The organism is Thermosulfurimonas sp. F29, assembly GCF_019688735.1.
In the GTDB taxonomy this organism is placed as follows: Bacteria; Desulfobacterota; Thermodesulfobacteria; order Thermodesulfobacteriales; family Thermodesulfobacteriaceae; genus Thermosulfurimonas_A.
Window position 1 is genome coordinate 227,685 of sequence record NZ_JAIFYA010000001.1, and the last position, 54,514, is coordinate 282,198.

Genomic DNA, 54,514 nt, shown 5'->3' on the forward strand with positions numbered 1-54,514 from the left:
CCGCGGCGGGGAACCGGAAGAACCAGAAGAGCAGAAGGAAAAGTCCGAGGAAGACGGGGAGGGCCCTCTGCCGGGCGACGGAGGAGAAGAAGAGCGCCCCCAGACCCTCCTTTCTGGCCGCCTTTCCCAGAAGCGGCCCGGAAAGAAGGGCCCACCTTCCGAAAAGGGGTTTCCAGAAAACCACCCCCGGAAGGCCCCTCTCGAGGACCCCCTTCAGAAAAAGCCACTGACCCAGGAGGAAAAGGGTTCCGAAGAGGAGGCCGAGGGCTCCCACCTCCGGGCTTTTGAGGATCCGGAGGCGCCTTTCCCGGGAACCTCCGGCGGAGAGGGCGTCCAGGGTGTCCACCAGACCGTCGAAGTGAAAGTAATTGGCCAGCGAGTACTGGAGGAGCATAATCCCGAAGGCGGCAACATCCGGCCCGAGACGGGGCTCGAGAAAACGGACCGCAAGGAAGTTCAGGGTTCCCAGAAAAGCTCCCACCAGGGGAAGGTAGAGCACGGACTCGGCCGGTCGAAACTCGCGCGACCTTACCGGAAATCGGGTGAAGAAGGAGAAGGCCGTGGCCAGGGCGGAGAGTTCATCCCTGAGTCTCAAACTCGCGCCCCCTGGTGACCCCGGCGTCCTCGAAGGTGGCCATCTCACGGTAGATGCGCAGGGCGGTCTCGATGATCATGGAGGCCAGCGCCGCCCCAGTCCCCTCCCCCAGGCGCAGATCCAGATCCACTATCGGGCGAAGGCCCAGTTTCAGGATGGCCGGACGGGCTCCGTTTTCCGCGGACACATGCCCGCAGAACACGAACTCCTCGAGGCCGGGAGCCAGGGCCCGGGCCACGAGAAAACCCGCAAGCGAGATAAACCCGTCCATAACCACCGGGACGCGGTTTGCGGCCCCGCCCAGAAAGAGCCCGGCGATGGCTCCGATCTCCGCCCCGCCGAAGGCCGCCAGGGCCTCAACGGGATCCTTCGGACGATGAAGCTCAAGGGCCCGGCGCACCACCTCCACCTTGCGTCTGAGGCCCCGGTCGTCCACCCCCGTGCCTCTTCCCACGATCCTTTCCGGTGGTTCCCCCAAGAAGTGACAGATCAGACAGGCCGAGGGCGTGGTGTTTCCTATACCCATGTCCCCGGGGATGAGGAGCCGAACCCCCTCCCGGGCGGCCTCTTCCGCGAGCTCCATTCCCACGCGGATGGCCTCCTCGGCCTCCGCTCTCGTCATGGCCGGTTCTCTGGCCAGATTGCGGGTGCCGGAGACCACCTTCCGTTTGACGAGCCCGGGGGCCTCCACCTCCCCGGCCACTCCCACATCCACCACGAAGACCTCGGCCCCGGCCTGACGGGCGATCACATTGATACCCGCCCCTCCGGAAAGAAAGTTGTAGATCATCTGCCGGGTTACCTCCTGAGGATAGGTGCTCACCCCCTCCTCCACCACCCCGTGGTCTCCGGCGAAGACATAGACCCTCTTCCTGAGGGGAAGCTCCGGATCGAGATCCCCGGTGATCATCACATACCGGCGGGCTATTTCTTCGAGGTATCCCAGGCTCCCCCGGGGCTTGGTCTTGAAATCTAGACGCCGGGATGCCTCTTCGTAATGAGCTCGATCAAGCTCCGGCAACCGGATTTCCATAGGAAAACCTCCCCCACGAGAATCGCCGCGGCGAAAAGGAAGGCCGCGGCCCGTACCAGTCGAACCCCTATCTTTATGTCCCGGATTTCCACCTCCCGCAAGGGGGTCCCCATGAAGGCCCGCTGCTGGAGTCCTCCGGGGTAGGGGATGGGACCGCCCAGGGCCACCCCCAGGGCCCCGGCCAGAGCCGCCTGGGGCCACCCGGAATTGGGGGAGGGATGCACTGAGGCGTCCCGCAGCGCCGTTCTAAACGCCCCCACCGGGGAAAGACCCACCAGAGGGGCGGCCAGAGCCAGAAAAAGGGCCGAAAACCTCGCCGGCAGAAAGTTCAACACATCGTCGGTACGAGCCGGAAAGAACCCGAAGTCCCGATAGGGTCCGTGCCGATAACCGAACATGGAGTCCAGGATCTCGGTCACCTTGTAGAGGATGGCCGCCGGAAGACCTCCCACGAGGTACCAGAAGAGCGGACCGCAGAAGGCGTCGTTGAAGTTTTCGGCGAGGGTTTCGAGGGCGCCGCGAATCACGCCTTCGGCGGGAAGAACCTCGGTGCGGCGCGAGACCAGGAAGGAGAGCCGGCGGCGAGCCAGCCCCAGATCCCCCCTCTCGAGAGCCCTTCCCACCGAAAGAACCTCCCTTTCGAGAGAGGTGAGGGCCACGAAGTAGAAGAGCCATAGAACCTCGAGCGGAGGGAACAGCCTTACCGAAAGCAGGACCCCTCCCCCGAAAAGGGTCACGACGAGGAAAAGCGTGCCGAGCCCCCCTGTCCGGCCCCCTCCCCGGAAAAGACGGAACCCCAGGTGCCCCAGGGTGCCGATCCACCTCACCGGATGGCCCCGGGGGGGATCGCCCAGGAGCCGGTCCAGGAGGAGGGCCAGGGTCAGCTCAACCGGTGGAGGCCATCCCCGCACTCACAGAAGCCCCCGTTTGACATAGTAGGAATCGGGGATCTCCCGGTAGTAGTCCTGAAGGGGTCGCACCCGGAAGTCGGTCTCCCTGAGACGCCTTATGGCGCAGGCCATGGCCCGGGCCCCGGCGATGGTGGTCGCATAGGGTATGTCCAGCTCCATGGCGTAGCGCCGGATGAGGTAGGCGTCCTCCCGGCTGACCTTGCCCTCCGCGGTGTTTATCACCAGGTGTATCTCCCCGTTCTTGAGAAGATCCACGGCGTTGGGACGCAGCCCCTCGGATATCTTGGGCACCACCCGGGCCGAAAGCCCACAATTCTTGAGATACTCCGCGGTGCCCCGGGTGGCCAGGATCTCGAATCCGCACTCGGCCAGCGTTCGGGCCACCTGCACCACCTTGTCCTTGTCCCGATCCCTGACGGAGACGAAGACCCGCCCAGAAGTGGGAAGCCTCATCCCCGCCGCGAACTGGGCCTTGGCGTAGGCCAGGGGAAAGTCCCGGTCTATGCCCATGACCTCACCGGTGGACTTCATTTCCGGCCCCAGCATGACATCCACCCCGGGAAAACGCCGGAAGGGAAAGACCGCCTCCTTGACCGAAAGGTGTTCGGGCTCGATCTCTCTGGTGAAGCCCAGGCTCCTGAGGCTCTCCCCGAGCATGATCCAGGTGGCCAGCCGGGCCAGCGGCACCCCGATGGCCTTCGAGACGAAGGGCACGGTGCGGCTCGCCCGGGGGTTCACCTCCAGCACATAGAGTTCCCCGTCTTTTATGGCGTACTGCACATTCATGAGCCCCACCACCTGAAGCTCCCGGGCCAGCGCCCGGGTGGCCTCCTTGATCTCCTCGATGAGGGGCCTCGGGATGTGGACCGGGGGCAGCACGCAGGCCGAATCCCCGGAGTGCACCCCGGCCTCCTCAATGTGCTCCATGATCCCGGCCACCACCGTGGTCTCCCCGTCGGAGATGGCGTCCACATCCACCTCGGTGGCGTCCTCCAGAAACTTGTCGATGAGGACCGGATGCTCCGGGTTGATCTCCGCGGCGGTGGACATGTAGCGGCGCAGTTCCTCCTCGGAGTAAACGATCTGCATGGCCCGACCGCCGAGCACATAGGAAGGCCGTACCAGAACCGGGTATCCGATGCGGGAAGCCACCTCGGCGGCCTCCTCCACGGTGTAGGCCGTGCCGGCCGGGGGTTTCTGAAGCCCGAGTTTGTCCAGCAACTCCACGAAACGCTCCCGATCCTCGGCCCGGTCGATGCTGTCCGGAGAGGTGCCGAGAATCCTCACCCCGGCTCTCGCCAGCGGCACCGCGAGATTGAGCGGGGTCTGTCCGCCGAACTGCACGATCACCCCCTCCGGCTCCTCCTCCTCGTAGATGTTGAGCACATCCTCCAGAGTCAGGGGCTCGAAGTAGAGTCGATCGGAGGTGTCGTAGTCCGTGGAGACGGTCTCCGGGTTGGAATTCACCATGATGGATTCGATCCCCCGCTCGCGAAGGGCGAAGGAGGCGTGCACGCAGCAGTAGTCGAACTCGATCCCCTGCCCTATCCGGTTGGGACCGCCTCCGATGATCATCACCTTGCGTTTCCGGGAGGAACGGGCCTCGTTTTCCACCTCGTAGGTGGAGTAGTAGTAAGGGGTGTAGGCCTCGAATTCCGCGGCGCAGGTGTCCACCAGCTTGTAGGTAGCCCGAATCCCCATGGAAAGACGGCGGCGGCGCACCTCCTCCTCGGTGGATCCGGTGAGAAAGGCGATCTGACGGTCGGAAAAACCGGCCTGCTTGAGCTCCCGGAGTTCCTCTCCGGAGAGATCCTCGAGTTTCCGGCCCTTAACCCCGTCCTCCAGCTCCAGAATCTCGGCCAGCTGCCAGAGGAACCAGCGGTCTATCCTGGTTAGCTCGTAGATTTCGTCCACGGTAAAACCAGCCCGAAAGGCTTCCCGCAGATAGAAAATCCTCTGGCTGTTCGGGCGGGCCAGCTTTTCCACGATGAGTTCCCGGGGAAGGACTTCCCCGCGATCGGAGGGGGACTTCCCGTCGGCCCCGAAGCCGAAGCGCCCGATCTCAAGCCCCCGCAGGGCCTTCTGCAGGGCCTCCTTGAAGGTGCGTCCGATGGCCATGGTCTCCCCCACCGACCGCATGGAGGTGGTGATCTCGTCCCGGGTCTCCGGAAACTTTTCAAAGGTGAAACGGGGGCACTTCACCACCACATAATCTATGGTGGGCTCGAAGGCCGCCCTGGTCTCCCGGGTGATGTCGTTGGGCAGTTCGTCCAGGGTGTAGCCCACGGCGAGCTTGGCCGCGATCTTGGCGATGGGAAAACCGGTGGCCTTGGAGGCCAGGGCCGAGGAACGGGACACGCGGGGGTTCATCTCGATGACCACCATCTCCCCGGTCTCGGGATGGATGGCGAACTGGATGTTGGAGCCGCCGGTCTCCACCCCGATCTCCCGGATAACCGCGATGGCTGCGCTCCGCATGCGCTGGTACTCGCGGTCGGTAAGGGTCTGGGCCGGAGCCACGGTGATGGAGTCTCCGGTGTGCACCCCCATGGGATCGAAGTTTTCGATGGAACAGATGATCACCACGGAATCCTTGCGGTCGCGCATGACCTCCAGCTCGAACTCCTTCCAGCCCAGCACCGATTCCTCGAGCATGACCTGGTGGATGAGGGAAAGCTCCAGTCCCTGTTCCACGATCTCGCGCAGCTCCTCGATGTTGTAGGCCACCCCGCCGCCGGTCCCCCCCAGGGTAAAACTGGGACGCACGATGATGGGGAAGCCGATACGCCGAGCCGCGGCCTCGGCCTCGGAGAGGCTGCGCACGATCTCGCTCCGGGGCACCTTGAGACCTATGCGGGCCATGGCCTCGCGGAACTTCTCCCGGTCCTCGGCCTTCTCGATGACCTCGGCCCGGGCCGCCAGCAACTCCACCCCGTAGCGTTCAAGCACTCCGCGCCGGGAAAGCTCAAAGGCCAGGTTGAGCCCGGTCTGCCCCCCCAGGGTGGGAAGCAGCGCGTCGGGACGCTCCTCCCTGATGATCTCGGCCACCACCTCCGGGGTCAGGGGCTCGATGTAGGTGCGGTGAGCCATCTCTGGGTCGGTCATGATGGTGGCCGGGTTGGAGTTCACCAGCACCACCTCGTACCCCTCCTCCCGGAGGGCCTTGACCGCCTGCGTCCCGGAATAGTCGAACTCGCAGGCCTGTCCGATGACGATGGGCCCCGAACCGATGATGAGGATCTTCTTAATGTCCGTGCGTTTCGGCATGGCTCCTTCCCGAAGGGTGTCTACGCGTGTAAAGGTAAGCCCCTATGGTTCCCGCGGTGCCTATTACGAGGATAAGAAAAAAAATATACATATACACATTTTCCATCCTATCTTCCTCCTTCTATGAAACTCTATCCAGCAGAAAGAAAATCACCAGGGCAAAAAGAAAACAGGAAATGATACCTAATACGGACCACATAATGTCTCTCCCGGAAAGATGTCCTTTAGCCAAAGGAGAAATTACCAGAGTTCCCGTTACCAGAAGGGCTACATGGAAGAACCATCTGGCCAGCTCTTCGAAAAACCTCTTCATTTCGGAAGTTCCTTGTAAAGTTTGATCTTGGCCCGGCGGCGGAGATCCCGGTACCAGGCCCGGTAATAGGCCGCCCGTTTCTCCTGGGTGAGCACATGGAAGAGAACGGTCCGCTCCTCGTCCCAGTTCGAAAAATCTGCGGGACGCACCTCGGCGAGTTGCACCAGATAGCAGGCCTCCCCGTCACAGGCCGGCCGATCGAGGAGCCCCGGATCGGTCCGCCCTCCCAGGGCCCGGGCCACCGCCCGGGGTATTTCCCCGGAAAAAAGCTCGTTTCTCTTAAGGGTGCGTTCGACCACCTTAAATCCCCGGTGAGCCGCCTCGGAGAGGGACTTCTTCCCCGAAAGCTCTTTCAGGAGTTCGGAGGCCCTCTTCCGACATCTTTCCGCGGCCTTTTCGCGGATCAGGTCCCGCCGGACGAATCTCCTGGCCTCGGAAAAGGTCATGATCCGGGAGGGTTCCTTTTTCTCCACCTGGAAAAGGATCACCCCCCCTCCGGCCTCCACCGGAGAGGATATCTCCCCTTCCTCGAGGGAAAAGACCGCCTCCAGAAGTTCCTTGCCGGACAAAATCTCGGGAGGCTTTTTACGGGTAAAACTCACCTCCTTCACCTTCAGGCCTGCTTTGGCGGCGGCCTCCGGGAGGCTTCCCGAAAGCACCGCCTTTTGATAAAGATCGTCCGCCGCCTCGTAAGCCGCCTCGTGGACCTTCCGCCGGAGAAGCTCCTTTTCGAGCTCGGTCTTCACCTCCCGGAAGGGCCTGGTGCCCGCGGGAAGGATCTTTTGCACATAAAACAGATAATAGCCCTGCGGGCCCTCCACCGGCCCCACCACCCGGCCCTCCTCCGCGGAAAAGACCGCCTGATCCGCGGCCTTGAAGAGCTCCCCGGGCTTCACCACCCCCAGATCCCCGCCCAGCTTAGCCGTAGCCCGGTCCTGAGAATACCGGCGGGCCATCCTCTCGAAATCGGTCAGGGTCTTTATCTTTTCGGCCAGGGCCTCGGCCTTTTTAAGGGCCGCGGCCTTTTTCCCGGGCTCGGCCTTTATGAGAATCATGCGCACCCTCCGGCGCTCCGGCTCAAAAAAGCGATCCTTCTCGCTCTCGTAGTAGGCCTTTAGTTCCTCCTCCGAAACCTTAATTTTCCCCCGATACCGCGCATAGGGGAAAAACACATAGGCCACCTGCACCCGGGGTTCGGTCCGGTATTCCTCACGATGTTTCCGGTAGTAATCCCGCAATTCCTCCTCCGTGACCTTTAGGCCCCTTTCGCAGGTGGCGTAAGGGAGGGAGGCGTAGCGTATCCTGAGAACCTGGTTTTCGAAGGCGTAACGCTCGCGCACCTCGGTTTCCGGGGCAAAGATGGTGGCGGTAAGGAAGTGCCGGATCCGGGCCTCAAGTAGATCCGCCCGCACATTCTCTTCGAAATCCCGGGGAAGAATTCCGAGATCCCTGAGCACCGCCCGATAACGCCGGAAGCTGAAACGGCCTCCCTCCTGAAAGGCCGGAATCTGCGCTATAGCCCACTGCACCTCCCGCGGATGCACCGAAAGACCGAGGCGATCCGCGGCCTCCTCCAGCAACCGCCTCTTGATCAACTCCTCCAGCACCTGCTCCCGAAAGTGCATGTTTTTCAGAAAATCCTCGTCCACCCGGTTGCCGAACATCTGGCGCAATTGCCTATAGCGGAACTCGTAGAGGAGCTGATACTCCCGAACGGTAATGGGTTTTCCGTTCACCCGGGCCAGCACATCCACCCTAGAGGCCCGGAAAGTACCCACACCCCAGAAGACGAAGACCAGAATGATTACGGCAAAGAGGATCTTTACCGCGGTGGACTGGGCCCCTTTGCGCAGAAAATCGAGCATGGCGGCCTCCTTCCTGAGTCGGCCTATTATAAGATCTTTAGTCGGTTTTGCAAAACTCTACGCCACCGTTCCCGCCCCTCGGCGATTCTATCCCGGAGCACCCGGCTTCGCCTCGCTTCCCGATCCAGTTCCAGGAGGGCCTCCGCCGCCTCGAGGAGACTTCCGCAATATAGCCACAGGTCGTGCCCGGAAAGGAGGGCGTAAAGGAATCGCTCCGGAAGTTCGTAAGAGTTCAAGGCCCCCATGGCGAGATCGTCGGTGATAATCAGTCCCTCAAAGGAAAGATCCCGACGAAGGAGACCCACCACCTCCTCCGAAAAGGTGGCCGGCTGTGGGGAAAGGCTCCGGATGATGAGATGGGTGGTCATCACCAGGGGAACCCCCGCGTCCACCGCTTCCCGAAAGGGGAGGAGGTTTTCGGCCGGAAGGTCCTCCAGCCGGGGAAGTTCCCGATGGGGGTCCGGCTGAACGCCGCGAAGACCGGGAAAGTGTTTGGCGCAGGGCAGAACCCCCTCGGCGAGATGGGCCTCGATGAAGACCCGGCCCAGACGGGCCACCTCTTCGGGATCCTCACCCAGAGTGCGTCCGCGAAGGAACTCCGGGGCCTCCTCCCCGGCAAGATCCAGTACCGGAGCCAGGTTCGTGTTGAGTCCCAGGTCCCTGACCGTGCGGGCCAGCTCCCGCGAGAAGCGACGCACCTCTTCTTCTCCCCTTCGCGCCACCGAAAGGGGGGCGGGAAACTCCGGAGCGAGAGGCGGACCGATCCTCTGCACCCGCCCCCCCTCCTGATCCACCATGAGAAGACCGGGCTCCGCGGCTTCCCGAAGGGCCTCCAGAAGCCCCCGGAAGGTCTCACGGTCGGGAAAGTGTCTCGTGAAGAAAATGAAGTGTCGCAGTCGGAGATCGCGGACGATCTCGCGCTCCTCCGCCGAAAGCTCGGCTGCAGAGGGGCTCACCACCGGGAAGGTTCCTAGGGACCTTATCACGGTGCGAACCCGTAACGGGCGTAAATCCTGCGGGCCTCCTCCGAAAGGAGAAACTCCCGAAAGGCCTCGGCCGCCTCTCCGGAGTGGTTCCGCATTAGAGCCACCTGATACTCGTTCCGAATCCGGGCCCCCTCGGGGAACTCCACACAATCAAAAAGGGGCTCGGGGAAAAACTCGGGATTGCGATAGTAAAGGCCGAAATGATGGTAAAGGGGGGCTACATCCGCAATCCCGTGATAGATCATGGCCGGAATCTCGCGATGATGAATGAAGCGGCTCGTGAGGGCCTCCCTCCGGATCTTTTCCGGGAGTCCGGGCACATGAGAGAGGGCCGAGAGGTAGGTGCGGTAGGAGTTGACCTCCGTCTGCGGGTTTGAGATAGCCACCCGAATGTCCGGCCGCAGGAGGTCCTCCGGCCCGGAAATCCCTTTAGGGTTTCCCCGTTTCACCACCAGGACCACCCCCTGATTGCGGATAAAGGTCCGGGGTTCGTCGATGAGGTCCTTCTCCAGGAGACCCTTCATGAATTCCGGAGGGCCCATGACCACATGGGGTTTTACGGAAAGAACCAGGTTTCCGATGGCAAGCGGGGCCCCCTCCACCAGGGGCCTGAATCGGGGCGGTGGCAGGGTGACATAGAAGACCGAAACCCGGCGACCGATGTACTCGCAGAAGGCCCTGAGGAGAGTCGGGATGACCATGAACTGGTTGCCTTCCATGGTGATGACGAGCTCGGCCCGGCAGGGATCTCCGTGGAAGTCGTAAACCAGATTGGAGCCCGGAAGAAAGAGGTTCTCGGGAATTTCCCTTCCCGTATCCAGGGGCCAGGGAAGATAAAGAGGCTGCATTTAAAACACCTCCCTGAGGATTTTAAGGGCCCGGTCGATCTCCTCCGGGGTGGTGAATCTTCCCAGGGAGAATCTCACGGTTCCCCGGGCCACCTCCGGCGGCACTCCCATGGCCGAAAGGACATGGGAGACGGCCTCGGAGCGGTCGTGACAGGCCGCCCCGGTGGTGGCACAGATCCCGGGCACCCGGGTCAAAATCTCCGCCCCGGATAGTCCCGGAAAGGAGACGCTCAGGGTGTTGGGAAGGGTGCGTTCGGGATCAGCGTGGCGCACGGCCCGCGGGAAAATCTCGCGGAGCCCCTCCCAGAGGCGTTCCCGCAGGTGTCGCTGGCGTTCGGCCTCCTCCGGGAGATCCTGCAGGGCTATTTCCGCCGCCCTTCCCAGGGCCGCGGCCAGGGCCACGGGTTCGGTCCCGGGCCGGAGCCCTCCTTCCTGTCCGCCCCCGAAGAGGATGGGGGAAAGCTTCACCCCCTCGCGCACATAAAGGGCCCCTATCCCCTTGGGGGCATACATCTTGTGGCCGGCGAGCGTAAGCAGATCGCAGCCGATCTCCCGTACCGAGACCGGGATCTTGCCCACGGCCTGGGCGGCATCGGTATGGAAAAGAACCTCGGCTTCCCGACAGATCCGGGCTATCTCCTTTACCGGCTGAAGGGCTCCGGTTTCGTTGTTGGCGAGCATCACCGAAACCAGCACCGTGTCGGCCCGCAGCCGTCGCCGGACCTCTCCGGGATCCACATATCCCCCGCCGTCCACCGGGATCGTCTCCACGGAGAAACCGAGCTCCGCAAGCCTTCGCGCCGGGGCCAGCACCGAGGGGTGTTCCACGGCGGAAACCAGGATGTGCCCCCCTCCCCGGGGAAGCACCGTCCCCAGGAGGGCCAGGTTGTTGGCCTCGGTGCCCCCGGAGACGAAGACGACTTCCTCCGGCCGGGCGGAGATCAGGGCCGCCACCCGCCGACGAGCCGCCGAAAGGGCCTCCCTCGCCCGCTGGCCGTAAAGGTGCCCGGAACCGGGATTACCGAACTCCTCCACCGCCCAGAGGCGAAACTCCTCCAGCACCTCCGGAAGGACGGGAGTGGTGGCGTTGTAATCCAGATAAATCCTCACGCCTCTTTATATAACACCCCACCCCACCCCCTTCCACCTCCCCGAAAAATTAGGATCGGATCCTATTTTAGAAACTTTGGAAACAAAGATTTCGCAAATTGTGGGCAATAATAGGGACAATTTGAAGGAAAGCCTGAAATTAGAAAATAGGATCGGATCCTATTTTTCGAGAAGGGACGAAGCGGAGGTTTGACTTGAGGGAGCATTTTAAGTATTTTGGCTCTTGGAAATCGGGAGAGGAGGACAATATGCCCTCGGTAGTGGTGGTGGGCACCCAGTGGGGAGACGAAGGCAAGGGAAAGATCGTGGACCTCCTGGCCGAACGGGCCGATTACATCGTGCGCTTTCAGGGAGGCAACAACGCCGGGCACACCCTGGTCATAAACGGTCGGAAACACATCCTTCACCTCATTCCCTCGGGGATCTTTCACGAGGGCAAGGTCTGTCTCATCGGGAACGGGGTGGTGGTGGACCCGGAGGTCCTTATTTCGGAGATAGATCGACTGGAGGCCGCCGGGCTTCCGGTGCCCCCGGGCCGGCTCTACATAAGCGAAAAGGCCCATCTCATCATGCCCTATCACAAGGCCATCGACCACGGTCGCGAGGCCCGCAGGGGCAAGACCCGCATCGGAACCACCGGGCGCGGCATAGGCCCCTGTTACGAGGACAAAGTGGCCCGCCGGGGCATCCGGGTGGGGGACCTGCTGGATCCGGATCTTTTCGCCCAAAAACTGCGGGAAGTCCTGGAGGAAAAGAACTTCTATCTGGAGAGGTATCTGGGAAGGGATCCCCTTTCCTACGAGGAGATCTACAGCACCTACCTCCGTTTCGGCGAGCGTCTGGCCCCTTATGTGGCCGATGTATCGGAGATCCTGGCCCGGGCCCGAAGGGCCGGAAAGAACATCCTCTTTGAGGGCGCCCAGGGCACCCAGCTCGACATCGATCACGGCACCTATCCCTTCGTCACCTCGTCGAATACGGTGGCCGGCGGGGCCTGTGCCGGGGCCGGCGTGGGGCCCACCACCATAGACTATGTCCTGGGGATATGCAAAGCCTACACCACCCGGGTGGGGGAAGGCCCCTTTCCCACCGAGCTTACCGACGAGATAGGAAACCACCTGCGGGAGTGCGGAGGAGAATACGGTTCCACCACCGGAAGACCCCGGCGCTGCGGATGGCTCGACGGGGTCATCCTGAAAGAGGCGGTCCGTCTCAACGGCCTTTCCGGCCTGGCCATCACCAAGCTGGATGTGCTCTCGGGGCTCACCGAGATCCGCTTCTGCGAGGCCTACGAGCTTTCCGGACGCCGCCTCACCTCCGTCCCGGCCCGTCTCTCCGAGATCTACCGGGTAAAGCCCCTCTACCGGAGTTTCCGGGGCTGGATGGAGGACCTCTCCCGCTGTCGCACGCTGGAGGATCTCCCCGCTGCGGCCAGGGATTACCTGCGTTTCATCGAGGAGTACGCGGGTGTTCCGGTGATCATGGTCTCCACCGGTCCGGCCCGGGATCAGAACATCCTCCTGCGGGACCCCTTCCACCCGTAAACCGACCATGAAAAAAGACCGCGTGCTCATCGCCAATCGGGGGGAGATTGCCTTGAGGATCATGGAGGCCTGCGAGGAGCTGGGCCTGGAGTATGTGGCGGTCTATACCCGGGCCGACGAGGAGAGCCTTCATGTCCGCAGGGCCGCCAGGAAATACCGCATCGCGGACTACCGCGATCCCAACGAATTGCTCGCCGTGGCCGACGAAGCGGGTTGCACGGCCATTCACCCCGGCTACGGCTTCCTGGCCGAGGACTTCCGTTTCGCCCGCCGGGTGGCCAAACGATCCCGTCCCCTGACCTTCATAGGTCCCCGCTGGGAGGTCATCCGGGATCTGGGAAGCAAACTCAATGTAAAGCGCCTGGCCCGCGAGATAGGGATCCCGGTCATACCCGGCACCACCGAACCCCTCTACAACGAGATCGAGGCCGAGGCCCGGGCGGAGGAACTCTTCGAGTGGCTCTCCGAATCGGGGGAAAGGGATCCCCGACTCCTCATCAAGGCCTCGGCCGGCGGAGGCGGAATGGGAATAGAGGAGGTGCGGGAGATAGGCGAGGTGCGCCCGGTGTTCCGGCGGGTAAGGGCCTACGCCAAAAGGATCTTCGGGGACGAGGGGGTCCTCATCGAGGCCCGGCTCTCCCGTTTCCAGCACCTTGAGGTCCAGCTCCTCGGAACCTCCCACGGGGAACTGGTCCACTTCGGAACCCGCAACTGCACCATCCAGAGCCCCGGACGCCAGAAACGGGTGGAGATTGCCCCCGGCTTCGACCCTTCCTATGTCTCTTACTCCTTTCCGGCGGAAGAGGTGCTTACGGAAATCATCAACCACTCCCTGAAACTGGCCGAGGTCGTGGCCTACGACAGCGTGGGGACCTGGGAATGGCTGGTGACCCCCGAGGGAAAGGCCTACCTGATGGAGGTAAACACCCGTATCCAGGTGGAAAACGAGATCTCGGCCCGCATCTCCAGGGTGAAGGGACGGGAGGTAAACCTGATTCGGGAACAGATCCGCACGGCCCTCGGGGATCGCCTGGGTTACAGCCAGAGGGACATCACCTTCTCCGGTACGGCCATCGAGCTGCGTCTGGTGGCGGAGGATACCCGGCGCAACTTCAAGCCGCTTTCCGGGACCATCACCCGCTTTACCTGGCCGGATTACCCCTGGCTGACCCTCCGCACCCATGTCCCCTCGGACAGGCCTTACACCATTCCCACGGAATACGATCCCAATCTGGCCCTGGCCATCGTGTGGGGCAGGGACACCGCCGAAGCGGTGGAACGGGCTCGAAGGGTGCTTGAGGAGGCGGTCATCGAGGGGCACACCTCCCGGGGGGACCCTCTAACGACCAATGTGGAGTATCTTAAGAAAAAACTCGAGGACATATTCCGGTTCCCCTCATGAGCGAACTTTACCGGGAACTTACCGATCTGTGGGAAAGGGCCGTGTACCTCCGCGACATAAAGGGGGAGGACTGGGAGGGGATCTCCTCGGTGGTGGAGGCCCTGGAGGAGCTCCGGCGTGACTTCTACGAACGCCCCCTCGATGAGGCGAGGAAACGACTCCCGCAACTTCGTTCAAGGCTTGTGGAGCTCGAGGAGCTTGCCGCCCGCACCCTCACTCCGTACGAGATCGTGAAGATAGTGCGGCACCCCCAGCGTTTTACCCTGCAGGACATCCTGGAGAATGTTTACGACAGCTACACCGAGCTCGGGGGGGAGGGCGAGATCAACATCGACCCGGCGGTGGTGGTGGCCCGGGCCATGATTTCCCGGCGGGTGGGGGACAGGGTTTACCTTCATCAGGTCATGGTCATCGGGCATGAAAAGGGCCACGGGGAGGAATTCCGCGAAGGCGGAAGCGCCAAGCCCTGGGGGAACGAAAAGGCCCTCCGTTACATGAGGATTGCCGAAACCGAAGGCATTCCCATCCACTTCTACATCTTTACGCCCGGGGCCTATCCCATCGAGGACTATCCGGGGGCGGCGCAGCAGATCGCCCGCAACCTCTACGCCATGGCCAAGTTAAAGGTGCCCATGATCTCCTTCATTTCCGAGGGAGGCTCCGGAGGCGCCGAGGCCATAGGCCTTACGGACTTAAGGCTCATGGCCTCCCGGGGGTATTATTCGGTGATAAGCCCCGAGGGGGCGGCGGCCATCGAGGCCAAGCTCCGGGAGGGGCGTCCCCCGCGGGACCTGGTGGAACGCTGCGCCCGCAACCTCAAACTTACCGCCGAGGACAACCTGCGCCTCGGCACCATAGACCGCATCGTCCCGGAACCCCCTCTGGGGGCCCGCCGCAGAGACTACGCCTTCTTCAAGCGCCTGCGTTACGAAATGATCCGGGCCACGGACGAGGTGGTCCTTCAGACCCGGAGCCTCCGCACCTTCCGGAAATATGTGCTTTCCCGGCAAAACGGCGAGGAGGTCCCGGACGACTTCGGTATCTATGTGAACTGGGAGCTCTCCGAGGACGAAAAGGAGATCCTGCTCGAGAACCGCTCCCGGAAGTATCGGGAAATGGGACGCTGGGCCGTCTGCGGAAGGGCCTCGCGTCTTAAGACCTTCGTGGAGAAGGGACACGACCTCGGCACGCGGGTCTTTCACGGCTTGCGCTACGGGGTGTTCCGGCAGAGCCACAGGGCCCTGCGGCGCATGTTCGAGGAATTCACCCAAGAGGGCTCGGCCTTTCTCAAACCGGTAACCGACCCGGTAAAGACCGTTTACAACCTGGTGGCCGGAAAACGCCGCCGCCCGCCCAGGATCGTTTCTCCCATAGAGAGACTCGAGGAACAGGAGGAGCTCTATGTAAGTCCGCTGGCCCTGGAGGACCGGACCGTAACCTGTCCCAACGCCGAGACCCACGGCTGTCCGGACCTCTGGGTGCCGGACCTTTACGGAGAGTTCTGCGGGGTCTGCCCCAACTGCGGCCACCACTTTCCCCTGGAATACCAGTGGTACCTCAACAACATCTTCGACCGGGGAAGCATAAAGGAATTCAACGAGGAAATCTCCTCCGGGAATCCGCTCAACTTCGAGGGCTACGCTCAGAAGCTGGCCGAGGCCCGGAAGAAGACCGGGCGCAACTCGGCCATGCTCACCTTTGAAGCCCGGATAGGCGGAATTTCGCTGATCGTGGCCATGCTGATCGCGGACTTCCGGCAGGGCACGGTGGGGGTGGCGGAGGGGGAAAAGTTTGTTCGGGCCTGCGATCGGGCCCGGATCACCCGGAGGCCCCTTCTGGCCCTGATCCACACCACCGGAGGAATACGGATCCACGAGGGTACCCTGGGGGTCATACAGATGCCCCGGTGCACGCTTGCGGCCCGGGAATATGTGGACTCCGGAGGGCTCTACATCGTGGTGTACGACAACAACTCCTATGCCGGGCCGGTGGCCAGTTTTCTGGGATGCGCCCCCTATCAATTTGCCTTGCGCTCCACCCGCCTGGGGTTTGCCGGGCCGCGGGTGATCTTGGAGACCACCGGAAAACCCGTGCCCCCGGACTATCACAGCGCCGAAAACGCCCTGCGGCGGGGGCACATTCAGGGCGTGTGGGACCGCCGGGAGCTGCGGCTCAAGCTTTACGAGGCCCTTCTTACCATGGGGGGTCGGAATCTCTATTACCGGTAGGAGCCATGGCCATAGAGCACCGAAAGATAAACGCTCTGCTCCAGAAACTCCGTTCCCTTCCTTATCGGGTTCACGCCGTGGAGACCCCGCACACGGGGTATCTGCGGGAGTTCAGAGTAAAAGAGGGAGAGGAGGTGCACCCGGGGAGTCCCCTTTTCGTGCTGGAGCGGGAGCGCAATCCCAAGCTCGTCCGGGCCCGGGTGGGAGGAAAGGTTCGGCAGGTGCGCACGGAACTTACGGAAAGATTCGTAGAGGCCGGGGAAAGGGTGCTCGAGATCTGGCATCCCCTCTCCCAGGAGGAGGTCATCTCCGAAGTGCTCCGGAAAGCGCTTACCGTGATCCACGCCCCGGAGACGGCCCGCTACATTCTCGCCCCGGAAGTGGAAAAAAGGGTGCGCAAGGAGGGCCCCGGACGAGCCCGGGTGGAGCCCGGAGAGGACCTTCTCATCATGACCTTCATGAAGAGGGAAACCCCTCTGCGCCACGAAGGCCCCCCCATGGTGATCTACCGGATCTTTTTCGATCCCCGGGAGCTGGTTCCCGCCGGAGCCGCCCTGGTGGGGCTGTGTGCTCCGGACGAGGTTCCCTATCTCGACCGGGTGCTGGCCCGGATCAGAGAGGAATGGCCGCGGAGCTAGCGCCTTCCACTCGACGGGCCGCGGAACTGGGGGTCGACCTCCGGTTCTACGGGGAGGTGGAAAGGCTCATGCCGCTGGCCTACGAGCTGGCCCTGCGGGAGCCCCGCACGGCTCACGGCCGTGTGCTTCTGGCCGAAAGGGTGCGAGGGGCCCGGGGCCGGCACGGGCGCATCTGGGTGGCCGAACGGGGAGGCCTGTGGCTGGCTCTGAGTCTTTACGACGACCACCTGCCGCAAACCCGGGGGCTCTTTTCCCTCCTTTTCGGAGTGGCCCTGGGGGCTCTCGCCCGGGAAATGGGACTTCCGGCCCACGTGCGGTGGATAAACGACCTGCACCACCGGGGACGCAAGATCGCCGGAGTTCTCATCGAAAAGAGGGGAGACTGGCTGGTGGTGGGCATAGGAGTCAATGTGAACAATCCCCCTCCCCATCACCTCCCCGCCGAAAGTCTCGCGCGGCTCGCGGGAGCCCCCCTGTCCCTGGAGGACCTCACGGACGCCCTCCTGGGAAAACTGCGTTACTATTACGGCCTCCTGAGGGAGCTGGAGAGTTCGCTGGCCCCGGGGGAGGACCTCCCGGAAAATCCCCTGGTGCGGGACTTCCTGGAGCTCTCGGACACCCCGGGTCGCTGCGTGGCCTGGGCCCGGGATCTGGATCGGGATCCCCCCCTCCTGGGAAGGGCCGAGGGGGTGCTCCCCGACGGTTCCCTTCTCCTGCGCACCGGCGGGGACCTCCTGACCCTGGAAACCGGAGAGATCATTTACCTCTACTGATCTCCAGGGCTTCCCTTTCCAGAACCCTTAAAAAAAGATCCCCGGCCCTGCGGCGGGCCTCCCACTCCTCCGGCCTCCAGCCCACGGGTTCCACCCGGGGAGCGGCCAGCCGGGCCCTGGACAGAACCTCCCTTTTCATTCCCTTCCCTCCAGGACGCGGAAAAGACGATCCACGGCCTCTTCGGGAGTTTCCACATAGAGCACGCCCTCGATTCCGGGCCAGGTGCGCAGCCCCACCACGGGCTTCCACATCTTGAGGGCCAGGGCGATCTCGGAAAGGGTTCCGTATCCCCCGGCCACCGCGATCACCCCCTCCACCGAACGCACCAGAATCACATTTCGGGCGTGTCCCATGTCGGTGACCACGGGGATTTGAATGTAGGGGTTGGCCTCCTCGGCCTTGTTTCCCGGGAGGATTCCCACCGTGAGTCCACCCGCCTCGGAAGCCCCCCGGGCGGCGGCCTCCATCACCCCGCCCAGGCCACCGCAATAGACCAGGGCGCCTCTCCGGGCCAGCAGCCAGCCCACCCGATAGGCCATCTCGTACACCCCGGAATCGGCGATCCCGGTGCCGATCACCGCCACCCGGCGGGCCTCACTCCTCAAATCCATACTCCCCCACCAGTTTCACGAAACGCACCGGCTCGAGCGTTTGCCGGTGGAAGGTCCCCCCGCGTTTGACCACCTTCACCAGCACCTGGGACCACTCGTCTCCCACGGGCATGACCAGACGCCCTCCCTCGGCCAGCTGTTCCAGGAGAGGCTCCGGAACGCGGGGCCCGGCGGCGGTGACTATTATGGCGTCAAAGGGAGCGGCCTCCGGCCAGCCCCGGGTCCCGTCCCCCACCCGAAAAAACACATTGTCGTAGCCCAGGGCTTCGAGTACCCTGCGGGCCCGCTCCAGAAGGGGCGCGTGCCTCTCGATGGAATAAACCCAGCGGGCCAGTTCCGCCAGAATGGCCGTTTGATACCCCGACCCCGTGCCCACCTCCAGCACCTTTTCCGGACCCCTGAGCTCCAGGGCCTCGGTCATCAGGGCCACGATGTAGGGCTGGGAGATGGTCTGTCCGTAGCCTATGGGAAGGGGATGGTCGGCGTAAGCCTGATCCCGCAGGGCCTCCTCCACGAAGAGATGCCGGGGGATCCTGCGCATGGCCTCAAGGACCCGCTCGTCGGTAATACCCCGGGCCGCGATCTGCTGGGACACCATGCGCTCCCTGGCCCGACGGTAAATGTCCCTTTCCGGAGAGTACAGGCTCATGTTCCCGGTTTGCTCACATAATAAATGCAGTCCACCACTCGATCCCCGGAAAAGGTGATCCTTAGCACCTCCACCTTTTCCCGGCCCAGTTTCTCCCCCAGCCCGGGAATTCTGGCCAGGGTATCCTTCTTCACCTCGTAGTAGATCCAGACCTCACGCCCGTCGGGAAGGCGCTCCACCCTGCGGGGAGGTCCCAGATAGTAGCGCACCTCGGCCCGGGTGGAAAGTCCCTTGTGGACCATGCAGGCCTTGGAAGCCAGATTGACCCCGGGTTTGGTGGCGCAGGCCGAGAAGAACAGAAGAACGAAACCCAGAATCCACCGGCGCATTTTTCCCCCTGCCCTCTTTTTATAGTATAATCATCCAAAAGATAAAGGAGGTTCCCATGCGGTGTCCCAAGTGCAAGCTTCTCACCTTTGAGGGGAACACCACCTGCCCTCGCTGCGGGGAAGACCTGAGCGCCCTGGCGCGGAGATTCGGTCCCTTTTATCAGTTTACCGTGGACGAGGTAATCCTCAAGGATACCCTCCTCACGGCTCCTCCCTTCATAAGCCCGCCGGAGGAGATTCCTAAGACCACCTCCCCGCCGGAGGGAATGCCGGATCTTACCGAGGTAATATCCCCGGAGGTCCGGGAAGAGACGGCTCACCCGGGGGAAACCTCCTCCTCTCCCGGCGAGGCCGAAATCTTTCAGGAACTTGCGGAGGCCCTGCGGGAGGATCAGGGATAAGGCCGTCCCCAGTAGTCCTTAAGGCGCCCCTCGGCAAGGGCCCGGGTCTCCTCCAGGGCCTTTTCGTAGTACCGGCGAGCCAGAAGTCGAGCCTTGCGCGCCGGAGCGGTTTCTGGATAATTGTCCAGTAAATACAGAAGACGATAATAAGCGGCCCGGAACCGTCCGGTGCGATAGTAAAAACGGGCCACATAGAGTTCGTGTTCGGCCAGGCGCTCCCTGGCCCTGGCGATGCGGCGCTTGGCCTCGTAAACATAAGGGGAGTCGGGATAGTTCTCTATGAGACGCCGGTAGGCCTGAATGGCCTTTTTGGTGTTGGTCTGATCCCGATCCGGGGAGAGCATCATACGGTAATAACAGGTTCCGATCTGAAAGATCACATAAGGCACCGCCTCGTTGGTGGGATGAAGCTTCTCAAATTCCTCGTACAGGACCGCGGCCTCCAGATACTTTCCGGCAAAAAACTTGCAATCCGCGAGCTTTAGCTCGGCCCACAGGGCATAGGGAGAATCGGGATAGCGATCCCTGATCTCCTCGAAGTCTTTCTCCGCAAGTTCGTAGTAGCCCTTGTTAAAGTGCCTTTGGGCCCGCTCCACCAGTTCCCTGAGTTTGGACTCGGGGGGTTTGGGCTTTTTGGTAAACCAGGAAAGAAGACCACCCCGGCCACCCTCCCGGGATCCGCAGGAGGGGAGCCCCACGAGCAGGGCCACGAAGAGTGCGGAAATCACCAGCGGCCTCATGCCCCCCGCCTTTCGGCCAGATAGTGCTCGGCCATGTAAGCGGCCACGGCCCCGTCGCCCGCGGCGGTAACGATCTGCCGGCAGGCCTTGGCCCGCACATCACCGGCGGCAAAGACCCCGGGGAGACTGGTGCGCGTCTCCGAATCGGTTACGACGAAACCGGCCTCGTCCAGGGCCACCGTCCCTCCCAGCCACTCCGTCTGAGGTTTTATGCCGATGAAGATGAAAACGCCGCCCACGGCAAGGGTGGACTCCTCCCCGGTCTTAACATTTTTTATCCGCAGACCCTCCACCCTATCCTCACCCAGAACCTCCGTTACCACGGTGTTCCAGAGGGGTTCGATCTGAGGGTGACTAAGGGCGCGTTCCTGAAGGATGCGGGTGGCCCGGAGCTGATCCCTCCGGTGAATGAGATAGATCTTGCGGGCAAACCGGGTGAGAAAAAGACTCTCCTGCACCGCCGTGTTTCCGCCCCCTACCACCGCAATGACCTCGTCTCGAAAAAAGGGACCGTCGCAGGTGGCACAGTAGGAAACGCCTTTTCCCGTAAGCTCCGCCTCCCCGGGCACGCCCAGTTTCTTGGGAGAGGCACCGGTGGCGATGATGACCGTGGGGGCCGCGAGCGTCTTTCCGCCGGCCAGATGCACCAGACGCAGATCTCCGTCCGGGGTAAGGCCCACGGCCTCGTCCAGCACCGGCTCAAGGCCCAGGGCCCGGGCCTGAGCGGCGAACTTCTCCATCAATTCCGCCCCGGAGATCCCCTCCGGGAAACCGGGGTAATTTTCCACCCAGTCCGTAACCAGGACCTGACCTCCGGGGGACAGCTTCTCCACCAGAACCGTCCTGAGGCGGGCCCGCGCCGCATAGATGTATGCCGTGAGACCCGCGGGCCCACCCCCGACGATAATGAGATCGAACTCCCTTTCCATCAGGATCCCAGCACCTTGGAGATCACCGCCTCGATGGTGCTTTTGGCCACCGCTCCGGTTATGCTTTCCACCGGCTGTCCGTTCTTGAAAAAGATGAGCGTGGGAATGGCCCGGATACCGTACTTTCCGGGGGTCATCGGATTCTCGTCCACATTGAGCTTGCACACCTTGAGCCGTCCCTGATACTCCTCGGCCAGCTCCTCGATCACCGGGGCGATAGCCCGACAGGGCCCGCACCAGGCCGCCCAGAAATCCACCAGCACCGGAATGTCGGACTGAAGGACCTCGGTCTCGAAGTTCTGATCGGTCACCTGACAAACGGCCATAACACCCTCCTTTTGCTGGAATCTGGGTTTCCTTTAAAACATAATAAGGCGCCGCCCGCAAGACAAGCTTCAGGAAAGATCTTCGAGAAGGGCCTCCACCCGGGAGAGAGTGACGAGATCCGGCAAACCCGGTTCGGGGGAGGTGCCGGAGGGGACCACCGCCCGTCGGAATCCCAGCCTGGCGGCCTCCTTAAGCCGAACGGAAAGCCCCATCACCCTGCGCACCTCTCCGGAAAGTCCCACCTCGCCGCAGAAGACCGTCTCGGGGGGGAGGGTCTTTTCCAGGCGGCTGGCGAGCAGGGCCGCACATACGGCGAGATCCGCCGCCGGTTCCCTTATCTTGAGCCCCCCGGCCACATTGAGAAAGACATCCCGGTCGTAGAAGGAGATCCCCAGGTGTTTCTCCAGGATGGCCAGCAGCATGGAGAGTCGCCAGGGATCGAATCCCACGCAGGTCCTTCGGGGAGCCGCGAGATAACTCTTCACCACCAGGGCCTGAATCTCCACCAGGAGGGGTCTCGTGCCCTCCAGCGCCGGAAAGACCGCCCCTCCTCCCCCTGAAAGGAAGAAGGCCGAGGGGTTGGCCACCGGGGAAAGCCCCCTCTCGCCCATCTCGAAGACTCCGATCTCGTCCACCGGGCCGAAACGATTCTTCACCGCCCGGAGGATCCGGTACGGACCGGAGCGGTCGCCCTCAAAGTAGAGCACCACATCCACCAGGTGTTCGAGGACCCGCGGACCGGCCAGTGCCCCCTCCTTGGTAACATGTCCCACCACGAAGACCGCGGTGCCCTTTTCCTTGGCCCACCGGAGAAGCCGCGCCGCGGCCTCCCGCACCTGGGATACCGACCCCGGAGCCGAGGACAGATCCGGCAGGTACACCGTCTGGATGGAATCCACGATGAGGACCTGAGGAGGATTTTCGCCGAGAGTCTCCAGCACCGCCGCCAGATCGGTCTCGGCGGCGAGCTCGAGGTCCCCGGGCACCGCCACCCTCTCGGCCCGCAGACGCACCTGGGCCGGAGACTCTTCGCCCGCCAGGTACACGACCCGGAGCCCGCCGCGGAGGTATTCCCCCGCCGCCTGGAGAAGCAGGGTGGACTTGCCTATCCCCGGATCGCCGCCGATGAGGACCAGAGAGGCCGGAACCAGCCCCCCTCCCAGAACCCGGTCGAATTCACCGATCCCCGAGGAGTAGCGGCGAAACTCGGCCCTTTCCACCTCCGCAAGCCGGAGAAGCGACGCCCGGCGCCCCCCTCCCCCACGACTCCTCCGGCTCCCCTCCGGTTCCTCCACCAGGGTGTCCCAGCCGCCGCACCCGGGACAGCGCCCCAGCCACTTGACCGCACGATAACCGCACACCTGACAGAGATACATGTCCCCTTAAAAGTCCACCGTGGCCTCGCCCAGAAGCTCCCGCAATTCCCGTTCGGCTTCGTCCGCATCTCCCAGGTTGAAGTAAAGGAGACGCCGCAGGTGCCCCAGGCTTCGCCAGTCGATGCCCGTGAGCTTAACTCCTATGCCGTCGGCCCCGTGGCGAACCACCCGGGCCTTAAAGCGAATCTCGGGCGGCGGATCCATTCCGGAAAGACGGAAACGAATCTCCACCTCCGCACCCACCGGGGGGCGCTCGGAACATGTCAGATAAGCCCCGCCGTAGGCAACATCCCTCAGCCCGGCGGGTATCTCTCCGTCCGCCCACAGAAGAGAAGCCTCCGCCGGAAAAACGGCCCGCAGGAAGCGCCTTCGCTCCACGCTTAACTTTTACCCCATCTCTTGCAAAGAAAAAGGGGGGTTACCCCCCCCTTAAAAAATCCGATCCCGGGACACCCTTAGAACCAGTGCTGATACATCACCCGGAACCGCCAGTCGTCCTGGGTTCCGGAATCGAAGTCCGCAGCCGTCTTTCCAATCTCCGCGGCCTCGGAAGCCGAGGCGTCGTCTGCGTGAAGCTGAAGTAGCGATACATCGAAGGTTATGTATTGATTGAATCCGTGGAAGTAGTAATTGACTCCAAGAACGAACTGCTGAAGATAGTCTTCCACTCCGTACTTATCATTGTCAAACTTTACCAGGCCGAGACCGCTCTTACGGGAATCGAGCGGAGTGTTGTCGTCCAGACGCACAAGATAGGCGTACTTAAAGGTTACTTCCCACTTGCGCGGCACTAAAAAGTAACCCAAATTAACCCTCACCCCCCATCGATCCCAGGTTTCCTCGTCGTGGGTTCCGATTGCAGTGAGATTGTAGGCATTGCCTCCCTTGTCCGGATCCTGGATGAACTCCTCCCAGGCCCCCTCCACATCCGCGGAAAATCCCCGGTAACGGAAGAGAAGCGCCACATCAAACCCGTAATTTTCTATGTCGTGGGGAGCGTTGGTTATAGATGTACCATTATATGCGTAATAAGTCGTCCTCCTGTCCTTGGTCCAGAAGCCAGAGAGCACCAAAGCCAGGGCCGGAGTGGTGTTGTAGCCGTAATCCCCCTGCATGAAGTAATTGTTGAAGGTCCCGGGTCCGAGAGGCCCACGGGGATCGGAGCCGGGAAGCAGGTTGAAGGCCAGGCGCCAGGCGTAGAGGTGATCGTCGCTAGCGGTATTCTTGTTACCCTGCGTGTCGCGTCCGTTGTACCAGCCGAGCCAGTAAACCAGGAACTGCTTTTTACCGAAGAGATCGAGCGCCCCGTTCACATTGATCCCCTGCGAGCGGTAGAGCAACATGCCCCCGATGGGAAAACCGTTGTCTAAAAGATGACCGCCCACTTTAAGTTTTTTAGTCCCGGAATACGGCCAGTAGCCTTCGCTGTCGTCCGTAAAGATCGTCCGGTCGGTACCGTTCTGTTTGAAACCGCTCTGCCAGTACTCCATGCTCATGGCCGGGATTTTCATCCGTCCGAACTGGACCTTCACGAAAGGAGCGTACTTCTGCCAGATCACGAAGGCGTCGTGCACATTGACCTTGCTCTTGGGCTCAAGCTGAACATGAACATAGTATTTCCAGTCCCTGTTCGGGGCCGTGCCGTCCACGAAGAACCGCAGACGCCGCATGGTAAAGCTGCTGTAGTTCTCGTTGCCCCCGGAGAAGTCCTCGTCGCGGCTCATGTAGGTGTAGCGCAGCTGAATCCCCGTCCGAAAACGAAAACGGTATTCCCGATTCTTTTCCGGATTCTTGTACTCGATCCGGAAACCGTTTTTCCAGTAGGCCTTCCAGTTGACCGGGGCCTTGGTCTCCACCGCCTTTTCCGTCTGCGCCTGCCGCTTCTCCAGCTCCTCTATCCGCTTGAGGAGCATCTGCACCTGGGCCTTGAGCTGGCGGATCTCCTCCTCCTGGGTCATGGCCCGTCCCGCCGAGACCGTGACTAAAAGGAAAAGGCCCATCACCACCAGAATCATTCCCCCCTTTAATACCCTGGATACCCTCATCACCTCACCTCCCCGACGGTTTAAAATTTTAAGGAGGGGAGACCCCTCCCCCTCCGAATTACTCCCCGGACCAGGCAATCAAAGCCACCACCCAACCTATGACTATCAAGGCCACCAAACCCCAGGGTATCATAATCCCCCTCCTTTGGTCAAATTTTTAAAACGGTCCCTGATGTCCCGGGGGCATGGACCACAGGATGGCCGGAATGGCGAAGGTGTAGAGGGCCGCAAAGGTCACCACATAACCCAGCACCTTCTCGCTCACCTTTCCGTTCATGAAAAAGCCCGCCAGATTCATGGCCACGAACCACACGAAGGCGATGCTGAAGTGATAAATCCACTTCGGGGTGGGATAAACCAGCCAGTAGACACCGTAAGCCAGGGTGAGCCAACCGATGAGGATGAAAACCGCTCCCAGCTGACGCCTGGGCTTCAAGTCCCAGATCTCGCAGGCCCCGAGAGCGGTAAAGGCGAAGGCGTACATCCCCGCCAGACCGGTAACGAAGTTGGTTATGGGACCCAGACCCTGCTCCATCATCATGGCGATGAGAAAGGGCCACCACATCACTCCCACCACGAAGGTGATCACGCCCACCACCCGCTCGCTGGACTTCCTGCGTTCGGGATCCAGGTGCAGGAGCCCGTTGGCCAGAAGCACCGCGGCTCCCAGGTAAATGATGGGGGCTATCCATTTTCCTACCGTGGGATCGGCCATGTTTTCACCTCCTTCTTTCATATGGGTGTTAACCACAATCCTCGAAAGCCCCTTCTTACCTCCTCACCTCATCCTCTCACCCCCCTCAGGCCTTGATTTTTTCCCACCACAGGGGATGGTGGGTCCTGACATGGTCCTCGGGCAGGGTGCCGGTTTCGAACATGGCCCGGAAGCCCTTACGATTCAGCGGATGGAGGGCCATGTAGATGTGGATCGGGAGAATCACCAGGAAGATCACGAAACCCACATCGTGGAAAAACCTGGCCCACCGCCAGGCCGGGGGGCTGAAGGCGTCCTTGAAGAGGAGCACGATCCCGCTGGCCACCATGATCCCGGTGGCCAGGATGGTGAGCCAGGCCAGGCACTTCTGGCCCAGGTTGTACTTTCCGAATCGCGCCGGCCGAAAGCCCAGGTAGTGGCGAAAGAGTTCGCGCACCCCGTCCACGGGGCCTCCCTCCGGCCAGATCTGCCACCGCCCCATGTTCTTGATCTCCCGAAGCACGAAGAGGGGCAACCAGAGGAGAAGCCCTGCGGCCGCCAGCCGATGAAGCACCATGGCCACCTTCATGCCCCCGGAAAGGTAGCTCGTCTCCGGGGAAAAGTGGGCAAAGGGCATCCAGAAGAAGTAGAGAAGCCACCGGAAGGCGTGGGGATAGGCCTGAGGAAGCCCCGTCAAAAAGAAGATGACCATAAAATGGATGTAGTGAAGGTGCATACTCCGCTGAAACTTGTTAAAAGCCTGTATTTCCCTCATGATTGACCTCCCTTCTTAGACCTCTTTTTCTTCTCTTCCCAGACTGTAAAGGAAGTGTCCCAGGATACCCGCGGCCTCGACGCCGAAAAGCACCCAGCCCAGGGTGCGGACGGCGTCCACGGCCTCGATCTGGGGCCGGGAGGCCCCCGGCCGCAGCTGATAGTCCGCGAGAATCCTGCTGGGCCCCACCGTGACCCAGTGGAGGTAACCGGTGGCCTCGCTCACCGGTTCGGCTCCGTAGACGGTGAAGTCCTCCCCCAGGCGGCGACGGTAGTTCTCCGCCCGGCGGCGGGCTTCGGCCAGCACCTCCTCCCGGGAGCCGAAGTATAGGGCTTTCGCCGGACAGGCCTCCACGCAGGCCGGAGGCAGTCCGGCCTCGATCCGGTCGTAACACATGAAGCACTTGAAGGTCTTGCCCAATCTGGGGTTGAAGCGCGGAACATCAAAGGGACAGGCCTCAAGACAGGCCCGACACCCTATGCACCTCTCCTCGTGGATCACCACCACCCCGTAGGGCTTCACCTCGATGGCCGCCGCCGGACAGCGCCTGGCACAGGGAGCATTCGCACAGTGCATGCAGTGGCGCAATTCCGTTACCGGACGAGCCGAAGGATAGGTTCCCCGATAGCCCGGTACCGGAAATATATAACGGAGTTCCGGCCGCTGCTCCGCCACCACCCGTTCCGTGCCCCCGCGTCCGTCCCGGCTGAGACGGGCACGGTTTTCTATCCCGCACTGCACGGAACAGGCGAAACATCTAATGCAGGCCTGCATATCGTAAAGCATGCTCACCTTGGTCATGATTAGACCCTCCTAATCTTGATGATGACATCCTGAGTGGCGTGTCCACCCTCAAGGGGCGCAAACCTCCAGCGGGAAAAGTGATTCATGTTCACCCCGTGCTCGGGAAGAAAGGCCAGAAAACGCTTGAGCTGAGGAAAGATCCCCGCCCCCACTCCGTAATAGGTGAAAAGGGCGTCGGGATGAACGAGGGGCGTCACCCACACCCTGGCCGTGGCCTTGAACTCCGGGGCGTGGGCCGGAAAGACCTCCACCACATCCCCGTCGGAGATCCCCAGCCGGCGGGCCCGCTCGGGATGAATCCACACCCGATCCACCCCCAACTGATCCCAAATCTCCCGGAGAAGGGGATTGTCCCTGGTCTGTCCCCCCGTAAAGGAGTTGAGAGGCGAAAAACCGGTGGTCAGCACGAACTCGTCCTCGGCCAGGCCGTTGCGCCTCTCCCCCATCCAGAAGGGCGGAATCCACCGGGGAAGGGGATGAGCATGCTCGGCAAAGGGATGTCCGCCGGCCTTGAGTTTTTTGTAAACTTCGAGAAAGGTGAGGCTAAAGATCTCCACCTCGCCGGTGGGAGTCTTTTTCTTGATTTTGTAGTTCTGCCTGCCGTGCCAGACGCCGTATTTCTTCAGGTGTTCCAGGGTGAGACCGGGATGTTTCTCCGAAACCCCTTTCAGTTGCCTTCGCCACCCGGCCTCCCAGCCCCCGCGGGCGAACTCTCCGAAGTACTTCTCGAATTCCTGGGGAGAAAGCACCCGGCGGGCCAGCTCCAGAATCACCCAGGATCCCGGCCGGGCCTCGAAGGGCGGCTCCACCGCCTTCATGTGCATGGCCACCGTGGGCATACTCTGCTTGAACTTGAAGTGCAGGGCCTCGTCCCGTTCGGGGAAAAGGGTGTCGGGAAGGATGATGTCCGCGTAAAGACAGCTCTCGTCCATGAAGGGGGTCATGCACACGATGAGTTCCACCTTGTCAAGGAGCCGCACTATCTCCGGCGAGCCGGCTGAACCTCCGATGAAGTTCTGCCCCATGGCAAAGATTACTTTGGGCTCGTAGGGTTTTCCGGTGCGCAGGGCCTCGAAAACGAAACGGCGTCCGGCCTTGGGGACGAGAAAGGGATAACCGTTTTTCTGGTAATACTTGGTGATCTGGAGGGCCTTGGGCTTGGGCACCTTCGGGAGGGGGCCGTGGAGCTTCACCTTGGGCACGCCCCCTATTCCCCCCTCCCTCTCCCAGACCCCCAGCAGGGTGTCCACCAGGCCGATGGCGTGAAACTGGCGCATTACATTGCCGTAGCGTTCCGAATACCAGCCGGTGTCCACGAACACGCGGGGTCTGTGGCGCATGAGGTCCCGGGCCACCCGGCGGATCTCTTCCGCCGGCACCGTGGTGATCCCCTGGGCCCACTCGGGGGTGTACGCTTCCAGGGCCCGGGTGATGGCCTCGAAGGCGGTGATTACCCTGCGACCTCCCGCGGTAAATTCACCGCGCAGGGCCGGTCTTTGCGCCTCGGACTTGAGCACCGGAACCCCCCGGGCCTCGTCCCACACCCGGTAGCGCACGTGTTTCTTCTTTTTCCCGGTCTTTGGATCCACCTTCTCCTCCACCACGGGATCGAAGGGCTCGAGGGTCTCGGGGTCGATGAGCATGCAGGCGTTGGTGTGCCTGATCAGGTAGTCCTCGTCGTAGCCCTTTTCCTTCACGATCACATGGGCCAGGGCCAGGTGAAAGGCCAGGTCCGTCCCCGGACGGATGGGGAGCCAGCGGTGTCCGGCTCCCTCCACGGCCTCGTTCGGGAAACGCACATCCACGGCCACCAGCCGCAGACCGTTTCGCTTGCCCTCGGCAAAAAGCGTCCCGAACTGATAGACGCAAAGCCCGCCCCCAGGGTTCCGCATGGCCAGCACTCCGAAACGGGCCCGGGGATAGTCCATCCAGAAGGCCCCGGGGGTCATAGGGTGTCCGAAAAAGGCCCCCAGCCCCCAGTCGTGACCGGCGGAATGACAGGTGTCGGCGTAGGAGACGATGTTGGGCGTCCCGTAGAGGTGCCAGAAGGGCTTGTCCAAGCCGGCGGCGGAGGTGAACCGGGGAAGATACACCACGCGCTCGGGTTCGCCCTTCTCCCGATACTTTCTAAGCACCGCCGCAATGCGATCCAGGGCCTCCTCCCAGCTGATCCGCTTGAACTTCCCCTCGCCGCGCTTTCCCACCCGAAGCAGGGGATACTTGAGACGATCCGGATTGTAGACTGCCGCCGGCGTGGAGCGACTGCGCCCGCAGATTCCCGCGTAGGGCAGATAGGGACTGGCCTCCATCTTTATGAGCTTACCTCCCTTCACCACCCCCACCGCGGGACACTGCTGGGCACACATCCTACACCGGAGCGGCACTCTCCTTTCCACCCCCTCGTCCACCGGAGAGGGGGCCCTGCGCCCCGGCCCCACCGTTCCGGAAAGGGGCACGAAGGGCGAAAAAGCCGCCAATCCGCTGATCTGCAGAAACCTCCGGCGCGATATTCCGCTCATAAAGCCTCCCCTCTCTGTGGTTTTTGTCGAAAGCGAGTAATGCAAAATAAAGGCCAAAAATAAAAGGGAGTAAAACGAAAAAATTCTCGTTAAAACGCGTGAATTCGTCTGACTAAAAGTTTAAAAAATTGTAACTTAAAAGTGGCAGGTGCTACCTTTAGGTTGCAGGACGAAACTTTTCGGCGGAGATGCCGTAGCGGCGGAGGAGCCTCTGGAAGCTGGGGCGTTCCAGACCGGCCAGCCGGGCCGCCTGGGAGACATTTCCCCCGGTGTGGCGCAGCAATCCCTCCAGGTACTGGCGGGCGAACTCGTCCATCACCTCCCTCTTGGCCTCGTGATAGGGACGGAGGTAGAAGGGACGGGCTTCCGGAGCCCCGGGCCTCAGGGAAAGCTTGAGGTCGCCGGGGGTAATGGTGTTCTCCCGGGCCAGAAGGACGGCCCTTTTCACCGCATTCTTGAGTTCGCGAACATTACCCCTCCAGGGTTGTGCCTTAAGGAACTCCAGGGCCTCCGGAGAGAAACGCAGTCCCGGTCGTCCGTATTCCCGGGCGTACTCCTCGAGAAAGTGTTCGGCCAGAAGCAGGACATCGTCCCCCCGTTCGCGAAGAGGGGGCACCCACAGGGTGACCTCGTTCAGGCGATAGTAAAGGTCCTCCCGGAAGCGTCCCTCGGCCATCTTTTTCTCTAGATCCTGATTGGTGGAGGCGATGACCCGCACATTAACTCTTCGACTCTGGGTGGACCCCAGAGGGCGGACCTCACCGTCCTGAAGCACACGCAGCAGTTTGACCTGAAGGGAGGGAGGCATGTCCCCGATTTCGTCCAGGAAGATGGTGGATCCGTCGGCCTCCTGAAATAGACCCGTCTTGTCCCGGTCGGCCCCGGTGAAGGCTCCCTTGACATAGCCGAAAAGTTCGCTCTCCAGGATGTTTTCCGGAATGGCCGCGCAGTTTACGGTCACCATCCTCCAGCTTCGACGGGGACTGAGGTGATGTATGGCCCTGGCGATGAGCTCCTTTCCGGTTCCGGACTCCCCGCGGATGAGCACCGTGGCGTTGGTGGGGGCCACCCTTTCCACCAGGCTCAAGAGCTCCCTCATGAGGGGGGACCGCCCGATAATACCCAGCTCCTCCCACCAGAAGTCGTCCTTGAGGGCTTTAAGGCGACGGTTTTCCCGGAGGAGAAGGCTCCGTTCCAGCGCCCTTTCCACCATATGGCGCAGGCGCTCCTTCTCAAACGGCTTGGTGATGAAGTCGTAGGCCCCCTTCTTTATGGCCTCCACCGCCCGCTCGATGGTCCCGTAGCCGGTCACGATGAGGACGGAGATGGTCTCGTCCCGCTCCCGGATCCTCGCGAGAAGCTCCAGCCCGTCCAGCCCGGGCATCTTGAGATCCGCCACCACCACCTCGGGCAGAAGACGCTGCACCTTCTCCCAGGCCTCCTCCCCGGAATAGGCCCGTTCGAAGCGCACCTCCGGAAGGCCCCGCAGAATCCTTTCCCAGAGAAGGACCATTTCCGGTTCGTCGTCCACCAGAAGTACGGTGGCCTCAGGCATCTTCACCCCCCAGGGGAAAGGTTATGCGGAAAAGGGTCTGGATCCCCAGGGCCCTATAGGGTCCCTCGGCGGGCGGGGGAGAGAGGACCCGGATGTCTCCCCCGTGATCCCTGACGATGCCGTACGAGACGAAAAGCCCCAGACCGGTGCCCTTCCCCGGGGGCTTGGTGGTGAAAAAGGGTTCAAAGATGCGGTCGCGGATTCCGGCGGGAACCCCGCAGCCGGTGTCCCCCACCTCGAGTATCACCTCCGCGGAGTCGGATCGGGTCCACACATGGATCTCGCCCGCATCCTCCAGGGCGTCCCGGGCGTTAATCAGAAGGTTCAGGAGGACCTCCCTCAGGCGCCCTTCCTCCCCGGAAATGAGGGGAAGATCTTCGGCGAGGTGCACCTCCAGCCTCACCCCGGACTTGCGATAGGTGGGCTCCAGCATCTCCACCACCTGGCGCACGATGGCATTCAGCGAAACGGGGACCTTCTCTCCCGCCGAGGAACGGGAAAAGAGAAGAAGATCCGCAATCAAGCGCTGACAGACCCTGACCTGTTCCTCGATCTTTTTCAGATCCTCCGCCGGGGGCCCTTCCTTGAGCTCCTCCCGAAGAAGCTGTGTGTATCCGTAAATGATCCCCAGAGGGGTGTTTATCTCGTGGGCGATCCCCGCGGCCAGCTGTCCCACCGCGGCCATCTTCTCCGAATGGATCATGCGTCTGGTCATTTCCTTAAAGGCGGTCAGATCCTTCATGATGCCCTGGCACCCCAGCCGACACCCCTCCGCATAATCAATGGAATCGGAAGTAATGATAACAAATCGCCTGTCCCCGTCGCGGGTCCGAATTTCGGTCTCGAAGTTGTGAATGCGCCCCTCCCGGCACAGTTCCTCCCTGTAGCGTTCCCAGTCCTCCCTGAAGACGAAAAACTCGCCCAGGCTCTTTCCCAGGACTTCCTCCTTGTGGGCAAAGCCCAGAAGGGCAAGACCGCTGGGGTTTATGTCGCGCAGGCGCCCCTCGGGATCGCAGAAAAAGATGGCGTCCCCGGAGGACTCGAAAAGCCTGCGAAACTTCTCCTCCGAAAGGGCGAGAGCCAGGGTTCGCTCCTCCACCTTTTCCTCGAGAGATTGAGAGAGCTCCCGCAGGCGTCGATTGGCCTCCTCGAGCTCCCGTTTGGTGCGACGGAGGTCCTTGGCCTCCCGTTCCAGCTGGGAAAACAGGGAGTAAACCGCCGGAAAAATAAGAGTAAGCATCGCCGCCCAGAAAATAAATACGGTATTGAGTGCCCCGGAAAAGGGAGCCAGGCTTCGCCACCAGGAAGCCCGGTTCGTCCACAGAAGAATCACATGGACAATATGTCCTAAACTGCGGGAAAGGGCGAAAGAGGCGAAGGAAAAAGACAATCCTAGAAGATAACCGAAAAAGATATTGCGCGGATTCCTTAACCAGAGATACAAGGACTCCCTTAACGCCAGAAAAGAAAAGAGAATCATCAGAAGCGCCCCGGTAAAATCTTCAAAAAAAATGGGATATAGCGGAAAGCGGAAACTCATACGGTCTTAATCAGAAGGGGCAAGCTTTTTGAAACTCCTTCAACGTTTTCCACAAAAAAAACATGGCCGGAACGCAAAAAAAATGGTCAAAGCGCAGGAAGTAATAAATCCAGACCCAGGGGGTAACAGCCCTCAGGTGGGAAGAAAAAGTTAACGCGTAATAAGATGAGGTTTTAAAACCAAAATGAAATTCCATGAAATGAACCACAGAAGTATCCAGATTCCACAAGAAAAAGAAAAGGAAGGCCAGCTTAAGGTAAAACCAGGTCTTACCGGAAACGCGCAGGTAGCGGGAAAACCAGTAGAAGATGAGGGCCAGGGAAAGCATGAAGTAGAAATGGCTGAAGAGGTGCACATAGAGGCCTTCCGGGTAGGGATGAATCTGGGTAGCCCGGGCCGGTGAAGAAATCAAGAAAGAAAAAAGGACGAAAAGGGAAACGACCGTTCCTTGCCGCACATTTTTAAGTTTAGGGGCCGGGGACAGAAGGTGTCAAGGTGCCGCGAAAGATGTGGTAAGAGAGGAAACGCCCTCCGGGAAGGGGGATCTTTCCCGAGGTCAGTTTAAGGAAGGCCGTAGATGGGGGAGAGGGGTGGCGCCCCACCCAGAGCACGGGGCGGCCTCCGAGGTGGGAGGGAAGGCCCCAGAGGTGATACTGAGAGCGGGGAGGATTCAGTACGGGAAACTGATAGACCCGCGGGTGATCCGGAAGGTAAAAGGCCAGTTCCGAGGCGAAGTAACGGTTGTCGGTCAGGATGACCTCCCCCGGACGGCGATACTTCCTGACCACGGAGGCGAGTTCCTTCCATCCGTAGAAGCGAAAGAGCAGACCGGCCAGGGGGCGGGGAAACTTTTCCGGAAAACGCGGAAGCTGATAGACGAGGGCCGTGCCCAGGAAGGCCAGGAGGAGTCCCAGGGCATAGAGTCCCCGAAGGATGCGGGGCCATCGGGTGCCGCGCAGGGAAAAGATCACCCCGGCGGCAAGCCCCAGACCGGCCACGAAAAAGGGCATGGGCCAGTTGGCGTTCACCCTCCGGAAAAAGGAAAGGGGAAGAACCGCAAGATACGGCCAGGCCGAAAGGGCCCAGAGGTAAGTGAGACGCGGTTCGGCGCGCCAGTTCCTCCGCCGGAGCATTTCCAGGGACACCCACAGGAAAAGCCCGAAAAGAAGGGGGGTGAACACCCCGGCCTGTTCCGCCAGAAAGCGGAGGGGCCCTGCGGGATTCAGGCCCTGTTCCCGGAAGTGGTGCTCGGTGTGCCTGAGCGTGATCCACTGATGGGTGGCCATCCAGTAGAGGTTGGGGGCCCAGAGGACGAGGGCCACCACCAGAGCCAACCAGGGCCCGGGGGTGCGGAGCAATTCCCGCCGGAAGGCCAGCAGCCACAGGCCGTAAAAAAATCCGAAGGCCAGCATGGTTTGCTTCGTGAGAAGCCCCAGGCCGCAGAAAATTCCGAGAGATAGCCAGTGAAACCGGCGATTTTTCTCCGCGGCCAGCCAGCCCCAGTAAAGGGCCGCGGTCCAGAAGAAGAGAAGCGGGGGGTCTATGGTCATGAGGAGACCGAACACGGTGAAGATGGGGACCAGGGCCGCGGCAAAGAGAGCCCAGCGGGCGGGAAGCCGGCCAAAAAGACGATGGGTAAGACGATAAAAGATCACCAGGAAGCCCAGACCGCATAACACCGCGGGCACCCGCACCGCATACTCTGACACCCCCAGGAACCGGGTGAAAGCCGCAATCAGCCAGGCCACCATCGGAGGTTTGCTGTAGTATCCCCAGGAAAGTTCCCGGGACCAGTCCCAGTAGTAGGCCTCGTCCGGGGAGAGCTGGAGGGAAATCTCCCGGACAAATCCCAGCCTGAAGGCCAGGATGATCAGAAGGAAAAGGCCCTCGATGGAAAAAAGGAGGTCTAGGAGCCCTTTTTCGTGGTCCTTCGTCGCCAAAGCATCCCTCCCGCGAATCCCGCAAGTCCTCCGAAGGCCCAGCCGAAGAGGACATCCTCGGGAAAGTGCGCCCCCAGATAGACCCTGGAGACTCCCACCAGAAGGGTGAAGGCGCCCGTGGCCGGGGCCACCAGGGGATCGGCCAGGGAGAGGGCCACCGCCGCCGCCGCGGTGTTGGTGGCGTGACAGGAGGGGAATCCGTAGTGTTCGGCGGAAAGGGGCCGTTTCGTGATCCGGAATCGCCCGCCCTTAAAGACGCGCACCCCGGAGAGCGCGGCGTAGGGACGCGGATGCGCGAAAAAGGGTTTAAGGAGTCGGGCGCAGGCGAAGTCCACCACGAGCACCACCGCCAGCGCCACCACCACGGCCTCCATCCCCGACCGCCCCTTTCGCAGCACCACCACTCCCCCTGCCAGCACGAAAAAAATCCAGATCACCTCGGGTCGGCTCACCAGCACCATGAGCCGATCCACGGCGGGGCCCAGGTCGCGATTCAGGAGATGGAAAAGAGCGCTCAAATCTTGATACCTGCCTCCTCGGCGTCGCGGAGGAAACGCTCAAGCCCCACATCCGTGAGCGGGTGCCGGAACATCTGCTTTATGACCTTGTAGGGGATGGTGGCAATGTCCACCCCCAGCTCGGCACACCGGCGCACATGATCCACATGGCGTATGCTCGCGGCAATGATCTCGGTCTCCACTCCGTAAACCTCGTAAATGTTCACCACCTCCTCAATCACCGAAAGGCCGTCATAGCCGATGTCGTCGATGCGGCCGATGAAGGGCGAAACATAGGTGGCCCCCACCTTGGCCGCAAGAAGGGCCTGAAGGGGGGAAAAGACCAGGGTGACATTGGTCTTTATGCCCTCGGCCGTGAGGGTCCTTACGGCCTTAATGCCCTCCTCGGTACAGGGGATCTTGATCACGGCGTTATCCCCCAGCCTGGCCAGCTCCCGGGCCTCCCGGATCATGCCCCCGGCGTCCGTGGCTACCACCTCCACGGAAACCGGAAGCCCCTCGCATTCTTTAAGGATTTCGCTTACGGCCTCCTTCCAGGGTCGCCCGGTCTTTTTGACCAGCGAGGGGTTGGTGGTCACCCCGTCGAGAATCCCCAGGGCCTTGATCTCCCGGATCTCGTTTATGTCCGCGGTGTCAATAAAGATCTTCATCCGCTACCTCCTTCCGAGTTTTAACCTCAGGGCCTGGAGTTTTATAAAGCCCTCGGCGTCCTTCTGATCGTAGCCCCCGGCCTCGTCGAAGCTCGCCAGTTCCCGGCGATATAGACTCACCGGGGACTTCCGCCCCACCACCATGACATTTCCTTTGTAGAGCTTGAGGCGCACCGTGCCGGTGACACTTTTCTGGGTTTCCTCGATGAAGGCCCTAAGGGCCTCCATCTCCGGGGAGAACCAGAAACCGTAATAGATAAGCTCCGCGAACTTCGGCACCAGGGAGTCCCGCAGGTGCATGACCTCCCGATCCATGGTGAGGTGCTCGAGGGCCCGGTGGGCCACCTGGAGGATGGTTCCCCCAGGGGTCTCGTAAATGCCGCGGCTCTTGAGCCCCACGAACCGGTTCTCCACCATGTCCACCCGGCCCACCCCGTGCCGACCCCCGATCTCGTTGACCCGGAGGAGAAGCTCCACAGGGCCGAGTTTCTCCCCGTTTATCGCCACCGGCACCCCCCTCTCGAACTCGATCTCCACATACTCCGGCTCGTCCGGGGCCCGCTCCGGGGAGACGGTCATCCGGAACATGTCCTCCGGGGGCTCCGCCCAGGGATCCTCCAGGATCCCTCCCTCGTAACTTATGTGAAAGAGATTGGCGTCGATGCTGTAGGGCTTTTCCCGGGTGACCGGAACGGGGATACCATGCTCCTCGGCAAACCGGATGAGGTCCTCCCGACCCTGGAACTCCCACTCCCGCCAGGGGGCGATGACCTTGAGGTCCGGGGCCAGGGCCGCGTAGGTGAGCTCGAAACGGACCTGATCGTTTCCCTTGCCGGTGGCCCCGTGGGCCACGGCGTCGGCCCCCACCTCCCGGGCCACCCGAACCTGCTCGCGGGCAATGAGCGGCCGGGCCAGCGAGGTCCCCATGAGATACCAGCCCTCGTAGGCGGCGTTGGCCTTGAGGGCCGTGAAGACGAACTCCGAAACGAATTCCTCCCGCAGATCCCGGATCACGATGTCCTCGGCCCCCACGGAAAGGGCCCTGCGGCGCACCTCCTCCCAGTCCTCCTCCTGGCCCACATCCGCACAGAAGGCCACCACCGGGCACCGGTACTTCTCGATGAGCCATTTGAGGATTACCGAGGTGTCCAGGCCTCCGGAGTAGGCCAGCACGATCTTTTCGGGCATCCCAGGACCTCCCTGAAAAAACCTTTTTCAAGCATAGCCCGTTTTCGGGAACTATTCACCCCCTTTTCCTGTTCCATTCTCTCATGATCTTCGGCGAGGCCACCTCTCGCGTTGGGGGCTTCGCCCCAGCCACCCTAGTGCCGACAACTCCGGAGAAGATCCCTTCAAAATTATCTGAAATTCATTCTCAATAAATAAAAATTTGTAATACATGAACCCGTCTTGAGCCCCGATTTAACCTCTTGACAAGGCGAAAAGACTTTGTAGTATTTTAGTGCAAAAGATTTTCAATAACTAAAGGGAGGTGACGGCCATGGGTGAAGTAAGGATAACTGACCTGAAGTCCGGAGAGAGAGGCAGGGTTAGCGGTTGGGTCGAGGAAGTAGAGGGAGGAGGAAGAGGATGGGGAAGGAGAAGAGGGCGAGGTTGCGAATGCGGTCGAGGGAGGGGATGGGGGCGGAGACTTTTTGAGGTACTGGGATTGCGGCCCGGACAGGAGGTGGAGGTACTGGAAAACCGGGGTTGTGGCCCGGTGGTCCTGAGGGTGGGGGAGAGCCGGTTCGTGCTGGGCCGGGGGCAGGCCGCTCGCATCCTGGTAGAACGAGCGGAGGAGCGGTCATGAGGCTCTCCGAGGTCCCCCCGGGCACCAGAGTAAGGATTGTAAGACTCGGCGGCGGTTCCCCGGCCCTCCGCCGGCGACTCATGGACATGGGAGTCCTTTCCGGAGAGCCGGTTTCCGTGGAGCGGGTGGCTCCTCTGGGGGATCCCCTGGAGATCCGTATCCGGGGCTACCGGCTCTCCCTCCGCAGGGAGGAGGCGGAAAAAATCCTGGTGGAGGTACTCTCATGAAAGAGGAGATAGTGGTAGCGGTGGCCGGAAATCCCAACACCGGGAAGACCACCTTCGTGAACGCCCTGGCCGGAACCAGACTCCGCGTGGGCAACTGGCCCGGGGTTACGGTGGAAAAGAAGGAGGCGCGGATGGAGGTTGACGGGGCAAAAGTGCGACTGGTGGATCTTCCCGGAACCTATAGCCTGAGCCCTTTCAGTCTGGAGGAGCTTATCGCCCGGGATTTTCTGGTGAAGGAAAGACCGGATGTGGTGCTGAACATCGTGGACGCCACCAATCTCGAGCGAAATCTCTACCTCACCCTGCAGTTACTGGAAACCGGAAGACCGGTGGTACTGGTGCTCAATATGATGGACGAGGCCCAAAAAAAGGGATGGAAGATTGCCGCGGAGAGACTGGAGGAAGCACTCGGGATCCCGGTGGTTCCCGCCGTGGCCGTGAGGGGCGAGGGAGTACAGGAAGCCCTCCGCGTGGCCTTAAAGGTAGCCCGGAAGGAGGTGAGGGTTAACGGAGTTCCGCGTTACGGAGAGGAGGTGGAAAGGGCTATAGCGGAGCTTGAGGGATGGTTAAGCCGGGAGGCGAGCCACCTTCTGGATCGTTATCCGGGGCGCTGGGTAGCCTCAAGCTGCTGGAGGAGGATGAAAAGGTAATGAAGGAGACCGGGATCTCCGCCCTTCCGGATCTTCCGGGGCTAAGACACCTGCGTTCGGCTCACGGCGATCTCGGCCAGGTTCTGGCCGAGACCCGGTACGGGTTGGCGGCCGGAGTGGTGCGGGAGTGCGCCCGCAGGGAGGCCCCCCGACCGGATCTTTCGGAGAAGCTGGATCGGATATTCCTGCATCGCTACCTGGGACTTCCCGTCTTTCTGGGAGCTATGTGGCTACTTTTCAAACTGGCCTTTGACCTTTCCGCACCCTTTGCGGACTGGCTCGACACCCTCATCTCCGGGGCCCTTACCGATACCCTGGCCTGGGTTCTCTCCGGGGTTTCGGCCCCGGAGTGGTTCCGATCCCTTGTGCTTGACGGAATAGTGGCCGGAGTGGGCACGGTGGCGGTCTTTCTTCCGGTAATCTTCGCCATGATGTTTCTCATCACCTTTCTTGAGGGAAGCGGATACCTGGCCCGGGCCGCCTTCGTAATGGATCGGGCCATGCATACCGTTGGACTTCACGGCAAGAGTTTCATCCCGCTTCTTCTCGGCTTCGGGTGCAATGTGCCTGCGGTCTATGCCACGCGGGTTCTCGATTCCAGAAGGGATCGGGTGCTTACGGCCTTTCTGGCTCCCCTCATGTCGTGTGGAGCACGACTTCCCGTGTATGTTCTATTTGCGGGAGCCCTTTTCGGGTCACACACCGGAACGATAATCTGGTCTCTTTACATCCTGGGAATCGGTGCCGCCTTGGTGCTGGGAATTATTCTCCAGAAAACCTTATTCCGGGAGGAAAGTTCCCTTTTTGTTATGGAATTACCTCCCTATCGGCTGCCCAGAGCCAGATACCTACTCACTCATACTTGGGAAAAGACACGCCACTTTGCCGTAAAGGCCGGAACCTATATCCTGATCGCTTCCATCCTGGTGTGGCTTCTGCTGCACATGCCTCCCAACACACGGTCCCTGAAGGACTCTTATCTCGGACGGCTGAGTGAAAAAGTGGCTCCGGTATTAGAACCTCTGGGATTCGGGAGATGGGAGGCCGCAGCTTCCCTGCTTACCGGTGTAATAGCTAAAGAGGTGGTGGTAAGTACTCTGGGCCAGATCTACGGCCCGAAGCAAACACCGGAGGAGACAGAAAGCCCCCCTCAGGGATTTCCCATAAGGAGCTGGGGAGAGGTCCTCAGGGGATTGCCGGGGGCCTTTACGAAAGCCCTTCACAATCTTTTAGGCGGACTTTACCCCGTGAGTTTGAAACCGGAAGAGACGAGCTCTCCCCTCCTCTCCCGTATACGCAAGACTTACGATCCCCTTTCGGCTTACGCCTTCATGATCTTCGTCCTGCTCTACATGCCCTGCATGGTGGTGCTGGCGGCCTTCTACATGGAATTCCGCAGTCTCCGACTTACCGGGCTCATGGTGCTCTCCCATCTCCTCCTGGCTTACAGTCTGACTTTCTCCCTGTATCAAACAGGAAAATTCTTGGGATACGGAGGTTAAGGATGAGCGGTACGGATGTGGTCTTCGGACTCATCGTGACGGTGAGTCTGTGGGTTCTGATGCGAAAGATATGGCGGCTCTTTCAGGACGAAAGCCCCTGCTGCCATTGTCCCGACCAAAACTGCCCGGCCAGTAGATCTTCAAAAATTTCTCAAAAATTTTTTTACCTTTTTACTGCAAAAGAGAATCAACAAAATTAAAGGAGGTGCAAGATGGAATGGATAAAAGGCAAGATTCTGTTGATGACCATGGCCTTGACGGTAATTTTCGGGGTGGGTTTTACGGGAGAGGTTTTGGCCCTCTCTCCGGAGGTGGAGGAGCTGAAGAGGATGCTCCGGCAGGTGATGGAGGAGAACCGGAGGCTTGCCGAGCGGGTCTCGGAGCTTGAGCGCAGGCTTGCGGCCTACGAGAGGGAGCGCAGTCCGGTGGCGGAGACCGCGGCCACCGGGGCCGAGAGACCTTGGTACGAGAGGGTGGAGGTGGGGCTTTCGGTGGCCGGTCTGGTGCAGGGGGTGGTGGGCGTGGACAGGGAGGCGGCCAACCTTCACGCCCACGGCGGACGGGAGCCGGCCGGGAACATAGGGCCGGTCATAACCGACGAGGACAAGGCCTACGGGGCGGCGGCGGTGGATCTGGAGCTTTCCGCGGAATTTTCGGAAAGGGATAGGGCCTATGTGCTCCTTGAGATGGGCTCGGGTAAGAATCCGGACTCCGAGGTGCCGTCGTTTTCGGGGATCGTGGACGAGGCCCTTTCCATGGTGCCGGTGGAGACCGAGGACGGGGATGTGCGGGTGAGCGAGGCCTGGTACGAGAGGGAGTGGGCCTTCGGGAGCGGGAGGTTCAGGTTCCGGTTCGGGAAGATCGACATCACCACGGAGGTGGACCAGAACGCCTACGCCAACGACGAGAACGGGCAGTTCATGAGTCCGGTCTTCGTGAACAACGCCGCGGTGGAGTGGGCCTCCTACAGCTTCGGGATGGTGGCCAGTTACGAGACGGAGAGGTGGGCCCTTACCCTGGGCTACGAGGACGCGGATTCGAGCTGGGACAACCTCTTTGACTATCCCTTTCTGGTGGGGCAGCTTGCGGTAAGCACTGAATTTCTGGGTCGGCCGGGAAATTATCGGTTCTATGTGTGGTATCAGGGGGAGAAGCACCTCGAGTGGGACGAGCTTGAGGACTATTTTGCCTCCGGTGGGGCCCGGAGCCCGGAAAACGACAAGGCGGCCTGGGGATTCGGGTTGTCCTTTGATCAGGAGGTGGCCGAGGGCGTGGGGGTGTTTTTGCGCTACGGATGGCGGGGTGGAGATCTTGCGGGCTACTGGAACGGGGATCTTACGGATCTGGACTTTTCCTACGGGTTTGAGCAGGCGGCGAGCGCAGGAATATCGGTTTCCGGAAGGTTATGGGGACGCGAGGGGGACGAGCTGGGGCTTGGTGTGGCCTGGTTCGGGATTTCGGACGATTACGAGGACTACTGGGAGGCGAAGGGGGTATATGCGGCGCGGCTGGGGTTTGATCCGCACATGCACCGGCACGAGGCCCGGGACGAGTGGCACCTGGAGGTCTATTATCGTCTGAAGGCGGCGGAGCATCTGGCCCTGACCCCGGACCTTCAGTACACCTGGAACCCGGCCGGTCTTCGCGACGACGGCTTCTGGGTCTTCACCCTCCGGGGAGTGTGGGAGTACTGAGAGACCGAAAAAACTAACCCCGGTAAGGTCGCGGAAAAAAGAGAGTAAGCTCCGAATCTGGCTTATCCCCGGTTTCCGGTCAACCGGAAACCGGGGATGGAAGCCTTCCCATTTCTTTCGTTTTGTAGCATTATAGATTCGGACCATGGAAAAGGAAAGGTTAAAAGCAGCCCTTGCCGGGGATCTCCGGAGAATCGAAGAGGCACTTTCCGCGGTGCGGGCCTCGCAGGTCCCCTTCATAAACGAGGTCAGCCACTACATCCTCTTTGCCGGGGGAAAACGCCTGCGACCGCTCCTTACGGTGCTGTGCGCCAGGCTCTGCGGATACGAGGATCCGCGGATTTACGATCTGGCGGTGCTTTTCGAGTACCTGCACGCCGCCACCCTCCTTCACGACGATGTGGTGGACGGGGCGGAGTTTCGCCGGGGACGCCGGGCGGCGCACAACCTGTGGGGCAACCAGGCCACCATCCTGGTGGGAGACTACCTCTACGCCCGGGCCCTGCGCATCGCGGTGGAAAAGGGCAACTTCGAGGTCCTGAAGGTGGTTACCGAAACCACCCTCCTCATGAGCGAGGGGGAGGTGCTCCAGCTTCTAAATTGCGACAACACCGGACTTACCGAGGCGGAATACGAGGAGGTCATCTTCCGCAAGACCGCAGCCCTGATTTCAGCGGCCTGCGAGTGCGGGGGGATCATGGCCGGGGTCTCCGGGGAGGAACGGCGGCGGCTTCGGGACTTCGGGAGGCACCTGGGCCTGGCCTTCCAGATCACCGACGACCTTCTTGACTATGTGGGGGTCTCCGAAAAAACGGGAAAGGACCTCGGCACGGACTTCAAGGAGGGCAAGGTGACCCTGCCTCTGCTTTACGCCCTGCGAACCGCCTCCGATCCCGATCGTTCCCGTCTTCTGGCCCTGTTGCGCGACACCGATCCCACGCCGGAAGGGTTCCGGGAGGCCCGGGAGATCATCGCCCGCTGCGGAGGCTTCGATTATACCCGCAAAAAGGCCCGGGAAGAGGTGGACCGGGCCCTGGAAAACCTCCTTCACTTCCCCCCCAACCCCACCCGATACCTTCTTGAGGATCTCACGCGCTACATCCTGGAGAGACAGAAGTGAGACCGAAACTCCTGGTCTTTGACTGCGACGGGGTGCTCTTTGACTCGCGGGAGGCCAACCGCGCCTATTACGAAGACATCTGCCGCGCCCTAGGGCGAGGGCCTCTGAGTGAGGAGGAGCTTCACTATGTACACATGCACACCGCCGAGGAGTCCGTAAAATATCTCTTCCGGAATCACCCGGAAAAACTGCCCGCCGCCCTGGAATACCATAGGAACCTTCCCTACGAGAAGTTCCTGCGGTTCATGAGGATGGAGCCGGGGCTTAAGGAATTTCTGGAATGGGCCAGGCCCCGTTTCCGGCTGGCCATCTCCACCAACCGCACCACCACCATGGGTCGTCTGCTGGAGATCTACGGCCTTAAGGAGTACTTCGATCTGGTCATGACCGCACTCAGGAGCCCCAAACCGAAACCCCACCCGGAGGCCCTGACCGTGATTCTGAACCACTTCCGGGTAACCCCCTCGGAGGCCCTTTACATCGGAGACTCCGAGGTGGACCTTCGTCTCTGCCGGGCCGTAGGGGTGCCGCTCGTGGCCTACAGGAACCCTTCTCTTTCCGCGGACTATCATGTAAAAAGCTATCGGGAACTCCGGACCTTACTTTCCTTCCCCACCGAAAGGGAGTAAGCTTGGGGAAAGGGTCTTCCGGGCCGGGGTGGTCCGGAGCTCCAGGAAGGGAGGTCTTTCCCATGGAAAAACCCGCTTTGAGGATCCCTCTCGAGGACATCCCCCCTGAGGGCTTACGACTGGAGTTCGAGGAGGGGCCGGAACTCCTTGCGGACTGTTTTCCCCTGAAAAAGCCTCTTTCGGCCCGGGTCTTCTTGAAAAAAGAGGGAATCAATGTTAAAGCCAAAGGCCGGGTGGAAACCCGGGTGGAACTTTCCTGTGATCGGTGTCTGGAGCGCTTTGAGATGGAGGTGCGGGAGGAGTTCGAGGTGGAGTTCAGGCCGGTGGCCAGCCTACCCCTTCAGGAGGAAACCAGGCTCAGTGCGGAGGACCTGGAGGTGATCTTCTTTGAGGGAAATGTGATTCCGGTGGACGAGCTGGTGCGGGAGCAGGTGATCCTGGCCGTACCCTACAAAAAGCTCTGTCGGGAGGATTGTCGGGGGCTGTGTCCCCGCTGTGGCAAGAACCTAAACGAAGGGGCCTGCGGATGCGCGGTGCACCGGGAAAGCCCCTTCGCGGTGCTGAAGAATCTATTGAAGAAGACTTCACAGGCAGGAGGTAGGTAAGATGGCGGTTCCCAAGAGAAAGACCTCGCGTTCGCGCCGCGGAATGCGCCGGGCGCACAAACACCTTACCGCTCCCAGCATTTCGGTGTGCCCCCGGTGCAAGGCTCCCAAGCTTCCCCATCGGATCTGTCCCAGCTGCGGGACTTATCGGGGAAAGGAGTTCCTGCCCTCCGAAGAGGTTTGACGGTGAGCCCGGCCCGGGGTTGAGAGGGTGATCAGGATCGCTCTAGATGTGATGGGGGGCGACCACGCCCCCCGGGAGATCCTGGCCGGAGCCCACCGGGCCCTCCGGGAGAGCCGGGATCTCTTCGTGTACCTGGTGGGCACGGAGGAGGCCCTTTCCGCCTTCCCCGACCACGAACGGGTGGAGAAGGTACCCGCCCCGGAATGGGTGGAAATGGACGAGACCCCCAGCGAAGCCCTGCGGAGGAAACCCCGTTCTTCCATCCGCCGGGCCTTTGAGCTGGTAAAAGAGGGACGGGCCGGGGCGGTGGTGAGCGCGGGAAACTCGGGAGTAACCTACGCCTGTGCCCTTTTCCTTCTGGGAAGACTGCCCGGGGTGTCCCGTCCGGCCATCGCCACGGTGCTTCCCACGCTGAAGAATCCCGCGGTGCTGATCGACGCCGGCGCCAATGTGGACTGCAAGCCCAACCATCTCCTCCAGTTCGCCATCATGGGGGCGCTCTTTTCGGAGAAGATCCTGGGGCTCAGGGCTCCCCGGGTGGGGCTTCTTTCCATAGGGGAGGAGGGGGGCAAGGGGAACTTCCTGGTAAAGAGAGCGCACAGTCTCCTTGAGGAAAGTTCCCTCAACTACATAGGGAATGTGGAGGGGCGGCACATCTATTCCGGTGAGGCCGAGGTCATCGTGTGTGACGGATTCGTGGGGAACATCTGCCTCAAGGTCTCGGAGGGGGTGGCCGAGGCCCTTGCCGAAATGCTCAGGCGGGAAGTGAGGCGCGACCCTCTGGCCGTGCTGGGATTCGGTCTGGCCCGGAGGGCGCTCAACCGATTCCGGCGCCGAACGGACTGGCGGGAATACGGGGGGGCGCCGCTTCTCGGGGTGAACGGCGTGGTCATTATCGGACACGGTCGGTCCGACGCCCGGGCCGTCCGCAACGCCATCTTCACGGCCAGGCGCTTCGTGGAAATGGGTCTGGTGGAGAAGTTAAAGGAAGCCCTGGATCGTCGGAAACATCCCTCGGACCTTCAGGCCATCTCATGAGGAAAGCCGGAGCCTTTATTCTGGGAACCGGGCGGGCGCTGCCCTCGAGAGTGCTCACCAATCAGGATCTGGAAAGGATGGTGGACACCTCGGACGAATGGATCACGCAGCGCACCGGCATCAAGGAAAGGCGCATCGTGGGGGAAGGGGAATCCAACAGTCGGCTGGCCACCACCGCCGCCCGCAGGGCCCTCTCCCGGGCCGGGGTCTCCCCGGAGGACCTGGACCTCATCATCGTGGCCACCCTCACCCCGGACTACCTCATGCCCTCGGTGGCGGTGCTGGTGCAGCAGGCTCTGGGAGCCAGACGCGCCGGGGCCTTCGATCTCTCGGCCACCTGTTCGGGTTTTCTCTACGCCCTTTCCATAGCCGACAAGTTCGTGCGGGAGGACCCGAAACGCAAGATCCTGGTCATCGGAAGCGAGGTCCTTTCCCACAAGACCAACTGGGAGGACCGGACCACCTGCGTCCTTTTTGGGGACGGGGCCGGGGCCGCGGTGGTCACGGGATCCCCGGACGGTGAAAGAGGGGTGCTTTCCACCCACCTCCACGCCGACGGCTCCCTGTGGCACCTCCTCACCCTCAAGGGGTGCGGTTCCCTGTATCCCCCGTGTGATCCCCGCATCCCCCGCGAGGACTACTTCATCCGCATGCAGGGACGGGAGGTCTTCAAACAGGCCGTGCGGGCCATGGAAGCCGTGGCCATGGAGGCCCTTGAGACCGCCGGGGTGGCCCCCGGGGAACTGGACCTTCTCATCCCTCATCAGGCCAACATCCGCATAATAGAATACCTCCGGGAACGGCTGGAACTTCCGCCGGAAAAGGTCTTCGTAAACATACACCGCTACGGCAACACTTCAGCGGCCAGCATCCCCATCGCTCTCGACGAGGCCCTGGAGGAGGGGCGACTTAAAGAAGGCGATCTCGTCCTCATGGTCTCGTTCGGGGGGGGCTTCACCTGGGCCTCCGTGCTGATGCGGTGGTAAGTTTCAGTCTCTGAATCTCTTCCGGACTAAGTTTCCGGAATTCTCCCGGGCGCAGGTGGCCGAGTTCCAGAGGACCGAAGCGCACCCTTTTCAGGCCGATCACCTCAAACCCCAGGGCCCGAAACATGCGTTTTATTTGATGATGCCGGCCCTCGAAGAGGGTTATTTCGAGAAGAGTGTCCTCCTCGCCTCTTTCCAGGATCCGGGCCCGGGCCGGAAGGGTCCTCCGGCCGTCCAGGACGAACCCCTCCTCAAAGGCGCGAAGCTTCTCCTCCGGAAACTCACCTCTTACCCGGACCCGGTAGACCCGGGGAACGCGATACCTGGGGTGAAGGAGCCTGTGGGCCAGTTCCCCGTCGTCGGTTACGAGGAGGAGCCCTTCGGCATCCCGATCGAGTCGGCCCACCGGGAAAAGCCTTTCGGCCCGGGGCACATCCCGGAAAAACTCCATTACCGTGGGATGAGGATCACGGGTGGAGGTCACATAGCCCCGGGGCTTGTAAAGGAGAAAGTACCGGGGTCCCTGAGGAGTGGGTACCGGTTCTCCGTCCAGGGTCACCTCCTCGCCGGGCCGGACCCGATAGGCGGGATCCCGCACCCGCCTTCCGTTTACGGTCACACGGCCCTTAAGGATCAGCTTTTTCACCTCCCTGCGGGAGCCCAGCCCGGCTTCGGCGAGGAAACGATCCAGGCGCATCACCGGTAAATTCCCGCCGCAGCGATGGAGACGAGAGAACCCGGACCGAAGGGCACCGCCTCCTGGTGATATATTTCCCCCCGCAGATCCAGACCGGAAAGCATCCGGGCCGTAAAGAGGAGAACGCTCAGTCCACAGATCTTGAAGGGGAGACTTTGCCGGGCTTCGAGGAAAAACCGCGGGTAATCCCCGGAAAACAGGGCCTCAAGGAGGGCTCGATCCCGGCGGAGGGCCTCGCGGCCTTCCCTTTCGCCCGCCGGGAAGGGATCACCGTACCGGAGGCCCAGATGGGCAAAGTCTATGCCCAGCACCAGACAGGTGCGTTCGTCCAGGAGTTTCCGAAGGGCGGAAAGCCATTCCCGGTAAAGAGGTTCCGCCTCAAAGGGGTCCCTTCCCTCGGAGAGGTAACCCTCCACCGGTCCGAAAAGGATGGGCACCACCCTGAAGTCCGCGAAACGATACCTCAGAAACAGGGCCTGGAATTCCAGCGAGTGTTCGTTTCGGTGAGAGAAGTGGTCGGGGAAGGGGCGGGAGACCCTCCGGCACAGGAAGTCCACCGCCTCCCGGTCCACCGGCACGACCCCGAGGGGGGTGTCCATGTCCTTGGTGAGCACCGAGAGGGGATGGGACAGGTGATGACCGGTTCCGAAAAGAAGCACCCGGGCTCCCCGGGGAAGAGAAAGAGCCCGGTAGGCCGCGGCGAAGCCCCGGGCCCCAGAGGAGAGGTCGAGGTGCGGGGCCACCAGCACCCGGGGGGCCTGCCGGGGCGAAGGGACCTCGCGGGCCAGGATCCCCTCCAGAAACTTCCTGAGAGCCTCCGGTTCGGCGGGATAGGAACGGCCGGCGCAGGCGGGGGGACGAACGGAGGCGTTGCGCCAGGAAGCCTCCGCGGCCTCCCGGAGACGCTCGAAGGTCTCCCCCTCCAGGAAACCGCAGGCCTCCAGTCTCTCCACCAGGGAAACGACCTCCTCGAGCATGACCAGGCGTCCCAGAGTGCGGGTAGCGGCGGCCTGAAGGTCCCGCAGGTCGTGCCGACCGTCCATCAGAGAGAGAAGGGGAGCCAGCACCCGGGGAACCACCAGGAATTCCTCGCTGTAGCCCAGGGGATCGCGGAGAATGAGGGAGGGTCGCCCCTCCCATTCCACCGGAACCACATCCAGAGGCCGCAGGCAGGGGGTAAAGTCCGGTCTCATTCCATCCCGCCGAAGTCCGTCGGCCCGAGCTCCCGTACGGCCTCCTTCACCCGGGAAAGGGCGTCGTAATACTCGTCCTCTATGGTGCGCACCCGTACTCCGTAGGCCCGCTGTACGGCCTTGCGCACGATCTCTCCCTTGAGCAGCGCATTGGTCCAGCCCAGTTCGGCGTACTTGGCGTTCACCTCCTGGTTCAGGTCAACCAGGGCCTGAGCCCGGCGGCGCCGCTCCTCGGCGGCCTCCGAAAGGGGTTCCTCAAGGAAACGGTCGATCTTCGCCAGCAGGCTCTCGTAGAAACTGGCCGGGAACCGATTTTCCATTTCCTCCAGCACGAAACCGAAGGTGAGAAACTGGGGTTCCTTGAAGTAGGTGAAGAGATCGGCCTCAATGGTCTCGGGATTTTCCCGCAGGAACTCCTGAAAGAGCCGGTAGGCCTGCCGGGACTTTTCCTTCACATTCGGGGGTTTTTCGGTGTTGAACTCCAGGATGCTGAGGTAGAGCTCCTCCGGAGCCACCACCGCCACCACCTCTCTGGCTCCCAGATCCCGCAGGGCCTCCAGACGGTGCTGACCGTCCACCACATAGTAAGCCCCCTCGTGGGGACACACGATTATGGGGGTGATGAATCCCAGCTTCTCGATGGCGAGCTCCAGGTGCTTCTTCAGGCCCTCGGAAATGTCTCTCTGGAAGGGGGGAACCTTTACCTCGTCTATTTCGAACACCGCAAGCCTCAGAGGTTGCCTTTTCACCGGATCCTCAAAACGGGCCAGCTCCCGCATGGCCACCCCTCCCTCTAAATGGTCCGGTCCACGATGAGCCCCCGGTAAAACCTCTCTGGTTCGGTAAAATGTCGGTAATACCCCTGGGGGCTTTTTCCCCACAGGACGAATTCCGGAGGCGTCCCCGCCGCCCCGGCACCCGCTCTTCGGATGCCCTGCGGGGGCCCCTTATAAGGGGTAAACATTCCATCCCGGAAGTAAAGGGGGGAGGAAAGAGCCATGTTGAGGATCTTCAAAAACCCGTTCATGGGATTAAAGTTTTGGGAGGTCCTGCCGATATTAAATAATAGAAGAGGTGCGGGTGCAAGAGGACCATGAGCATAAACTTTCCTGATCTGAAAGAGGTTATTAAAATATACGAGAGGAAAGGGTTAAAGAGTCCTCTTTTGCGCAAAAAGGAGGTTGAGCGCTCGGAGGATCGGGTGAGCATTTCGGAGGAAGCGCGTCGGAAGCTTGCCGAAATTCAATCCCGGGAAGGAGAATAGCCATGAAGGTAAAAGATGTACTTCCCTACCTGCAGACCCCGGCCAGGGGGGTGGAGCGTTCCGGGAAGGGGCCGCGGCCGGAGCGGGTTCCGTCCGGTCGTCCGGAAAACACCGTCACCGAAGCGGGCGACAGGGTGGAATTGCGGTCGCGGCGGATGGTAGAGGAGGCCCGCAACCGGGCCCAGGAGATACCCGAGGTGCGGGAGGAGAAGGTGGAGGCCCTCCGGCGGCAAATAGAAAGCGGGGCCTATCGGGTGGCCCCGGAGAAGGTGGCCCGGGCCATGCTCGCCGACCTTCTCCGGGACATTTACTGATTAATCCTTGACCTCCTCGCCCAGGTTGGCCTGAGCCTCCCGGGGGCTGTACTCCTCGAGGGGTTTCACCACGAAGAGGAGCTGCCCCTCCACCACGCTTTCGTTCACCTTCACGCAGATCTCCTCGATCACGCAGTCGAAGGGCGCATAGACCGGGGTCTCCATCTTCATGGCCTCGAGGTTGGCGATCTCCTCGCCCTTGTGATAGATGTCGCCCACCTTGAGTTCGCCCCGCTTGGGGTTACCCAGACGCCACACATTCCCCTTGATGGGGGAGCCGATCTCGTTCGGACCCTTGGCCATGCGCACCTCTTTCTTCTTCACGCGCGGAGTGGCCACCTCGAAGACCCGGGTCTTGTTGTTGATCTTCACCACCACATGCACGACCCCGTCGTGCTCCGCTCCCACCGAGACCAGCTCGATGGTGTAGGGCTTGCCCTGAAAGGTGAACTCCACTTTATCCCCGGGTTTGCGCAGGCCGTAGCGAAAGACCGGCGTGGGCAGTACATAGGAAGCCTCGCCGTACTTTTCGAAGAACTCGAAAAACCCCAGGGCGTCCTTGGGGTGCATGAGATAGATGATGAACTCCTCCTCCGTGGGTTCCCGGCCCAGCTTTTCCTTGAGTTCGGCAAAGGCCTTATCCAGATCGAGCTCCGGCACGGTCTCAAGCGGACTCTCCTCCGTGCGCTCGGAGAGTTTCTCCTGCCACTGATCCCCGAAAGCACTCCGATAGACCCACTCGTCCGGCCAACCCGCAGGCAACCGCCCGTACTTTCCCAGGATGAGGTTCTTGAAGTCCCCGGGGGCGGTCTTAAAGAGCTCGAGGAGTTCCTCTTTCTCCTCCTCGCTCATGGCTTCGAAGTCACCGTTCTTCTCCTCCACGAAACGCCGCAGGAGGTCCAGGATGTGACGCACCCCGGCCTCGCCGTGTTCCTTGGCGTAGCGGTTGACTATACCCGAACAGGTCACCCAGGTGATCTGCGAGCCGGGCGTAACATCGAAATACTTCACGATGCGGTTGTAGTAGGACATGAGCTCGAGGATGTAGGGCATGAGGTGCAGAAAGCCGTTCTTCTCCGCCTGTTCGAAGGAGGAGGGAAAGGCTCCGCCGGGCATACGGTGCTTGACCACCGTGTAGTCGAAGCCCTTGAAGGGAGACTCCGCCCAGTCGTAGTAATTGATCCAGTCCCGCACCTTCTGGACCGCCAGTTCCGCAAGCCGGGGGTTGAGGTTCACCCTGAAGCCGGCCTCGGTGAGATAGGCGTAGGCCGAGAGCATGGGAGGCTGGCCGTAGAACCGACAGAGGGAATCCTCCTCCACATCTATGATCTTCACCCCGGCCTCCACCGCGGCGAGATAGGCCGGAAGGGCCAGGCCGTCGGTGGCGTGCCGGTGATAGTGGATCACCAGATCCGGATACTTGTCCTTGATGGCCGAGACCAGGCTGCGGATGCGCTCGGGGCTGCCCACCCCGGCCATGTCCTTGATGCAGAGGATGATCTCGTCGGTTCCCCCGCACAGGGCCACGATCTCGTCCACCACCCGGAGGTAGTAGGCGTTGTCGGCCCACTCGGCGTCGGTGAAGGAGATGGCCGGCTCGAAGAGCTTGCCCCGTTTCATCACCACTTCGGCCACCGTGCGCATGTTCCGGATGTCGTTAAGAAACGAGAAACAGCGCCAGAGGTCGATGTCCACCCGCGAGACCACATACTCGATGACATTCCGGGGATAGGGCCGATAGCCCCAGAGGTTGGTCTCCCGGATCAGGGTCTGGAGCATGACATTGGGCATGAGACGGCGGTAGGTGCGCAGCTCCTCGAAGGGGCTCTCCCGCCGGTTCATGATCCCCACATGCCACCGGGCCCCGCCGTGACACTCCGCACTGAAAAGTCCCATCTCGTTGTAAATGGGGCACAGGGTCTTGAGGTCGATCAGGCGGTGTCGATTCTTGTAGTCGGACTGGCCGGCGTCGCGAAGAGAAGTGGAAGTAAAGAAGACGCGATCGCTTTCCCTCAAAATTTTTACGATTTCGGCGGGTTTCATGCCGGGTTTTATGCGAATGAGATCCATGGGGCCCTCCTTTTCCGTTGATAGATGAAACCGGGCGTGATATTCTCGTCATATGTGGGAAAAAGTAGGAGATTACCTCCTGAAGGTAAGCCTTGTACTCCTGGCCACCCTGGTGCTGCAACCTCTTTTAAAACCGAGCTCGCGTCTGCTGGCCCTCTCCGGGGCACTGCTTTACCTTTTGACGGTAGGGGTAGGTTTCGTGGCCTTAAAAAAAGGGATGATGGAGGAAGAAGATGTTTAGCCTGTGGATGGCTTATGCGGCGGCCCTGGGGGGCATACTCATAGCCCTCTACTTCGGTTTTCGTACCGAACGGGAGAGGAAAAAGGCTCGCCTGTCTCATAATTGATCCCTTACATCCAGCTTTGCGGGCCCAGGGCCGAGATCTCGGCCACATACCGGGCGATCTTCAATACCTCCTCGTCGGGATCCGTTTCCTTGAAGGCGGAAACAAGTTCCTCCAGATGATGTTCGATGAAACGGGTGGAAAATTCACCGGCCCGGAACTTCGGATGCCGGATGATGCTTATGAGGAGGGGGGCAATGGTCTTCACCCCTTCCACGCGCAGACCCCGGGAAAGGGCCCGATCCATGACCCGGATGGCCTGGTCGCGATCGGCCCCGGCGCTCATGATGAGCATGAACATGGAATCGTAGTAGGGGGGGATCTCCGCCCCCTCGTAAACCCCGCTGGAGATACGGATGTTGGGGCCGTCGGGGATCTGGAGCCGGGTGATGGTGCCGAACGAAGGAGCGAAGGTCCGGGGATCCTCGGCGGTGAGACGACACTCGATGGCCCAGCGGTTGCTCTGGATGTCCCTCTGGTGGAAGGGAAGGGGTCGGCCCTCGGCGATCTGGATCATGAGGTCCACGATGTCGAGCCCCGTGGCCAGCTCCGTAACCCCGTGTTCCACCTGGAGGCGGGTGTTCACCTCCAGGAAGTAGAACTTTCGGGTGGCGGCGTCCAGGAGGAATTCCACCGTGCCGGCCGAGTCGTAACCGATCTCCCGCATGAGGCGCACGGCGGTGAAACAGATCTCCTGGCGCAGGTCGTCGTCGAGGGAAGGGGCCGGCGTTTCTTCGATGATCTTCTGGTTGCGCCGCTGAATGGTGCACTCCCGCTCGAAGAGGTGCACGATGTGACCGTGTTTATCACCAACGATCTGTACCTCGATGTGACGGCCGCGTTCGATGTACTTTTCGGCTATGAGACTCGAGTCTCCGAAGGCCTTGTAGGCCTCGGACTGGGCGTGGGAGAACTTCTGCGGGAGCTCCTCCGCGCTTTCCACCTTGACCATGCCCTTTCCGCCCCCGCCCAGGGCGGCCTTGAGCATGATGGGAAAGTCGATGCGCTCCCGTTCCATCCAGGAAAGAATCTCCTCTGGACTTTTGGGGTCCTCGATGCCCGGAATGGTGGGCACATTGGCCCGTTTGGCCACCTCCTTGGCCGCCTTCTTGTCCCCCATCAGGGCGATGATCTCCGGGTTGGGACCGATCCAGATCAATCCGGCCTCGATGACCCTCCGGGCGAATTCGGCGTTTTCGGCCAGAAACCCCCAGCCCGGATGCACCGCATCCGCCCCGGTGGAAAGGGCCGCCTCAATCACTCGATCCATGTTCAGGTAGGACTTGAGGGGAGGCCCCTCCCCGATGTGCACGGCCTCGTCGGCCATGAACACATGGAGACTCAGACGATCCGGCGTGCTGTAAACCGCCACCGTGGGAATCTTGAGGTCCCTGCAGGTCTGCATGATCCGAACCGCCGGGACTCCGCGGTTGGCCACCAGGATCTTCCTGATCTTCCTTTCCATGGAGCGAACTCCTTGCCGGGAGATTTGAGGCTCCTTAACATGTTTTCCCCGCCTTCTCAAGATGCCCCGAAGGATTTACATTTTTGGCTTATAGTATTGCCTGAGAATCGAAGCCCCGATCCCTAAAGAAAGGGGAAACCATGAAGAGGAGTCGGTTTTTATGGATTTCCTTTGACTGCTACGGAACCCTTATCGACTGGGAAAAGGGTATCCTCAATACCTTAAAACCCCTTCTTAAAAGGTCGGCTCTTAAGGTGGATCCCTTAAAAGTTCTGAGACTTTACGGGGAACTGGAAAGCCACTTCGAAAAAAACTACCGTCCCTACCGGGAGGTGTTGAAACTCGTTCTGCGGGCTCTGGCGGAAAGATTGGGCTTTGAGTTGAGACCCTCCGAGGAATACCTTCTGGCTGAGACTCTCCCGAACTGGCGTCCTTTCCCGGAGGTTAACGAAACTCTTCTTTCCTTAAAGGACCGGGGAGTAAAACTGGCCCTCATCTCCAATACCGACCGGGATCTTCTGTCCGAAACCATGAGACTCTTCTCCGTGGCCTTTGATCTGGTGGTGATCGCGGAGGAGGTCCGAACTTACAAACCCGATCCCGAAATTTTCGAGTTAATGCTTCGCAGGATGGGGGCACCCCGGTCGCAGATCCTTCATGTGGGGCAGAGTCTCTTCCACGACATAGTGCCGGCCCGGAGGCTGGGACTCACTACCTGCTGGGTCAAACGCCCGGGGAGGGACCCCTACGGGGCCACGCTCCCGGTTGAGGCCGAGCCGGATTTCGTAATCTCTGATCTTTCTGGA

At 61.3% G+C, this 54,514-nt stretch carries 57 protein-coding genes (2 of these 57 only partly in view); 23 read left to right on the forward strand and 34 right to left on the reverse strand.

Annotated elements, in window-relative coordinates:
• The 4 genes in view from K3767_RS01115 to carB are tightly spaced (each overlapping or abutting the next) and all read right to left on the reverse strand, a layout consistent with a single transcriptional unit that may run on beyond the window.
• Window positions 1-595, reverse strand: the 5' portion of a protein-coding gene (locus K3767_RS01115; protein WP_221171723.1) for an adenosylcobinamide-GDP ribazoletransferase. Its footprint begins 128 nt before the window's first position; the window shows 595 of its 723 coding nt (coding positions 1-595); it begins with the start codon at window positions 593-595; its stop codon lies beyond the left edge, outside the window.
• A complete protein-coding gene (gene cobT / locus K3767_RS01120; RefSeq protein ID WP_221171724.1) occupies window positions 579-1,628 on the reverse strand; it encodes a nicotinate-nucleotide--dimethylbenzimidazole phosphoribosyltransferase in 1,050 nt (349 codons plus the stop codon). Before cobT ends, K3767_RS01115 begins: the two co-directional genes overlap by 17 nt.
• Window positions 1,568-2,539: an adenosylcobinamide-phosphate synthase CbiB gene (gene cbiB / locus K3767_RS01125; protein WP_221171725.1), complete on the reverse strand. Its 972-nt coding sequence runs from the start codon at window positions 2,537-2,539 to the stop codon at window positions 1,568-1,570. The genes cobT and cbiB overlap by 61 nt, the downstream gene beginning before the upstream one ends.
• Complete coding sequence (carB, locus tag K3767_RS01130) at window positions 2,540-5,806, reverse strand: carbamoyl-phosphate synthase large subunit (RefSeq protein WP_221171726.1); 3,267 nt, start codon at window positions 5,804-5,806, stop codon at window positions 2,540-2,542.
• A gap of 44 nt (window positions 5,807-5,850) precedes the next feature.
• Between carB and K3767_RS01135 the strand changes: the two genes are divergently transcribed.
• Window positions 5,851-6,144 (forward strand): hypothetical protein, encoded by a 294-nt coding sequence (locus tag K3767_RS01135; RefSeq protein WP_221171727.1) that lies wholly within the window; start codon window positions 5,851-5,853, stop codon window positions 6,142-6,144.
• Here the strand turns inward: K3767_RS01135 and K3767_RS01140 are convergent.
• Genes K3767_RS01140 through K3767_RS01155 form a run of 4 tightly spaced genes read right to left on the reverse strand, consistent with a single transcriptional unit; the run spans window position 6,116 to window position 10,928 of the window.
• The gene (locus K3767_RS01140; protein ID WP_221171728.1) at window positions 6,116-7,984 is read right to left on the reverse strand and encodes a SurA N-terminal domain-containing protein; all 1,869 of its coding nucleotides are present in this window, start codon (window positions 7,982-7,984) and stop codon (window positions 6,116-6,118) included. The two genes, K3767_RS01135 and K3767_RS01140, sit on opposite strands and share 29 nt — an antisense overlap.
• A 26-nt stretch (window positions 7,985-8,010) precedes the next feature.
• A complete protein-coding gene (locus K3767_RS01145; RefSeq protein WP_221171729.1) occupies window positions 8,011-8,970 on the reverse strand; it encodes a glycoside hydrolase family 3 N-terminal domain-containing protein in 960 nt (319 codons plus the stop codon).
• A complete protein-coding gene (locus K3767_RS01150) occupies window positions 8,967-9,818 on the reverse strand; it encodes a substrate-binding domain-containing protein (protein ID WP_221171730.1) in 852 nt (283 codons plus the stop codon). Before K3767_RS01150 ends, K3767_RS01145 begins: the two co-directional genes overlap by 4 nt.
• Complete coding sequence (locus K3767_RS01155) at window positions 9,819-10,928, reverse strand: cysteine desulfurase family protein (RefSeq protein WP_221171731.1); 1,110 nt, start codon at window positions 10,926-10,928, stop codon at window positions 9,819-9,821.
• A 248-nt stretch (window positions 10,929-11,176) separates the two neighbouring features.
• Here K3767_RS01155 and K3767_RS01160 point away from each other — a divergent pair, with 248 nt between their 5' ends.
• Genes K3767_RS01160 through K3767_RS01180 form a run of 5 tightly spaced genes read left to right on the forward strand, consistent with a single transcriptional unit; the run spans window position 11,177 to window position 17,513 of the window.
• Entirely contained in the window at window positions 11,177-12,472 is a 1,296-nt protein-coding gene (locus tag K3767_RS01160) for an adenylosuccinate synthase (RefSeq protein ID WP_221171732.1), read from the forward strand.
• Between the two features lie 7 nt (window positions 12,473-12,479).
• Window positions 12,480-13,874, forward strand: coding sequence for a biotin carboxylase N-terminal domain-containing protein (locus K3767_RS01165; RefSeq protein WP_221171733.1), 1,395 nt, complete (start codon window positions 12,480-12,482; stop codon window positions 13,872-13,874).
• Window positions 13,871-16,102: an acetyl-CoA carboxylase carboxyl transferase subunit alpha/beta gene (locus tag K3767_RS01170; protein WP_221171734.1), complete on the forward strand. Its 2,232-nt coding sequence runs from the start codon at window positions 13,871-13,873 to the stop codon at window positions 16,100-16,102. The genes K3767_RS01165 and K3767_RS01170 overlap by 4 nt, the downstream gene beginning before the upstream one ends.
• 5 nt (window positions 16,103-16,107) lie before the next feature.
• Window positions 16,108-16,740, forward strand: a complete 633-nt coding sequence (locus K3767_RS01175; protein WP_221171735.1) for a hypothetical protein — start codon at window positions 16,108-16,110, stop codon at window positions 16,738-16,740.
• On the forward strand, window positions 16,725-17,513 hold the full coding sequence (locus tag K3767_RS01180) for a biotin--[acetyl-CoA-carboxylase] ligase (RefSeq protein ID WP_221171736.1): 789 nt from the start codon (window positions 16,725-16,727) through the stop codon (window positions 17,511-17,513). Before K3767_RS01175 ends, K3767_RS01180 begins: the two co-directional genes overlap by 16 nt.
• Here K3767_RS01180 and K3767_RS01185 read toward each other — a convergent pair.
• From K3767_RS01185 to K3767_RS01200, 4 genes are read right to left on the reverse strand one after another with little or no spacing between them, the layout of a single operon-like run.
• Window positions 17,497-17,652 carry a hypothetical protein gene (locus K3767_RS01185; protein WP_221171737.1) on the reverse strand — a complete coding sequence of 52 codons (156 nt, stop codon included), beginning with the start codon at window positions 17,650-17,652 and terminating at the stop codon, window positions 17,497-17,499. The two genes, K3767_RS01180 and K3767_RS01185, sit on opposite strands and share 17 nt — an antisense overlap.
• On the reverse strand, window positions 17,649-18,125 hold the full coding sequence (locus tag K3767_RS01190) for a TIGR00725 family protein (protein WP_221171738.1): 477 nt from the start codon (window positions 18,123-18,125) through the stop codon (window positions 17,649-17,651). The genes K3767_RS01185 and K3767_RS01190 overlap by 4 nt, the downstream gene beginning before the upstream one ends.
• Window positions 18,109-18,774, reverse strand: coding sequence for a protein-L-isoaspartate(D-aspartate) O-methyltransferase (locus tag K3767_RS01195; RefSeq protein WP_221171739.1), 666 nt, complete (start codon window positions 18,772-18,774; stop codon window positions 18,109-18,111). Before K3767_RS01195 ends, K3767_RS01190 begins: the two co-directional genes overlap by 17 nt.
• Complete coding sequence (locus K3767_RS01200) at window positions 18,771-19,103, reverse strand: hypothetical protein (RefSeq protein ID WP_221171740.1); 333 nt, start codon at window positions 19,101-19,103, stop codon at window positions 18,771-18,773. Before K3767_RS01200 ends, K3767_RS01195 begins: the two co-directional genes overlap by 4 nt.
• 56 nt (window positions 19,104-19,159) lie before the next feature.
• Here K3767_RS01200 and K3767_RS01205 point away from each other — a divergent pair, with 56 nt between their 5' ends.
• Entirely contained in the window at window positions 19,160-19,504 is a 345-nt protein-coding gene (locus K3767_RS01205) for a hypothetical protein (RefSeq protein ID WP_221171741.1), read from the forward strand.
• Here K3767_RS01205 and K3767_RS01210 read toward each other — a convergent pair.
• The 12 genes from K3767_RS01210 to K3767_RS01265 all read right to left on the reverse strand — a co-directional run bounded on the left by K3767_RS01210 (window position 19,495) and on the right by K3767_RS01265 (window position 32,748).
• Entirely contained in the window at window positions 19,495-20,244 is a 750-nt protein-coding gene (locus K3767_RS01210) for an outer membrane protein assembly factor BamD (protein ID WP_221171742.1), read from the reverse strand. The two genes, K3767_RS01205 and K3767_RS01210, sit on opposite strands and share 10 nt — an antisense overlap.
• Window positions 20,241-21,173, reverse strand: a complete 933-nt coding sequence (gene trxB / locus K3767_RS01215; RefSeq protein WP_221171743.1) for a thioredoxin-disulfide reductase — start codon at window positions 21,171-21,173, stop codon at window positions 20,241-20,243. The genes K3767_RS01210 and trxB overlap by 4 nt, the downstream gene beginning before the upstream one ends.
• Window positions 21,173-21,499 carry a thioredoxin gene (gene trxA, locus K3767_RS01220; protein ID WP_221171744.1) on the reverse strand — a complete coding sequence of 109 codons (327 nt, stop codon included), beginning with the start codon at window positions 21,497-21,499 and terminating at the stop codon, window positions 21,173-21,175. Before trxA ends, trxB begins: the two co-directional genes overlap by 1 nt.
• A gap of 69 nt (window positions 21,500-21,568) precedes the next feature.
• Window positions 21,569-22,876: a DNA repair protein RadA gene (gene radA / locus K3767_RS01225; protein ID WP_221171745.1), complete on the reverse strand. Its 1,308-nt coding sequence runs from the start codon at window positions 22,874-22,876 to the stop codon at window positions 21,569-21,571.
• A gap of 6 nt (window positions 22,877-22,882) precedes the next feature.
• Complete coding sequence (locus K3767_RS01230; protein WP_221171746.1) at window positions 22,883-23,254, reverse strand: PilZ domain-containing protein; 372 nt, start codon at window positions 23,252-23,254, stop codon at window positions 22,883-22,885.
• Between the two features lie 77 nt (window positions 23,255-23,331).
• On the reverse strand, window positions 23,332-24,921 hold the full coding sequence (locus K3767_RS01235; protein WP_221171747.1) for a hypothetical protein: 1,590 nt from the start codon (window positions 24,919-24,921) through the stop codon (window positions 23,332-23,334).
• A gap of 157 nt (window positions 24,922-25,078) precedes the next feature.
• Window positions 25,079-25,636, reverse strand: a complete 558-nt coding sequence (locus K3767_RS01240) for a hypothetical protein (protein ID WP_221171748.1) — start codon at window positions 25,634-25,636, stop codon at window positions 25,079-25,081.
• An 85-nt stretch (window positions 25,637-25,721) separates the two neighbouring features.
• On the reverse strand, window positions 25,722-26,390 hold the full coding sequence (locus K3767_RS01245) for a cytochrome b/b6 domain-containing protein (RefSeq protein ID WP_221171749.1): 669 nt from the start codon (window positions 26,388-26,390) through the stop codon (window positions 25,722-25,724).
• A gap of 15 nt (window positions 26,391-26,405) precedes the next feature.
• Entirely contained in the window at window positions 26,406-27,191 is a 786-nt protein-coding gene (locus K3767_RS01250; protein WP_221171750.1) for a 4Fe-4S dicluster domain-containing protein, read from the reverse strand.
• 2 nt (window positions 27,192-27,193) lie between these two features.
• Window positions 27,194-29,713, reverse strand: a complete 2,520-nt coding sequence (locus K3767_RS01255) for a molybdopterin-dependent oxidoreductase (RefSeq protein ID WP_221171751.1) — start codon at window positions 29,711-29,713, stop codon at window positions 27,194-27,196.
• 157 nt (window positions 29,714-29,870) lie between these two features.
• Window positions 29,871-31,268: a sigma-54 dependent transcriptional regulator gene (locus K3767_RS01260; RefSeq protein WP_221171752.1), complete on the reverse strand. Its 1,398-nt coding sequence runs from the start codon at window positions 31,266-31,268 to the stop codon at window positions 29,871-29,873.
• Entirely contained in the window at window positions 31,261-32,748 is a 1,488-nt protein-coding gene (locus K3767_RS01265; RefSeq protein ID WP_221171753.1) for an ATP-binding protein, read from the reverse strand. Before K3767_RS01265 ends, K3767_RS01260 begins: the two co-directional genes overlap by 8 nt.
• Window positions 32,749-32,992: 244 nt before the next feature.
• On the opposite strand from K3767_RS01265, the gene K3767_RS01270 reads away from it, so the two are divergent.
• Entirely contained in the window at window positions 32,993-33,211 is a 219-nt protein-coding gene (locus K3767_RS01270; protein ID WP_221171754.1) for a hypothetical protein, read from the forward strand.
• Window positions 33,212-33,275: 64 nt separating this feature from the next.
• On the opposite strand, the gene K3767_RS01275 is transcribed toward K3767_RS01270, so the two are convergent.
• Genes K3767_RS01275 through K3767_RS01290 form a run of 4 tightly spaced genes read right to left on the reverse strand, consistent with a single transcriptional unit; the run spans window position 33,276 to window position 37,104 of the window.
• Complete coding sequence (locus tag K3767_RS01275) at window positions 33,276-34,748, reverse strand: glycosyltransferase family 39 protein (RefSeq protein WP_221171755.1); 1,473 nt, start codon at window positions 34,746-34,748, stop codon at window positions 33,276-33,278.
• Complete coding sequence (locus K3767_RS01280; RefSeq protein ID WP_221171756.1) at window positions 34,715-35,266, reverse strand: phosphatase PAP2 family protein; 552 nt, start codon at window positions 35,264-35,266, stop codon at window positions 34,715-34,717. The genes K3767_RS01275 and K3767_RS01280 overlap by 34 nt, the downstream gene beginning before the upstream one ends.
• The gene (gene fsa / locus K3767_RS01285) at window positions 35,263-35,916 is read right to left on the reverse strand and encodes a fructose-6-phosphate aldolase (protein WP_221171757.1); all 654 of its coding nucleotides are present in this window, start codon (window positions 35,914-35,916) and stop codon (window positions 35,263-35,265) included. The genes K3767_RS01280 and fsa overlap by 4 nt, the downstream gene beginning before the upstream one ends.
• 3 nt (window positions 35,917-35,919) lie before the next feature.
• Window positions 35,920-37,104 (reverse strand): argininosuccinate synthase, encoded by a 1,185-nt coding sequence (locus K3767_RS01290; RefSeq protein WP_221171758.1) that lies wholly within the window; start codon window positions 37,102-37,104, stop codon window positions 35,920-35,922.
• 313 nt (window positions 37,105-37,417) lie between these two features.
• Here K3767_RS01290 and K3767_RS01295 point away from each other — a divergent pair, with 313 nt between their 5' ends.
• From K3767_RS01295 to K3767_RS01350, 12 genes are all read left to right on the forward strand, one after another.
• A complete protein-coding gene (locus tag K3767_RS01295; protein WP_221171759.1) occupies window positions 37,418-37,726 on the forward strand; it encodes a FeoA family protein in 309 nt (102 codons plus the stop codon).
• Entirely contained in the window at window positions 37,723-37,953 is a 231-nt protein-coding gene (locus tag K3767_RS01300; protein ID WP_221171760.1) for a FeoA family protein, read from the forward strand. Before K3767_RS01295 ends, K3767_RS01300 begins: the two co-directional genes overlap by 4 nt.
• Window positions 37,950-38,603, forward strand: coding sequence for a FeoB small GTPase domain-containing protein (locus K3767_RS01305; RefSeq protein ID WP_221171761.1), 654 nt, complete (start codon window positions 37,950-37,952; stop codon window positions 38,601-38,603). The genes K3767_RS01300 and K3767_RS01305 overlap by 4 nt, the downstream gene beginning before the upstream one ends.
• The gene (gene feoB / locus K3767_RS01310; RefSeq protein ID WP_221171762.1) at window positions 38,516-40,105 is read left to right on the forward strand and encodes a ferrous iron transport protein B; all 1,590 of its coding nucleotides are present in this window, start codon (window positions 38,516-38,518) and stop codon (window positions 40,103-40,105) included. The genes K3767_RS01305 and feoB overlap by 88 nt, the downstream gene beginning before the upstream one ends.
• Window positions 40,106-40,107: 2 nt before the next feature.
• Window positions 40,108-40,305, forward strand: coding sequence for a hypothetical protein (locus tag K3767_RS01315; RefSeq protein WP_221171763.1), 198 nt, complete (start codon window positions 40,108-40,110; stop codon window positions 40,303-40,305).
• 12 nt (window positions 40,306-40,317) lie between these two features.
• A complete protein-coding gene (locus K3767_RS01320) occupies window positions 40,318-41,799 on the forward strand; it encodes a carbohydrate porin (protein ID WP_221171764.1) in 1,482 nt (493 codons plus the stop codon).
• 145 nt (window positions 41,800-41,944) lie between these two features.
• Window positions 41,945-42,919 (forward strand): polyprenyl synthetase family protein, encoded by a 975-nt coding sequence (locus K3767_RS01325; protein WP_221171765.1) that lies wholly within the window; start codon window positions 41,945-41,947, stop codon window positions 42,917-42,919.
• On the forward strand, window positions 42,916-43,548 hold the full coding sequence (locus K3767_RS01330; protein WP_221171766.1) for an HAD family hydrolase: 633 nt from the start codon (window positions 42,916-42,918) through the stop codon (window positions 43,546-43,548). Before K3767_RS01325 ends, K3767_RS01330 begins: the two co-directional genes overlap by 4 nt.
• Before the next feature lie 62 nt (window positions 43,549-43,610).
• Complete coding sequence (locus tag K3767_RS01335) at window positions 43,611-44,153, forward strand: DUF177 domain-containing protein (protein ID WP_221171767.1); 543 nt, start codon at window positions 43,611-43,613, stop codon at window positions 44,151-44,153.
• Window position 44,154: 1 nt separating this feature from the next.
• Window positions 44,155-44,337 carry a 50S ribosomal protein L32 gene (gene rpmF, locus K3767_RS01340; RefSeq protein WP_221171768.1) on the forward strand — a complete coding sequence of 61 codons (183 nt, stop codon included), beginning with the start codon at window positions 44,155-44,157 and terminating at the stop codon, window positions 44,335-44,337.
• 30 nt (window positions 44,338-44,367) lie between these two features.
• Window positions 44,368-45,375 carry a phosphate acyltransferase PlsX gene (plsX, locus tag K3767_RS01345; RefSeq protein WP_370630435.1) on the forward strand — a complete coding sequence of 336 codons (1,008 nt, stop codon included), beginning with the start codon at window positions 44,368-44,370 and terminating at the stop codon, window positions 45,373-45,375.
• Window positions 45,372-46,361, forward strand: coding sequence for a beta-ketoacyl-ACP synthase III (locus K3767_RS01350; RefSeq protein ID WP_221171770.1), 990 nt, complete (start codon window positions 45,372-45,374; stop codon window positions 46,359-46,361). Before plsX ends, K3767_RS01350 begins: the two co-directional genes overlap by 4 nt.
• Here the strand turns inward: K3767_RS01350 and K3767_RS01355 are convergent.
• The 4 genes from K3767_RS01355 to K3767_RS01370 are packed head-to-tail and all read right to left on the reverse strand — an operon-like array spanning window position 46,330 to window position 49,278.
• Entirely contained in the window at window positions 46,330-47,058 is a 729-nt protein-coding gene (locus tag K3767_RS01355; protein ID WP_255592233.1) for a pseudouridine synthase, read from the reverse strand. The two genes, K3767_RS01350 and K3767_RS01355, sit on opposite strands and share 32 nt — an antisense overlap.
• Window positions 47,058-48,251, reverse strand: coding sequence for an AmmeMemoRadiSam system protein B (gene amrB, locus K3767_RS01360; RefSeq protein WP_221171772.1), 1,194 nt, complete (start codon window positions 48,249-48,251; stop codon window positions 47,058-47,060). Before amrB ends, K3767_RS01355 begins: the two co-directional genes overlap by 1 nt.
• Window positions 48,248-49,030 (reverse strand): ParB/RepB/Spo0J family partition protein, encoded by a 783-nt coding sequence (locus K3767_RS01365; RefSeq protein ID WP_221171773.1) that lies wholly within the window; start codon window positions 49,028-49,030, stop codon window positions 48,248-48,250. The genes amrB and K3767_RS01365 overlap by 4 nt, the downstream gene beginning before the upstream one ends.
• A gap of 14 nt (window positions 49,031-49,044) precedes the next feature.
• Entirely contained in the window at window positions 49,045-49,278 is a 234-nt protein-coding gene (locus tag K3767_RS01370) for a hypothetical protein (RefSeq protein WP_221171774.1), read from the reverse strand.
• 239 nt (window positions 49,279-49,517) lie between these two features.
• Between K3767_RS01370 and flgM the strand changes: the two genes are divergently transcribed.
• The gene (gene flgM / locus K3767_RS01375; protein ID WP_221171775.1) at window positions 49,518-49,829 is read left to right on the forward strand and encodes a flagellar biosynthesis anti-sigma factor FlgM; all 312 of its coding nucleotides are present in this window, start codon (window positions 49,518-49,520) and stop codon (window positions 49,827-49,829) included.
• On the opposite strand, the gene K3767_RS01380 is transcribed toward flgM, so the two are convergent.
• Window positions 49,830-51,899, reverse strand: coding sequence for a biotin/lipoyl-containing protein (locus K3767_RS01380; RefSeq protein WP_221171776.1), 2,070 nt, complete (start codon window positions 51,897-51,899; stop codon window positions 49,830-49,832).
• 52 nt (window positions 51,900-51,951) lie between these two features.
• Here K3767_RS01380 and K3767_RS01385 point away from each other — a divergent pair, with 52 nt between their 5' ends.
• Window positions 51,952-52,140, forward strand: a complete 189-nt coding sequence (locus K3767_RS01385) for a hypothetical protein (protein ID WP_221171777.1) — start codon at window positions 51,952-51,954, stop codon at window positions 52,138-52,140.
• 110 nt (window positions 52,141-52,250) lie between these two features.
• Here the strand turns inward: K3767_RS01385 and K3767_RS01390 are convergent, their stop codons facing one another.
• On the reverse strand, window positions 52,251-53,708 hold the full coding sequence (locus K3767_RS01390; protein WP_221171778.1) for an acetyl/propionyl/methylcrotonyl-CoA carboxylase subunit alpha: 1,458 nt from the start codon (window positions 53,706-53,708) through the stop codon (window positions 52,251-52,253).
• 140 nt (window positions 53,709-53,848) lie between these two features.
• On the opposite strand from K3767_RS01390, the gene K3767_RS01395 reads away from it, so the two are divergent.
• Window positions 53,849-54,514 carry the 5' portion of a haloacid dehalogenase type II gene (locus K3767_RS01395; protein ID WP_221171779.1) on the forward strand. It continues 27 nt past the right edge of the window, so only the first 666 of its 693 coding nucleotides appear in the window; it begins with the start codon at window positions 53,849-53,851; the stop codon falls past the right edge of the window.

What these genes read in the sequence shown, in the direction of transcription:
- cobT (WP_221171724.1), bottom strand. Translation starts at nt 1,628, where the DNA reads ATGGAAATCCGGTTGCCGGAGCTTGATCGAGCTCATTACGAAGAGGCA.
- carB (WP_221171726.1), bottom strand. Translation starts at nt 5,806, where the DNA reads ATGCCGAAACGCACGGACATTAAGAAGATCCTCATCATCGGTTCGGGG.
- K3767_RS01135 (WP_221171727.1), top strand. Translation starts at nt 5,851, where the DNA reads ATGGTTCCCGCGGTGCCTATTACGAGGATAAGAAAAAAAATATACATA.
- K3767_RS01140 (WP_221171728.1), bottom strand. Translation starts at nt 7,984, where the DNA reads ATGCTCGATTTTCTGCGCAAAGGGGCCCAGTCCACCGCGGTAAAGATC.
- K3767_RS01150 (WP_221171730.1), bottom strand. Translation starts at nt 9,818, where the DNA reads ATGCAGCCTCTTTATCTTCCCTGGCCCCTGGATACGGGAAGGGAAATT.
- K3767_RS01160 (WP_221171732.1), top strand. Translation starts at nt 11,177, where the DNA reads ATGCCCTCGGTAGTGGTGGTGGGCACCCAGTGGGGAGACGAAGGCAAG.
- K3767_RS01165 (WP_221171733.1), top strand. Translation starts at nt 12,480, where the DNA reads ATGAAAAAAGACCGCGTGCTCATCGCCAATCGGGGGGAGATTGCCTTG.
- K3767_RS01170 (WP_221171734.1), top strand. Translation starts at nt 13,871, where the DNA reads ATGAGCGAACTTTACCGGGAACTTACCGATCTGTGGGAAAGGGCCGTG.
- K3767_RS01175 (WP_221171735.1), top strand. Translation starts at nt 16,108, where the DNA reads ATGGCCATAGAGCACCGAAAGATAAACGCTCTGCTCCAGAAACTCCGT.
- K3767_RS01180 (WP_221171736.1), top strand. Translation starts at nt 16,725, where the DNA reads ATGGCCGCGGAGCTAGCGCCTTCCACTCGACGGGCCGCGGAACTGGGG.
- K3767_RS01185 (WP_221171737.1), bottom strand. Translation starts at nt 17,652, where the DNA reads ATGAAAAGGGAGGTTCTGTCCAGGGCCCGGCTGGCCGCTCCCCGGGTG.
- K3767_RS01190 (WP_221171738.1), bottom strand. Translation starts at nt 18,125, where the DNA reads ATGGATTTGAGGAGTGAGGCCCGCCGGGTGGCGGTGATCGGCACCGGG.
- K3767_RS01195 (WP_221171739.1), bottom strand. Translation starts at nt 18,774, where the DNA reads ATGAGCCTGTACTCTCCGGAAAGGGACATTTACCGTCGGGCCAGGGAG.
- K3767_RS01200 (WP_221171740.1), bottom strand. Translation starts at nt 19,103, where the DNA reads ATGCGCCGGTGGATTCTGGGTTTCGTTCTTCTGTTCTTCTCGGCCTGC.
- K3767_RS01205 (WP_221171741.1), top strand. Translation starts at nt 19,160, where the DNA reads ATGCGGTGTCCCAAGTGCAAGCTTCTCACCTTTGAGGGGAACACCACC.
- K3767_RS01210 (WP_221171742.1), bottom strand. Translation starts at nt 20,244, where the DNA reads ATGAGGCCGCTGGTGATTTCCGCACTCTTCGTGGCCCTGCTCGTGGGG.
- trxB (WP_221171743.1), bottom strand. Translation starts at nt 21,173, where the DNA reads ATGGAAAGGGAGTTCGATCTCATTATCGTCGGGGGTGGGCCCGCGGGT.
- trxA (WP_221171744.1), bottom strand. Translation starts at nt 21,499, where the DNA reads ATGGCCGTTTGTCAGGTGACCGATCAGAACTTCGAGACCGAGGTCCTT.
- radA (WP_221171745.1), bottom strand. Translation starts at nt 22,876, where the DNA reads ATGTATCTCTGTCAGGTGTGCGGTTATCGTGCGGTCAAGTGGCTGGGG.
- K3767_RS01235 (WP_221171747.1), bottom strand. Translation starts at nt 24,921, where the DNA reads ATGAGGGTATCCAGGGTATTAAAGGGGGGAATGATTCTGGTGGTGATG.
- K3767_RS01240 (WP_221171748.1), bottom strand. Translation starts at nt 25,636, where the DNA reads ATGGCCGATCCCACGGTAGGAAAATGGATAGCCCCCATCATTTACCTG.
- K3767_RS01245 (WP_221171749.1), bottom strand. Translation starts at nt 26,390, where the DNA reads ATGAGGGAAATACAGGCTTTTAACAAGTTTCAGCGGAGTATGCACCTT.
- K3767_RS01250 (WP_221171750.1), bottom strand. Translation starts at nt 27,191, where the DNA reads ATGACCAAGGTGAGCATGCTTTACGATATGCAGGCCTGCATTAGATGT.
- K3767_RS01255 (WP_221171751.1), bottom strand. Translation starts at nt 29,713, where the DNA reads ATGAGCGGAATATCGCGCCGGAGGTTTCTGCAGATCAGCGGATTGGCG.
- K3767_RS01260 (WP_221171752.1), bottom strand. Translation starts at nt 31,268, where the DNA reads ATGCCTGAGGCCACCGTACTTCTGGTGGACGACGAACCGGAAATGGTC.
- K3767_RS01265 (WP_221171753.1), bottom strand. Translation starts at nt 32,748, where the DNA reads ATGATTCTCTTTTCTTTTCTGGCGTTAAGGGAGTCCTTGTATCTCTGG.
- K3767_RS01270 (WP_221171754.1), top strand. Translation starts at nt 32,993, where the DNA reads ATGAAATTCCATGAAATGAACCACAGAAGTATCCAGATTCCACAAGAA.
- fsa (WP_221171757.1), bottom strand. Translation starts at nt 35,916, where the DNA reads ATGAAGATCTTTATTGACACCGCGGACATAAACGAGATCCGGGAGATC.
- K3767_RS01290 (WP_221171758.1), bottom strand. Translation starts at nt 37,104, where the DNA reads ATGCCCGAAAAGATCGTGCTGGCCTACTCCGGAGGCCTGGACACCTCG.
- K3767_RS01295 (WP_221171759.1), top strand. Translation starts at nt 37,418, where the DNA reads ATGGGTGAAGTAAGGATAACTGACCTGAAGTCCGGAGAGAGAGGCAGG.
- K3767_RS01300 (WP_221171760.1), top strand. Translation starts at nt 37,723, where the DNA reads ATGAGGCTCTCCGAGGTCCCCCCGGGCACCAGAGTAAGGATTGTAAGA.
- K3767_RS01305 (WP_221171761.1), top strand. Translation starts at nt 37,950, where the DNA reads ATGAAAGAGGAGATAGTGGTAGCGGTGGCCGGAAATCCCAACACCGGG.
- feoB (WP_221171762.1), top strand. Translation starts at nt 38,516, where the DNA reads ATGGTTAAGCCGGGAGGCGAGCCACCTTCTGGATCGTTATCCGGGGCG.
- K3767_RS01315 (WP_221171763.1), top strand. Translation starts at nt 40,108, where the DNA reads ATGAGCGGTACGGATGTGGTCTTCGGACTCATCGTGACGGTGAGTCTG.
- K3767_RS01320 (WP_221171764.1), top strand. Translation starts at nt 40,318, where the DNA reads ATGGAATGGATAAAAGGCAAGATTCTGTTGATGACCATGGCCTTGACG.
- K3767_RS01325 (WP_221171765.1), top strand. Translation starts at nt 41,945, where the DNA reads ATGGAAAAGGAAAGGTTAAAAGCAGCCCTTGCCGGGGATCTCCGGAGA.
- K3767_RS01335 (WP_221171767.1), top strand. Translation starts at nt 43,611, where the DNA reads ATGGAAAAACCCGCTTTGAGGATCCCTCTCGAGGACATCCCCCCTGAG.
- rpmF (WP_221171768.1), top strand. Translation starts at nt 44,155, where the DNA reads ATGGCGGTTCCCAAGAGAAAGACCTCGCGTTCGCGCCGCGGAATGCGC.
- K3767_RS01350 (WP_221171770.1), top strand. Translation starts at nt 45,372, where the DNA reads ATGAGGAAAGCCGGAGCCTTTATTCTGGGAACCGGGCGGGCGCTGCCC.
- K3767_RS01355 (WP_255592233.1), bottom strand. Translation starts at nt 47,058, where the DNA reads ATGCGCCTGGATCGTTTCCTCGCCGAAGCCGGGCTGGGCTCCCGCAGG.
- amrB (WP_221171772.1), bottom strand. Translation starts at nt 48,251, where the DNA reads ATGAGACCGGACTTTACCCCCTGCCTGCGGCCTCTGGATGTGGTTCCG.
- K3767_RS01365 (WP_221171773.1), bottom strand. Translation starts at nt 49,030, where the DNA reads ATGCGGGAGCTGGCCCGTTTTGAGGATCCGGTGAAAAGGCAACCTCTG.
- K3767_RS01370 (WP_221171774.1), bottom strand. Translation starts at nt 49,278, where the DNA reads ATGAACGGGTTTTTGAAGATCCTCAACATGGCTCTTTCCTCCCCCCTT.
- flgM (WP_221171775.1), top strand. Translation starts at nt 49,518, where the DNA reads ATGAAGGTAAAAGATGTACTTCCCTACCTGCAGACCCCGGCCAGGGGG.
- K3767_RS01380 (WP_221171776.1), bottom strand. Translation starts at nt 51,899, where the DNA reads ATGGATCTCATTCGCATAAAACCCGGCATGAAACCCGCCGAAATCGTA.
- K3767_RS01385 (WP_221171777.1), top strand. Translation starts at nt 51,952, where the DNA reads ATGTGGGAAAAAGTAGGAGATTACCTCCTGAAGGTAAGCCTTGTACTC.
- K3767_RS01390 (WP_221171778.1), bottom strand. Translation starts at nt 53,708, where the DNA reads ATGGAAAGGAAGATCAGGAAGATCCTGGTGGCCAACCGCGGAGTCCCG.